This window comes from Loktanella sp. IMCC34160 (assembly GCF_004145845.1).
In the GTDB taxonomy this organism is placed as follows: domain Bacteria; phylum Pseudomonadota; class Alphaproteobacteria; order Rhodobacterales; family Rhodobacteraceae; genus SELP01.
This window is the reverse complement of the sequence record NZ_SELP01000005.1, coordinates 169,931-224,372: the sequence shown is the minus strand read 5'-3', so window position 1 is coordinate 224,372 and position 54,442 is coordinate 169,931. Positions and strand designations below refer to the sequence as shown.

62 protein-coding genes (2 of these 62 cut by a window edge) are annotated in these 54,442 nt (G+C 63.3%); 35 read left to right on the top strand and 27 right to left on the bottom strand.

What is annotated here, in order from left to right; all coding sequences use genetic code 11:
- Both EU803_RS14735 and uvrC read left to right on the top strand, forming a co-directional pair.
- Window positions 1-199: the 3' portion of an SDR family oxidoreductase gene (locus tag EU803_RS14735; RefSeq protein WP_129684180.1), read on the top strand. It extends 584 nt beyond the left edge of the window; 199 of the gene's 783 nt are visible here — the last part of the coding sequence; its start codon lies off the left edge, out of view; it ends in the stop codon at window positions 197-199.
- Between the two features lie 286 nt (window positions 200-485).
- Window positions 486-2,363, top strand: a complete 1,878-nt coding sequence (uvrC, locus tag EU803_RS14730; protein ID WP_129684178.1) for an excinuclease ABC subunit UvrC — start codon at window positions 486-488, stop codon at window positions 2,361-2,363.
- A gap of 5 nt (window positions 2,364-2,368) precedes the next feature.
- Here uvrC and EU803_RS14725 read toward each other — a convergent pair whose 3' ends face one another.
- Window positions 2,369-2,920 carry a DUF924 family protein gene (locus EU803_RS14725; RefSeq protein ID WP_129684176.1) on the bottom strand — a complete coding sequence of 184 codons (552 nt, stop codon included), beginning with the start codon at window positions 2,918-2,920 and terminating at the stop codon, window positions 2,369-2,371.
- 133 nt (window positions 2,921-3,053) lie between these two features.
- On the opposite strand from EU803_RS14725, the gene pgsA reads away from it, so the two are divergent.
- Genes pgsA through EU803_RS14710 form a run of 3 tightly spaced genes read left to right on the top strand, consistent with a single transcriptional unit; the run spans window position 3,054 to window position 4,403 of the window.
- A complete protein-coding gene (pgsA, locus tag EU803_RS14720; protein ID WP_129684174.1) occupies window positions 3,054-3,710 on the top strand; it encodes a CDP-diacylglycerol--glycerol-3-phosphate 3-phosphatidyltransferase in 657 nt (218 codons plus the stop codon).
- A 4-nt stretch (window positions 3,711-3,714) separates the two neighbouring features.
- Window positions 3,715-3,963 (top strand): molybdopterin converting factor subunit 1, encoded by a 249-nt coding sequence (gene moaD, locus EU803_RS14715; RefSeq protein ID WP_165352845.1) that lies wholly within the window; start codon window positions 3,715-3,717, stop codon window positions 3,961-3,963.
- Window positions 3,963-4,403 (top strand): molybdenum cofactor biosynthesis protein MoaE, encoded by a 441-nt coding sequence (locus tag EU803_RS14710; RefSeq protein WP_129684172.1) that lies wholly within the window; start codon window positions 3,963-3,965, stop codon window positions 4,401-4,403. Before moaD ends, EU803_RS14710 begins: the two co-directional genes overlap by 1 nt.
- A gap of 1 nt (window position 4,404) precedes the next feature.
- On the opposite strand, the gene EU803_RS14705 is transcribed toward EU803_RS14710, so the two are convergent.
- Window positions 4,405-4,968 (bottom strand): DNA-3-methyladenine glycosylase I, encoded by a 564-nt coding sequence (locus EU803_RS14705; protein WP_129684170.1) that lies wholly within the window; start codon window positions 4,966-4,968, stop codon window positions 4,405-4,407.
- Window positions 4,969-5,091: 123 nt separating this feature from the next.
- On the opposite strand from EU803_RS14705, the gene EU803_RS14700 reads away from it, so the two are divergent.
- From EU803_RS14700 to EU803_RS14680, 5 genes are all read left to right on the top strand, one after another.
- Window positions 5,092-5,877, top strand: a complete 786-nt coding sequence (locus EU803_RS14700) for an EAL domain-containing protein (RefSeq protein ID WP_129684168.1) — start codon at window positions 5,092-5,094, stop codon at window positions 5,875-5,877.
- Between the two features lie 178 nt (window positions 5,878-6,055).
- The gene (locus tag EU803_RS14695; RefSeq protein ID WP_129684166.1) at window positions 6,056-7,231 is read left to right on the top strand and encodes an acetyl-CoA C-acetyltransferase; all 1,176 of its coding nucleotides are present in this window, start codon (window positions 6,056-6,058) and stop codon (window positions 7,229-7,231) included.
- Window positions 7,232-7,351: 120 nt separating this feature from the next.
- Entirely contained in the window at window positions 7,352-8,074 is a 723-nt protein-coding gene (gene phbB, locus EU803_RS14690; RefSeq protein WP_129684164.1) for an acetoacetyl-CoA reductase, read from the top strand.
- A 92-nt stretch (window positions 8,075-8,166) separates the two neighbouring features.
- Window positions 8,167-9,300, top strand: coding sequence for a sugar-transfer associated ATP-grasp domain-containing protein (locus EU803_RS14685; protein WP_129684162.1), 1,134 nt, complete (start codon window positions 8,167-8,169; stop codon window positions 9,298-9,300).
- Window positions 9,297-10,433: a sugar-transfer associated ATP-grasp domain-containing protein gene (locus EU803_RS14680; RefSeq protein WP_129684160.1), complete on the top strand. Its 1,137-nt coding sequence runs from the start codon at window positions 9,297-9,299 to the stop codon at window positions 10,431-10,433. Before EU803_RS14685 ends, EU803_RS14680 begins: the two co-directional genes overlap by 4 nt.
- A 29-nt stretch (window positions 10,434-10,462) precedes the next feature.
- Here EU803_RS14680 and EU803_RS14675 read toward each other — a convergent pair whose 3' ends face one another.
- From EU803_RS14675 to EU803_RS14665, 3 genes are all read right to left on the bottom strand, one after another.
- Entirely contained in the window at window positions 10,463-10,627 is a 165-nt protein-coding gene (locus tag EU803_RS14675) for a YdcH family protein (protein WP_129684159.1), read from the bottom strand.
- Window positions 10,628-10,747: 120 nt separating this feature from the next.
- Entirely contained in the window at window positions 10,748-11,506 is a 759-nt protein-coding gene (locus EU803_RS14670; RefSeq protein WP_129684157.1) for a methyltransferase, read from the bottom strand.
- A complete protein-coding gene (locus EU803_RS14665) occupies window positions 11,503-11,718 on the bottom strand; it encodes a DUF2007 domain-containing protein (RefSeq protein WP_129684155.1) in 216 nt (71 codons plus the stop codon). The genes EU803_RS14670 and EU803_RS14665 overlap by 4 nt, the downstream gene beginning before the upstream one ends.
- Window positions 11,719-11,774: 56 nt before the next feature.
- Here EU803_RS14665 and EU803_RS14660 point away from each other — a divergent pair, with 56 nt between their 5' ends.
- Window positions 11,775-12,773 (top strand): polyprenyl synthetase family protein, encoded by a 999-nt coding sequence (locus EU803_RS14660; RefSeq protein WP_129684153.1) that lies wholly within the window; start codon window positions 11,775-11,777, stop codon window positions 12,771-12,773.
- On the opposite strand, the gene EU803_RS14655 is transcribed toward EU803_RS14660, so the two are convergent.
- From EU803_RS14655 to EU803_RS14645, 3 genes are all read right to left on the bottom strand, one after another.
- Entirely contained in the window at window positions 12,766-13,629 is an 864-nt protein-coding gene (locus EU803_RS14655; protein ID WP_129684151.1) for a 4-(cytidine 5'-diphospho)-2-C-methyl-D-erythritol kinase, read from the bottom strand. The two genes, EU803_RS14660 and EU803_RS14655, sit on opposite strands and share 8 nt — an antisense overlap.
- Window positions 13,616-15,322, bottom strand: a complete 1,707-nt coding sequence (locus tag EU803_RS14650) for a tetratricopeptide repeat protein (protein ID WP_129684149.1) — start codon at window positions 15,320-15,322, stop codon at window positions 13,616-13,618. Before EU803_RS14650 ends, EU803_RS14655 begins: the two co-directional genes overlap by 14 nt.
- A gap of 140 nt (window positions 15,323-15,462) precedes the next feature.
- Window positions 15,463-17,100 carry an electron transfer flavoprotein-ubiquinone oxidoreductase gene (locus EU803_RS14645; protein WP_129684147.1) on the bottom strand — a complete coding sequence of 546 codons (1,638 nt, stop codon included), beginning with the start codon at window positions 17,098-17,100 and terminating at the stop codon, window positions 15,463-15,465.
- 260 nt (window positions 17,101-17,360) lie between these two features.
- Between EU803_RS14645 and greA the strand changes: the two genes are divergently transcribed.
- Together greA and EU803_RS14635 are read left to right on the top strand one after the other, a co-directional pair.
- Window positions 17,361-17,831, top strand: a complete 471-nt coding sequence (gene greA / locus EU803_RS14640) for a transcription elongation factor GreA (protein WP_129684145.1) — start codon at window positions 17,361-17,363, stop codon at window positions 17,829-17,831.
- A 27-nt stretch (window positions 17,832-17,858) separates the two neighbouring features.
- Window positions 17,859-18,890 (top strand): hypothetical protein, encoded by a 1,032-nt coding sequence (locus tag EU803_RS14635; RefSeq protein WP_129684143.1) that lies wholly within the window; start codon window positions 17,859-17,861, stop codon window positions 18,888-18,890.
- Here EU803_RS14635 and EU803_RS14630 read toward each other — a convergent pair.
- Complete coding sequence (locus tag EU803_RS14630) at window positions 18,887-19,495, bottom strand: GNAT family N-acetyltransferase (protein WP_129684141.1); 609 nt, start codon at window positions 19,493-19,495, stop codon at window positions 18,887-18,889. The genes EU803_RS14635 and EU803_RS14630 overlap by 4 nt on opposite strands.
- A gap of 83 nt (window positions 19,496-19,578) precedes the next feature.
- On the opposite strand from EU803_RS14630, the gene EU803_RS14625 reads away from it, so the two are divergent.
- Entirely contained in the window at window positions 19,579-20,280 is a 702-nt protein-coding gene (locus EU803_RS14625) for an AzlC family ABC transporter permease (RefSeq protein WP_129684139.1), read from the top strand.
- Window positions 20,277-20,612 (top strand): AzlD domain-containing protein, encoded by a 336-nt coding sequence (locus EU803_RS14620; RefSeq protein WP_129684137.1) that lies wholly within the window; start codon window positions 20,277-20,279, stop codon window positions 20,610-20,612. Before EU803_RS14625 ends, EU803_RS14620 begins: the two co-directional genes overlap by 4 nt.
- Here EU803_RS14620 and EU803_RS14615 read toward each other — a convergent pair.
- From EU803_RS14615 to EU803_RS14595, 5 genes are all read right to left on the bottom strand, one after another.
- On the bottom strand, window positions 20,596-21,210 hold the full coding sequence (locus EU803_RS14615) for a hypothetical protein (RefSeq protein WP_129684135.1): 615 nt from the start codon (window positions 21,208-21,210) through the stop codon (window positions 20,596-20,598). The two genes, EU803_RS14620 and EU803_RS14615, sit on opposite strands and share 17 nt — an antisense overlap.
- Window positions 21,211-21,234: 24 nt before the next feature.
- Entirely contained in the window at window positions 21,235-21,369 is a 135-nt protein-coding gene (locus EU803_RS14610) for an aa3-type cytochrome c oxidase subunit IV (RefSeq protein WP_129684133.1), read from the bottom strand.
- A gap of 78 nt (window positions 21,370-21,447) precedes the next feature.
- Window positions 21,448-21,936: a DUF6173 family protein gene (locus tag EU803_RS14605; protein ID WP_129684131.1), complete on the bottom strand. Its 489-nt coding sequence runs from the start codon at window positions 21,934-21,936 to the stop codon at window positions 21,448-21,450.
- 79 nt (window positions 21,937-22,015) lie between these two features.
- Entirely contained in the window at window positions 22,016-23,053 is a 1,038-nt protein-coding gene (locus EU803_RS14600; protein ID WP_129684129.1) for an MBL fold metallo-hydrolase, read from the bottom strand.
- A complete protein-coding gene (locus EU803_RS14595; protein ID WP_129684127.1) occupies window positions 23,053-24,756 on the bottom strand; it encodes an acyl-CoA dehydrogenase in 1,704 nt (567 codons plus the stop codon). The genes EU803_RS14600 and EU803_RS14595 overlap by 1 nt, the downstream gene beginning before the upstream one ends.
- 95 nt (window positions 24,757-24,851) lie before the next feature.
- Between EU803_RS14595 and EU803_RS14590 the strand changes: the two genes are divergently transcribed.
- Complete coding sequence (locus EU803_RS14590) at window positions 24,852-25,811, top strand: L-threonylcarbamoyladenylate synthase (protein ID WP_129684125.1); 960 nt, start codon at window positions 24,852-24,854, stop codon at window positions 25,809-25,811.
- Here the strand turns inward: EU803_RS14590 and EU803_RS14585 are convergent.
- Genes EU803_RS14585 through ubiA form a run of 3 tightly spaced genes read right to left on the bottom strand, consistent with a single transcriptional unit; the run spans window position 25,808 to window position 29,082 of the window.
- Complete coding sequence (locus EU803_RS14585; protein ID WP_129684123.1) at window positions 25,808-26,134, bottom strand: hypothetical protein; 327 nt, start codon at window positions 26,132-26,134, stop codon at window positions 25,808-25,810. The genes EU803_RS14590 and EU803_RS14585 overlap by 4 nt on opposite strands.
- An 18-nt stretch (window positions 26,135-26,152) precedes the next feature.
- Window positions 26,153-28,063, bottom strand: a complete 1,911-nt coding sequence (locus EU803_RS14580) for an OmpA family protein (RefSeq protein WP_129684232.1) — start codon at window positions 28,061-28,063, stop codon at window positions 26,153-26,155.
- Between the two features lie 59 nt (window positions 28,064-28,122).
- The gene (gene ubiA / locus EU803_RS14575; RefSeq protein ID WP_129684121.1) at window positions 28,123-29,082 is read right to left on the bottom strand and encodes a 4-hydroxybenzoate octaprenyltransferase; all 960 of its coding nucleotides are present in this window, start codon (window positions 29,080-29,082) and stop codon (window positions 28,123-28,125) included.
- A 12-nt stretch (window positions 29,083-29,094) separates the two neighbouring features.
- On the opposite strand from ubiA, the gene EU803_RS14570 reads away from it, so the two are divergent.
- The 4 genes from EU803_RS14570 (at window position 29,095) to EU803_RS14555 (ending at window position 32,606) form a co-directional block, all read left to right on the top strand.
- On the top strand, window positions 29,095-29,814 hold the full coding sequence (locus EU803_RS14570; protein ID WP_129684119.1) for a 16S rRNA (uracil(1498)-N(3))-methyltransferase: 720 nt from the start codon (window positions 29,095-29,097) through the stop codon (window positions 29,812-29,814).
- The gene (locus EU803_RS14565) at window positions 29,814-30,653 is read left to right on the top strand and encodes a GNAT family N-acetyltransferase (RefSeq protein ID WP_129684117.1); all 840 of its coding nucleotides are present in this window, start codon (window positions 29,814-29,816) and stop codon (window positions 30,651-30,653) included. The genes EU803_RS14570 and EU803_RS14565 overlap by 1 nt, the downstream gene beginning before the upstream one ends.
- Window positions 30,646-31,161, top strand: a complete 516-nt coding sequence (locus EU803_RS14560) for a hypothetical protein (RefSeq protein WP_129684115.1) — start codon at window positions 30,646-30,648, stop codon at window positions 31,159-31,161. The genes EU803_RS14565 and EU803_RS14560 overlap by 8 nt, the downstream gene beginning before the upstream one ends.
- A gap of 74 nt (window positions 31,162-31,235) precedes the next feature.
- Window positions 31,236-32,606, top strand: a complete 1,371-nt coding sequence (locus EU803_RS14555) for a glutamate--cysteine ligase (protein WP_129684113.1) — start codon at window positions 31,236-31,238, stop codon at window positions 32,604-32,606.
- Here the strand turns inward: EU803_RS14555 and EU803_RS14550 are convergent.
- The 5 genes from EU803_RS14550 to EU803_RS14530 all read right to left on the bottom strand — a co-directional run bounded on the left by EU803_RS14550 (window position 32,600) and on the right by EU803_RS14530 (window position 36,973).
- Entirely contained in the window at window positions 32,600-33,478 is an 879-nt protein-coding gene (locus tag EU803_RS14550) for a DUF805 domain-containing protein (RefSeq protein ID WP_129684111.1), read from the bottom strand. The two genes, EU803_RS14555 and EU803_RS14550, sit on opposite strands and share 7 nt — an antisense overlap.
- Window positions 33,479-33,566: 88 nt before the next feature.
- Window positions 33,567-34,175, bottom strand: coding sequence for a glycerol-3-phosphate 1-O-acyltransferase PlsY (gene plsY / locus EU803_RS14545; protein ID WP_129684109.1), 609 nt, complete (start codon window positions 34,173-34,175; stop codon window positions 33,567-33,569).
- Between the two features lie 2 nt (window positions 34,176-34,177).
- Window positions 34,178-35,455, bottom strand: coding sequence for a dihydroorotase (gene pyrC, locus EU803_RS14540; RefSeq protein WP_129684107.1), 1,278 nt, complete (start codon window positions 35,453-35,455; stop codon window positions 34,178-34,180).
- 58 nt (window positions 35,456-35,513) lie between these two features.
- Window positions 35,514-36,017 carry a hypothetical protein gene (locus EU803_RS14535; RefSeq protein ID WP_129684105.1) on the bottom strand — a complete coding sequence of 168 codons (504 nt, stop codon included), beginning with the start codon at window positions 36,015-36,017 and terminating at the stop codon, window positions 35,514-35,516.
- On the bottom strand, window positions 36,014-36,973 hold the full coding sequence (locus EU803_RS14530; RefSeq protein WP_129684103.1) for an aspartate carbamoyltransferase catalytic subunit: 960 nt from the start codon (window positions 36,971-36,973) through the stop codon (window positions 36,014-36,016). The genes EU803_RS14535 and EU803_RS14530 overlap by 4 nt, the downstream gene beginning before the upstream one ends.
- Window positions 36,974-37,445: 472 nt before the next feature.
- On the opposite strand from EU803_RS14530, the gene EU803_RS14525 reads away from it, so the two are divergent.
- The 5 genes from EU803_RS14525 (at window position 37,446) to moaB (ending at window position 41,609) form a co-directional block, all read left to right on the top strand.
- On the top strand, window positions 37,446-38,630 hold the full coding sequence (locus tag EU803_RS14525) for an HNH endonuclease signature motif containing protein (protein WP_129684101.1): 1,185 nt from the start codon (window positions 37,446-37,448) through the stop codon (window positions 38,628-38,630).
- A 372-nt stretch (window positions 38,631-39,002) separates the two neighbouring features.
- Window positions 39,003-39,815 carry a uracil-DNA glycosylase gene (locus tag EU803_RS14520; protein WP_129684099.1) on the top strand — a complete coding sequence of 271 codons (813 nt, stop codon included), beginning with the start codon at window positions 39,003-39,005 and terminating at the stop codon, window positions 39,813-39,815.
- Window positions 39,767-40,432, top strand: coding sequence for a metallophosphoesterase (locus tag EU803_RS14515; protein WP_347400086.1), 666 nt, complete (start codon window positions 39,767-39,769; stop codon window positions 40,430-40,432). The genes EU803_RS14520 and EU803_RS14515 overlap by 49 nt, the downstream gene beginning before the upstream one ends.
- Entirely contained in the window at window positions 40,429-41,064 is a 636-nt protein-coding gene (locus EU803_RS14510; RefSeq protein WP_129684095.1) for a LysE family translocator, read from the top strand. Before EU803_RS14515 ends, EU803_RS14510 begins: the two co-directional genes overlap by 4 nt.
- Window positions 41,061-41,609, top strand: coding sequence for a molybdenum cofactor biosynthesis protein B (moaB, locus tag EU803_RS14505; protein WP_129684093.1), 549 nt, complete (start codon window positions 41,061-41,063; stop codon window positions 41,607-41,609). Before EU803_RS14510 ends, moaB begins: the two co-directional genes overlap by 4 nt.
- Here moaB and EU803_RS14500 read toward each other — a convergent pair.
- Window positions 41,606-42,412 (bottom strand): protein-disulfide reductase DsbD domain-containing protein, encoded by an 807-nt coding sequence (locus EU803_RS14500; protein ID WP_242494382.1) that lies wholly within the window; start codon window positions 42,410-42,412, stop codon window positions 41,606-41,608. The genes moaB and EU803_RS14500 overlap by 4 nt on opposite strands.
- Before the next feature lie 104 nt (window positions 42,413-42,516).
- Between EU803_RS14500 and EU803_RS14495 the strand changes: the two genes are divergently transcribed.
- Entirely contained in the window at window positions 42,517-43,086 is a 570-nt protein-coding gene (locus EU803_RS14495) for a YqgE/AlgH family protein (protein WP_129684089.1), read from the top strand.
- 4 nt (window positions 43,087-43,090) lie between these two features.
- Here EU803_RS14495 and EU803_RS14490 read toward each other — a convergent pair whose 3' ends face one another.
- Window positions 43,091-43,513: a hypothetical protein gene (locus EU803_RS14490; protein WP_207209209.1), complete on the bottom strand. Its 423-nt coding sequence runs from the start codon at window positions 43,511-43,513 to the stop codon at window positions 43,091-43,093.
- 121 nt (window positions 43,514-43,634) lie between these two features.
- Between EU803_RS14490 and EU803_RS14485 the strand changes: the two genes are divergently transcribed.
- The gene (locus EU803_RS14485) at window positions 43,635-44,282 is read left to right on the top strand and encodes a carbonic anhydrase (RefSeq protein WP_129684085.1); all 648 of its coding nucleotides are present in this window, start codon (window positions 43,635-43,637) and stop codon (window positions 44,280-44,282) included.
- Window positions 44,283-44,284: 2 nt separating this feature from the next.
- On the opposite strand, the gene EU803_RS14480 is transcribed toward EU803_RS14485, so the two are convergent.
- Complete coding sequence (locus EU803_RS14480; protein ID WP_129684083.1) at window positions 44,285-45,052, bottom strand: aldolase/citrate lyase family protein; 768 nt, start codon at window positions 45,050-45,052, stop codon at window positions 44,285-44,287.
- Between the two features lie 308 nt (window positions 45,053-45,360).
- On the opposite strand from EU803_RS14480, the gene EU803_RS14475 reads away from it, so the two are divergent.
- The 6 genes from EU803_RS14475 to phoB all read left to right on the top strand — a co-directional run bounded on the left by EU803_RS14475 (window position 45,361) and on the right by phoB (window position 51,215).
- Complete coding sequence (locus EU803_RS14475; RefSeq protein ID WP_129684081.1) at window positions 45,361-46,395, top strand: substrate-binding domain-containing protein; 1,035 nt, start codon at window positions 45,361-45,363, stop codon at window positions 46,393-46,395.
- A 64-nt stretch (window positions 46,396-46,459) separates the two neighbouring features.
- A complete protein-coding gene (gene pstC / locus EU803_RS14470) occupies window positions 46,460-47,665 on the top strand; it encodes a phosphate ABC transporter permease subunit PstC (protein ID WP_129684079.1) in 1,206 nt (401 codons plus the stop codon).
- Window positions 47,662-48,987 (top strand): phosphate ABC transporter permease PstA, encoded by a 1,326-nt coding sequence (gene pstA / locus EU803_RS14465; protein ID WP_129684077.1) that lies wholly within the window; start codon window positions 47,662-47,664, stop codon window positions 48,985-48,987. Before pstC ends, pstA begins: the two co-directional genes overlap by 4 nt.
- A gap of 20 nt (window positions 48,988-49,007) precedes the next feature.
- On the top strand, window positions 49,008-49,805 hold the full coding sequence (gene pstB, locus EU803_RS14460) for a phosphate ABC transporter ATP-binding protein PstB (RefSeq protein ID WP_129684075.1): 798 nt from the start codon (window positions 49,008-49,010) through the stop codon (window positions 49,803-49,805).
- 11 nt (window positions 49,806-49,816) lie between these two features.
- Window positions 49,817-50,527: a phosphate signaling complex protein PhoU gene (gene phoU / locus EU803_RS14455; protein WP_129684073.1), complete on the top strand. Its 711-nt coding sequence runs from the start codon at window positions 49,817-49,819 to the stop codon at window positions 50,525-50,527.
- Between the two features lies 1 nt (window position 50,528).
- The gene (gene phoB / locus EU803_RS14450) at window positions 50,529-51,215 is read left to right on the top strand and encodes a phosphate regulon transcriptional regulator PhoB (RefSeq protein ID WP_129684071.1); all 687 of its coding nucleotides are present in this window, start codon (window positions 50,529-50,531) and stop codon (window positions 51,213-51,215) included.
- Between the two features lie 3 nt (window positions 51,216-51,218).
- Here phoB and EU803_RS14445 read toward each other — a convergent pair whose 3' ends face one another.
- Both EU803_RS14445 and eutB read right to left on the bottom strand, forming a co-directional pair.
- Window positions 51,219-52,205 carry a cyclodeaminase gene (locus tag EU803_RS14445; RefSeq protein WP_129684069.1) on the bottom strand — a complete coding sequence of 329 codons (987 nt, stop codon included), beginning with the start codon at window positions 52,203-52,205 and terminating at the stop codon, window positions 51,219-51,221.
- On the bottom strand, window positions 52,195-53,199 hold the full coding sequence (gene eutB, locus EU803_RS14440; RefSeq protein ID WP_129684067.1) for a hydroxyectoine utilization dehydratase EutB: 1,005 nt from the start codon (window positions 53,197-53,199) through the stop codon (window positions 52,195-52,197). Before eutB ends, EU803_RS14445 begins: the two co-directional genes overlap by 11 nt.
- 178 nt (window positions 53,200-53,377) lie before the next feature.
- On the opposite strand from eutB, the gene EU803_RS14435 reads away from it, so the two are divergent.
- Window positions 53,378-53,839: a (2Fe-2S)-binding protein gene (locus EU803_RS14435; protein ID WP_129684065.1), complete on the top strand. Its 462-nt coding sequence runs from the start codon at window positions 53,378-53,380 to the stop codon at window positions 53,837-53,839.
- A gap of 1 nt (window position 53,840) precedes the next feature.
- Window positions 53,841-54,442, top strand: the beginning of a protein-coding gene (locus EU803_RS14430; RefSeq protein WP_129684063.1) for a molybdopterin cofactor-binding domain-containing protein. Its footprint extends 1,642 nt past the window's final position; 602 of the gene's 2,244 nt are visible here — the first part of the coding sequence; it begins with the start codon at window positions 53,841-53,843; its stop codon lies off the right edge, out of view.

Below are 54,442 nucleotides of genomic sequence, written 5' to 3'. Positions count from 1 at the left end.
TCAGGGTCATCGCCAGTCCGAAAGTCATTTCGACCGCCAGCGCAAGGGCACCATTCTGCACCGCGGATCGAACCCCGAAGACATCGTGACAGCGCTTACATTTCTGGTGGAATCCCCGGCGGTTACAGGGCAGTTGATCTGCGTTGACGGCGGGCAGCACCTTGGCTGGCAAACCCCGGATATCCTTGGGGTAGAGTGACGCTGCGACAAGTTGTGCACCTTCCCAAGGCCCGGTAACAGAAATGTAATAAAAGCCCAAAGTTTTCAGTGGGTTGTGGAAATGCCCGTTTTTAAACAAGCAAATTCAACACCTTAAGAATTCGCCTAAAAATTAGGCAACCCGAGGAACCGCGCGAGAAACAAGGGAAAATCCGGCTGAACCTGAATTTGCCCACGAAGTTATCCACAGAAACTGTGTATGCCTTTGCTCTTGTCCCGGCCTTGCTATCATGGCAGCCCGACCCGAGAATCACGGACCTGCAAGAATGACCGAAACGGAAACGGACGAAGACGGGACAGAGCTGCGCGGATACGCCCGTATTCAGTCCTATCTGAAGACGCTCGACAGCTCGCCGGGGGTCTACCGGATGCTCGATAGCGAAAGCCGGGTTCTTTATGTCGGCAAGGCCCGGAACCTGAAGGCTCGGGTGTCGAATTATTCCCGGCCCGGCCCGCATTCGCCCCGGATCGCGCGGATGATTTCCGAAACCGCGTCGATGATGTTCCTGACCACGCGGACCGAGACCGAGGCGCTGCTGCTTGAACAGAACCTGATCAAGCAGCTCAAGCCGCGCTACAACGTGCTGCTGCGCGACGACAAGTCATTTCCCAACATCCTGATCAGCCGGGAACATGATTTTCCGCAGATCAAGAAACACCGGGGTGCGAAAAAGGAAAAGGGTGACTATTACGGTCCTTTCGCCAGCGCGGGCGCGGTGAACCGGACCTTGAACCAACTGCAGAAGGTCTTTCTTCTGCGCAACTGTTCTGACAGCCAGTTCGATACCCGCTCACGCCCCTGCCTGCTGTTCCAGATCAAGCGGTGTTCGGCGCCGTGTGTCGGCTATATCAGCGCAGCGGACTACGCCCAGTCGGTCAGCGATGCCGCGCAATTCCTGTCCGGCCGCACCACCAAGATCCAGGAAACACTCGCCTCCCAGATGGCCGAGGCGTCAGAGGCAATGGAGTTCGAACGCGCCGCCGCGCTGCGCGACCGGATCCGCGCCCTGACACAGGTGCAATCGTCGCAAGGCATCAACCCCCGCTCGACGGCAGAGGCGGACGTGATCGCGCTGCATGTCGAAAACGGGCAGGCCTGTGTGCAGGTCTTTTTCATCCGGGCGAACCAGAACTGGGGTAACCACGATTTCTATCCCCGCATCAGCGGAGATGAGGATATGGCCGAGGTCATGGAGGCCTTTGTCGGCCAGTTCTACCAGACCCGCGAACCGCCGCGCATGTTGCTTTTGTCTCACGGGCTGGACAACGAAGACCTGATGGCCGACGCGCTGGCCGAAAAGGCGGGCCGCAAGGTGGAAATTCTGGTGCCGCAGCGGAGCGAAAAGGCCGAGCTTGTCTCGGGTGCGCAGCGTAATGCCCGCGAAAGCCTTGGCCGCCGCATGGCCGAAGGGGCGGCACAGTCGAAACTCCTGCGTGGGTTGGCCGAGGCATTCGATCTGGACGGCCCGCCCCGCCGGATCGAGGTCTACGACAACTCGCACATTCAGGGCACCAATGCCGTTGGCGCGATGATCGTCGCAGGCCCGGACGGGTTTGAAAAAGGCCAGTATCGCAAATTCAACATCAAGGGCGACAGCATCACCCCCGGCGATGATTTCGGGATGATGAAAGAGGTGCTGACCCGCCGGTTTCAACGCCTGTTGAAGGAAGATCCGGATCGGACGGGCGGCACATGGCCCGACCTTCTGCTGATCGACGGAGGCGCGGGGCAGGTCAGTGCCGTTCAGGAAATCATGGACGAACTAGGGGTCGAGGATGTGCCCATGATCGGCGTCGCCAAAGGCGTGGACCGCGACCACGGCAAGGAAGAATTCCACCGCCCCGGCGAACGTCCCTTTGCGCTGCAACGCAATGACCCGGTTCTCTATTTCGTGCAGCGGATGCGAGACGAGGCGCACCGCTTTGCCATCGGCACCCATCGCGCCAAACGGGCCAAGGCAGTGGGCGCGACCCCGCTTGACGATGTGCCGGGCGTGGGGGCCACCCGCAAACGCGCGTTGCTTCAGCATTTTGGCAGCGCCAAGGCGGTCAGCCGGGCCAACCTGTCCGACCTGAAAGCGGTCGACGGGATTTCCGACAGCATGGCCGAAACCATCTACAACTACTTCCACGAGGCCGGTTAGGAAGTTCAGAACCCGCCGTGTTCGCGGAAATGCGCCTCTTCCTCGGGGGTGCTTTCGCGGCCCAGCACGGCGTTGCGGTGCGGGTATCTGCCAAAGCGCGCGATGATGTCGCGATGCGCGACGGCGTATTTGTAGCTTTCCGCATTTCCAAGCGCGTCAAAGACCTTCAGCGAAAGGTCGTGGTCGGCCAGATCCTCGGAATGCATGAGCGGCATGTAGATAAAGACGCGCCGGTCATCGGGAACCTTCATGTCGATCCCGTTTTCGATGGCATACTTGGTCAGCGCCCGGGCCTGCGAGTCTTCCGCAAAGGCGCGGGGATCATCGCGGAACATGTTGCGCGAAAACTGGTCCAGAACGAGGATCGCGGCCAGAATCCCATCGGCCGAGCCGCGGAACCTGTCAGTGCCGTTTGCGGCAAGATCCTCGTAGAGCGTCAGGAACCTGTCACGGATCGCCGCATCGAAGACCGGGTCTTTCGTGAAATGTTGTTGCGGCGTGCTTTCCTCGAACCAAAATCGAAGAACCTCGGCAGTCTGAGTGGCGGTATCGGTCATGTCGTCCCCCTTTTCTGTCGCACCATGGTCTGCGCCCTGTCGCCCCGGGTCAATCTGCGGGTTTGCGCCCCTTGATGTGCGTCAGGCAACCTAGGCTGTGGAACAGGTCTCAAATACCGGATATGCAACAGGCATGATGTGGACGATCCCCAATATTCTGACGCTTCTGCGTCTGCTGGCCGCGCCCGGTGTCGCGATCATGTTCCTGTATTTCGCCCGGCCCTGGGCGGATTGGTTTGCGCTGGTCCTGTTCGTCGTGGCCGCCGTGACCGATTTTGTCGACGGCTATATTGCCCGCGCCTGGAAACAGGAAAGCAAGGTCGGCGCCATGCTGGACCCGATCGCTGACAAGGCGATGGTGGTAATTGCCCTTCTGGTCATTACCGGGTTTTCGGGGATGAATCCTTGGATCCTGCTGCCCGCGACGTTGATCATGTTCCGCGAGGTCTTTGTGTCGGGCCTGCGGGAATACCTTGGCGATACGGCAGGGCTTCTGAAGGTGACGAAGCTGGCAAAGTGGAAAACCACCGCCCAGATGGTCGCTATTGCCGTCCTTTTTTCGACCGGCGCGTTCGAGACCTATTTCGCCATGGAAACCGAAGGGATGGACAACACGACCATCAACGCCATTCTTCTGGGCGAACTGCCGGACGAGTTGGGCCTTCTTTGGAAATATCAGGGCGCGTTCTTTTCGTGGTGGATCGGGGTCGGCCTGTTGTGGGTCGCCGGACTTCTGACCGTCGTCACCGGGTTTGACTACCTGCGCAAGGCGATGCCCTACCTGAGGTGATCCGATGATCGACGTTCTTTATTTCGCATGGGTCCGGGAACGGATCGGGGTGCCACGGGAACAGGTGGACACCACCGCCGCGACCGTGGCCGATCTGGTGGAAGAGTTGAAGGCCCGCGAACCCCGCTACGAGGCGGCCTTTGCCGACTTGCGGGCGCTGCGCGTGGCGCTTGATCAGGAACTGTCGGATTTCGATGCCAGCCTGGCCGGCGTGCGCGAGGTCGCGTTCTTTCCGCCGATGACGGGGGGCTGATGGAAATCCGGGTTCAGGAAGACCGGTTTGATCCGGGGGCGGAACTGAACGCCTTTTCCGCGACTGTGTCCGGGGCCGGAGCCGTTGTCAGCTTTACCGGCGTCGTGCGCGACGTGGACGGCGGGTTGGTCGCGATGGAGATCGAACACTACCCCGGTATGACCACCAAGGCGATTGCCGGGATCGCGGACGAGGCGGCTCGTCGCTGGTCTCTGGCCGACGTGCTGGTGATCCACCGCTACAGCCGTCTGGCGCCCGGTGAGAACATCATGATGGTCGCCACCGCATCGCGTCACCGGGCCGATGCCTTTGCCGCGGCGGAATACCTGATGGACTACCTGAAATCCCGCGCGCCCTTCTGGAAGAAGGAAGTGACCCGCGATGGCGCAGGCTGGGTCGCCGCGCGGGATGAAGACGAAGACGCGCTGACCCGCTGGTAAGTTAGCGGGCCATTTCGCGGCATGGGGCATGCCTGTGGCACCCGGTCAGGTGATCGTTCACCAGCCCGCAGGCCTGCATCCACGCATAAACGATCGTCGGGCCACAAAACCGGAACCCGGCCTTCTTAAGATCCTTCGACATCTTTTCAGACAGTGGCGTGAATGCGGGAACCTCGGACAGGCTGGCCCAGCGGTTCTGGATTGGTGCGCCTTCGACATAGCGCCAGCAAAATTCGGAAAAATCCGGAATCTCCAGATAGGCCCGCGCGTTGGTGATCGTCGCTTCTATTTTGCCCCGGTGCCGGATGATGCCCGGATCCTGCACCAGCCGGGCCACCTCTGGCTCGCCCCACCTGGCGATAACCTCCGGCTTGAACCAGTCAAAAGCCGCGCGGAAATTATCGCGCTTTTTCAGGATCGTGATCCAGCTCAGGCCCGCCTGAAACCCGTCCAGGATCAGTTTTTCCCACAGGGCGCGGGCATCGTATTCCGGCACACCCCATTCTGTGTCGTGGTAGTCGACATAGATCTCGTCCGGCCCGGCCCAGCCGCATCTGTCACTCATTCCCTGTCCTCCTTGGGCACCTTTGGAATCTGTATCCAATTCTACGAAAAACGGGAACCTTTACCCGGCTTTAGGCTTAGTGGCGCGAATGTGTCCGCGAAACGCATTTGCAAGGACACCACCATGCCCGTTCAGCCGATAGAGGCCCCCCGGGATCCGCTGGAATTCGCGGTTGCCGCCCGCGATGGCGATGTCATGTCCATGGTTCGCCGGGCGCTTGATACCCACAACGCCCAATTGGCATTTCAACCGGTCGTGGCGGCGCAGGACACGACCCAGATTGCCTTTTACGAAGGGCTAATCCGGCTGAAGGACGAACGGGGCCGGGTCATCCCGGCCTATCAGTTCATGGGCGACATCGAAGAAACCGAACTGGGCCGCGAAATTGACTGCGCCTCGCTGATGCTCGGGCTGGAGATGCTGCGGGTGAACCCGGCGCTGCGGCTGTCGATCAACATGTCCGCTCGCTCCATGGCGGATGGCAAATGGCGCCGGATTCTTGACCGGGGTTTGCAGAAGAACCCGGCAATCGCCGGGCGGCTGATCCTCGAAATCTCGGAAGAATCGGCCATGCTTCTGCACGAGGTTCTGGTGCGGTTCATGGCCGAGATGCAGCCCCTTGGGGTGGCCTTTGCACTGGATGATTTCGGCGCCGGGCTGATTTCTTTCCGTCATCTGAAGGATTTTTTCTTTGATCTGGTGAAGATCGACCGATGCTTTATCCGCGACATCCACAAGTCCCCTGACTGTCAGGTCATGGCAGAGGCGCTGATCTCGGTCGCCCAGCAGTTCGAAATGTTCGTTGTGGCCGAAGGGGTTGAAAGCACAGAGGAAGTCGCGCTGCTTCAATCGCTCGGGATCGACTGTATGCAGGGATATTTCTTCGGCGTTCCGAAGTTCACGCTTTAGCGACCGGCCTGATCGCAGGCTGCGCCATTCCGTCGCCGCAGGGCGGATATGCACGAAAACATTGCCGCAGTGCGGCATTTCCCCCTATAAGTGCGACAAACGCGGGTTGGAGCCCGCTCTTTTCGTGTAGGGCTCTGTCTCGTTGATCGGTTGCACCGGATTAGGAGAGGAGTCCTTCATGACCAACGTCGTTATCGCATCTGCCGCACGAACTGCCGTGGGCAGCTTTGGCGGATCTTTCGCCAACACCCCGGCCCACGATCTGGGCGCCGCCGTTCTTGAGGCGGTCGTCGAGCGCGCCGGGATCGACAAATCCGAGGTGAGCGAAACGATCCTTGGTCAGGTCTTGACCGCCGCGCAGGGGCAGAACCCGGCCCGTCAGGCCCACGTGAACGCCGGGCTGCCCATCGAGTCCGCCGCCTGGTCGATCAACCAGGTTTGCGGGTCCGGCCTTCGCGCTGTCGCGCTGGGCGCGCAGCACATCATGCTGGGCGATGCCAGCATCGTCGCCGCCGGTGGCCAGGAAAACATGACCCTGTCGCCCCATGCTGCGCATCTGCGCGCCGGGCACAAAATGGGCGACATGAAATACATCGACACGATGATCAAGGATGGTCTGTGGGACGCCTTTAACGGCTATCACATGGGCCAGACCGCCGAAAACGTCGCCGAACGCTGGCAGATTTCGCGCGATATGCAGGATGAATTCGCCGTCGCCTCGCAGAACAAGGCCGAGGCCGCCCAGAAAGCCGGCAAATTCGCCGACGAGATCGCCGCCTTCACGGTCAAGACCCGCAAGGGCGACATCGTGGTGGATCAGGACGAGTACATCCGTCACGGCGCCACCATTGACGCCATGCAGAAACTGCGCCCTGCCTTCGCCAAGGACGGCTCGGTGACCGCCGCCAATGCCTCTGGCCTGAACGACGGCGCCGCCGCGACCCTGCTGATGACCGCCGACGAGGCCGAAAAGCGCGGGATCGAGCCGCTGGCCCGCATCGCCAGCTACGCCACCGCGGGCCTTGACCCGGCGATCATGGGCGTCGGCCCGGTCAACGCCTCGCGCAAGGCGCTGGAAAAGGCCGGTTGGTCCGTGGACGACCTTGATCTTGTCGAAGCCAACGAGGCTTTCGCCGCGCAGGCCTGCGCCGTGAACAAGGAAATGGGCTGGGATCCGGCCATCGTGAACGTGAACGGCGGCGCAATCGCCATCGGCCACCCCATCGGGGCCTCGGGCTGCCGGGTGCTGAACACGCTTCTGTTCGAAATGAAACGCCGTGACGCCAAGAAAGGGATCGCAACCCTTTGCATCGGCGGCGGCATGGGTGTGGCGCTCTGCGTCGAACGTCCCTGACCTTGATCGGGCGGGGCCACGGCCCCGCCCGCCTTGCGGCAATGCAGCGCAATAATGTTGCGCTTGCGAAAAAATCCCCGTAACAACATTACCGACAGAAATTCTATCAGGAGTATTCCCATGTCCCGCGTTGCGCTTGTCACCGGTGGTTCCCGCGGTATCGGTGCCGCCATTTCCAAGGCCCTGAAGGCCGAAGGCTACAACGTCGCCGCCACCTATGCCGGCAATGACGAGGCCGCTGCCCAGTTCACTGCCGAAACCGGCATCAAGACCTACAAGTGGAACGTGGCGGACTATGATGACTCCAAGGCCGGCATCGCCCAGGTCGAGGCCGATCTGGGCCCGATCGACGTTGTCGTCGCCAACGCGGGCATTACCCGCGATGCGCCGTTTCACAAGATGACCCCGGAACAGTGGCATCAGGTGATCGACACCAACCTGACCGGCGTCTTCAACACCGTCCACCCTGTCTGGCCGGGCATGCGCGAGCGCAAGTTTGGCCGTGTCATCGTGATCTCGTCGATCAACGGCCAGAAAGGTCAGTTCGCACAGGTGAACTATGCCGCGACCAAGGCGGGCGATCTGGGAATCGTGAAATCGCTGGCCCAAGAAGGCGCGCGCGCAGGTATCACCGCCAACGCCATCTGCCCCGGCTACATCGCGACCGAAATGGTCATGGCCGTGCCGGAGAAGGTGCGGGAATCGATCATCGGCCAGATCCCTGCCGGGCGTCTGGGCGAGCCCGAGGAAATCGCGCGCTGCGTGGTCTTCCTTGCCTCCGACGATGCCGGGTTCATCAACGGTTCCACCATCTCGGCCAACGGCGCGCAGTTCTTCGTCTAAGGCGATACTCGTCCGCAGTTGCAAATTACGGAACGCCACCTCAGGGTGGCGTTTCATGTTTCAGGCCCGTGCAAAGACAGGATGGCGCGCTGATGGCAGTTCTGAAGTCCACAGATCAGGCGGATAGGATCGACCTTGCCGCACAGATGCAGCGGGTCCGCAACGCGGGTGGTCCTGGCCCCTGGCGGCAATTGCTTCAGATCCTGCGGGCGCGGATCGGGATCCGTGGGTTCAACCTTGTCGATTATTACATCAACGATTTCTGGGCCCACGGCCGCGACCGCAGCTTTCGGCGGGAATATCTGTCGAACGGGTTCAAGACCCGCTACAACCACGCCCTGATCGAGCCGAAAACCGGCGATCAGACGGCCCTGATCGAAGACAAGCTGGCGACCGAGGCCCTGTTCCGGCAAAACGGGCTGCCCGTGGTGGAAACCCGCGCCGTGATCGGCCCGGTTCCGGATGGGATGGAGCTGCGCGCGCTTGCCAGTGTCGAGGAGGTCGCCGACTTCCTGCTCGACCCCCGAAACCTGCCCCTTTTCGCCAAGCCGCGCACCGACAGTTTTGCGCGCGGCGCGGCCTCTATCCTGTCCGCAGACCCGGAAACGGGGGAATTGACGCTGGGTGACGGGACGACCTGCCAGGCCGCGGCGCTGGCGGGGGAAATGCATCAGACAGCCGGCGGCTACCTTCTGCAGACCCTCTATCGCTGCGAGGCGGGAATGCAGAAACACGCGGGCATCGCCACCCCTGCGCCACGCATCTGCACGATCCGCACCAGCGCGGGCGTCCGCCCCTTCTATGCGGTCCTGCGCTTGCCTGCGGCGACGGCGATGCATGACGGCGGGTCAAAGGATGAACGGGCCTGGGCCAGGATCGACGTCGACACCGGAGAGGTGGGCCATCTTTACAAGCTGCTTGACCCGGTTGCGCCGACACGGACCCACTGGTGTGACCCCGACAGAGCCTTGACTGGGACCTGTCTGCCCCATTGGTCCGAGGCGGTGGCCGCCTGCGTCGCCGGGCACGACCTGTTTCCCGCGCATGGTATCCTGGGTTGGGATGTCTTCCTGACCGAAACCGGGGCAGTCCTGAACGAGGTGAATGCAAATCCGGCCCCGATCTACCAACTGGCCGCCCGCCGGGGCCTGCGAAACCCCGAGATGGAAGCAACCTATCAAGATGCCCTGACACTCGCACGAGGGCGGGCAAGAGGCACGGCATGACCTATCTTACGGCGGCTGAAACGGCCGGGAAGTTCGATGCATTGAAAGAGGTGCAACTGGTGATCGCCAACGGCGGTCCATCCGTTTGGGGTCAATTCCGGCAATTGCTGCGCATGGCTTTGTCCCCCAAGAAATTCGAAGCACGGGACTACTATAAATACGCACTGTATCGTCACGCCGGAAATGCGCAGGCCCTTGGGGAATATCTATCCAGTCCGCGCACGCTCGCCTTCAACACCGGCCTGCATCGCGACCCTGACGAGACTGCCCGGAAACTGGTGAATGACAAGCTGGCGACCGAGCTTTTCCTGAGGGAGAAGGGGATACCCACGACGCGAACTCTGGCCCTGTTTTCATTGACGAACTGCCCTGATGGGGTTCTGCACCTCGGTGATCGCCAAGCCTTGCACAGCTACCTGTCGGACCCCGCAAACTACCCCCTGTTCTGCAAACCGCGCGAATCCTCGCATTCGATCGGGGCGGCGCGGCTGGACGGGATCGAGCCCGCGACCGGCAAGGTGACATTCGGCACAGGCGTGGTCGGAGAACTTGACGCCTTGGTCGACGAGATCGTCGGTACTTGGGGCGCGGGATATCTGTTCCAAGAGGTCGCCCGGAACCATCCGGTGATCCAGCGGGTGGTGGGCAACCCTACCGCAACCTTCCGCGTGGTGACCGTTCAGTCCGAAGACGGCCCCCGTCATTTCTATTCCGCGCATAAACTTCCGTCGCCGACGGCGATGTTCGATGCAATTTCGAAAAACAAGCGAGCCATCGGCTCCCTCGACCCCGCGACTGGCCGCTTCGCGGTTGTCCGACACCTGCCCGCCAAGGGAGGCGCCCCGCTGACCCACTGGCGGGACATCCCGGAACCCCTGTCCGAAATTACATTCCCCTTTGTGCAGGAGGGAATCGACCTTGCCATTCGGGCGCATGCCCTGCTGCCACGGCTTGGGATCATCGGTGCCGACGTCTACCTGACCGAGGATGGGCCAATCCTGAACGAACTGAATGGGAACCCGGATCACATCGTCTACCAGACCGTAAACGATCGTGGCATCCTGAACCCGGATATGACCCCCCTCATAGAAGAAACGCGCCGCTATATGCAGGCGCGTTTCGGGAATTCATAGAACCGGGCAGCGCCCGTTTCGGCTGTGATTCAGGAACTCAGCCGTGCGATCTCTTCCTTGAGGTGCAGCTTTTCCTTCTTCATCTTCGCGACTTCGAGGTCGTCGATGCCGGGGCTGCGCTGGGCGGCCTCCACCGCGTCCGACAGGGATTGGTGCTTCTTCTTCAGTTCCTCGATATGCGAGCTTACGGTCATGGCATTCCTCCTGTCTTGCGTTGCGATAAGTTCAGTCGATCACAGTTCCAGCCAACTGTCACGCTGCAAGGCAGCAACAATCTGGCACGCAAGGGTTGCCGGCCATTCCTTGCCAAGCCGTTAATCCCGGATCGGCAATTGACCGGCATTGCGCAGGATGTCTTGCACAGCGGCGCTGTAGTCCTCGCCATCCTTCCTGTGTTCGGGGCCTTCATGCAGGATCAGGGGCGCCGACAGGTGAAAGGCAGCCCGCCCACCCTGACGCGCCTGAAGCAGGAACAGGCCTGGCGCCCGCCCGCTCCGCGCGGCAATCGGGCGCACCACCACCGACCCAAGCCGTGCGGTGACGGCGGTCAGAACCTCGGGGAGGCGTTCGATTCGCTGGATCACAGAAAGATGTCCCCGGGGGGCCAGCCGGCGCGCCCCAACCTCGATCCAATCCGAGAGCGGGGTATCACCGCCAAGCGCGACGTCCCGTCCATCATCATCCGCCCGCGTGCTGGCCTGCCTGTCGAAATATGGGGGGTTCATCATCACGTGATCGAACCGCTGCTGGCGCAGGTCCGGGGGCAGGGCGCGCAGGTCCGCCTCGACCACGGTCAGGCTTGCGCCATTCTCGGCCCCGTTGCGTCGGGCAAGATCGGCATAGAAAGGCTGCACCTCGACCCCGGTCAGGGTCAGCCCCGACACCCGCGCCGACAGGCACAGGCTTGCCGCCCCTGCGCCGCATCCCAGTTCCAGAACCGACTGACCGGGGTGTGCGGGGATACTTGCGGCCAGAAGGACCGGATCAACGCCCGCGCGATACCCTTTGCGGGGTTGCCACAGCCGGACCTTTCCCCCAAGGAAATCATCCTGCGTCAACGCGGGGTCGGTCATAGCCCAAGGTCGATTTGATTGTCCGTCATCACCGCCCGCGCCATGAACAGATCCGCATCGCGAACCATGATCCGGCGCGGCAATATGCCAAGGCTTCCATCAAGGACGCTCATGTTTACGTCGAATTCGAAGCAGTCTATACCCTCTCCGTCCAGAAGAGCCTTGGCGAAGGCGATGACCGTCGGGTCCGTTGTGCGCAGAAGTTCCTTCATGGACAAAGACCTAAGGCGCACCCCCGCCTTTGTCCATCCAGATGACGGAGCCGTGCATGAGCCTTGATGTTGCCGCCACCAAGCCCCACGAGAGGCTTGCAGCCGCCCTTTCGGCGGAAATGGATGCGGTCAATGTCATGATCCGCGAGCGGATGGCATCCGAACACGCCCCGCGCATCCCCGAGGTGACCGCCCATCTGGTCGAGGCCGGGGGGAAGCGTCTGCGGCCCATGCTGACCCTCGCCGCCGCCAAGATGTGCGGCTATGACGGACCGTTCCACATTCATCTGGCCGCCACGGTCGAGTTCATCCACACCGCCACGCTGCTGCATGACGATGTGGTGGATGAAAGCGCCCAGCGGCGCGGCCGGCCAACGGCGAACCTACTGTGGGACAACACCTCTTCGGTTCTGGTGGGGGACTACCTGTTCGCCCGGTCGTTCCTCCTGATGGTCGAAACCGGGTCGATGCGGGTTCTGGAAATCCTTGCCGGGGCCTCTGCCACGATTGCCGAGGGCGAGGTGCTGCAGCTGACCGCCGCCCGTGATCTGCGCACGACCGAGGAAACCTATCTCAAGGTGGTGCGGGGCAAGACCGCGGCGCTGTTTTCCGCCGCGACCGAGGTGGGCGGTGTCATCGCGGGTGCGCCCGAGACCCATGTGCGCGCGCTTTATGACTATGGCGATGCGCTGGGCGTCGCGTTCCAGATGGTCGACGACCTGTTGGACTACGGCGGGACAAGTGCCACCGGCAAGAACATCGGCGACGACTTCCGCGAACGGAAACTGACCCTGCCGGTGATCAAGGCCGTGGCCAAGGCCGACGCCGAGGAACGGGCCTTCTGGCAGCGCACGATCGAGAAGGGCAAACAGGAAGAGGGCGATCTTGAAACCGCCCTGTCACTTCTGGCCCGTCACAACGCGCTGGATGACGTGCGGGACGAGGCCCTGCGCTGGATCGCCCACGCCAAGGCACAGTTGCAGCTTCTGCCGGAACACGACATCCGCGACATGCTGTCGGACCTTGCAGATTACGTCGTGGCGCGGATCAGCTAAGCACCGGGGCGGGCACCACCCACCAGCTCATTTCCTGAACCTGGATCGCGCGGGCCACCTGGCGGGCCGCGCCCATATCCTTGACCAGCGCAACGCAGGTCGCGCCAGACCCGCTCATCCCTGCCCATTTCACGGCAGACATCCGGCGCAGCTTGGCCAGGGCGGTTTCAACCTCGGGCGCGATCTTGATCGCGGGGGGCTGCAGGTCGTTGCGTTGCCGGGACAACCACGCGCAGAAGGTTTCGAAATCCGCGCCCTCGGGCATCGGTTCCATCGGGGCGTTCTGCTTGTTCGGCAGGGCGGCAAAGACCTGTCCGGTGGGCACTTCGACACGGGGGTTGACCAGAACCATGGCGCAGCGCGGCAGGCGCGGGGCCGGGCGCACGACCTCTCCAATCCCCTGCATGATGGCGGGGGCCGGGGCATGGGTGCAAACCGGCACATCAGCGCCAAGGGTCAGAACCTCGGGCGCGTCAGGCGGAAAGGGGGGGACGTTCCAGACCTCGGGCAGCATCCGCAAAACAGCCGCCGCATCGGCCGACGCGCTGCCCAGACCTGCGGCATGCGGCAGATGCTTGTCCAGCGTGATCTGCGCCCCAAGGGTCACGCCCCGGACAAAGCCCAAAAGCGCGGCGGCCTGAAGGGCAAGGTTTTTTTCGTTCGTCGGAACGCCCGGCGCAAAGGGACCACCCACCGACAGCGACAGACCTTCGGGCGCGACATTGACGGAAATGACGTCGGCCAATTCGGTGAACACCACAAGGCTGTCCAACAGGTGATAGCCATCGGCCCGCTGCCCGGTGACATGCAGGGTCAGGTTGACCTTCGCATATGCGGGGCCCTTAACGGTCGTCACGGGAAACTGACAGGGGCGCGGCCCCTTCTTCCTCCAACACGACGTCCAGCCCAACCTCCAGCTTGCGACGGATACGTTCCGCCTCTGCCTCATCGGGGTCGAACGACAGGGCGCGGCGCCATTGGAACCGGGCTTCGATCTCGCGCCCGACGGCCCAAAGGACATCGCCCAGATGGTCGTTGATCACCGGGTCCAGCGGCTCCAGCGCGGCGGCCTGTTCCATGTGGACGATGGAATCGTCGTATCGGCCCAGCCGGTAGAGAACCCAGCCAAGGCTGTCCACGATGGCGCCGTTGTCGGGCTGTGCTTCGACGGCCTGTTCGATCATCGACAGGGCCTCGTCCAGCTTGATGTGCTTCTCGACCAGCGAATAGCCAAGGTAGTTCAGGACCGACGGATGGCCGGGGTTCAGCGCCAGCGCCGCGCGGAAATCGGCCTCGGCCTCGTCCCAGCGGTCCATGCGTTCAAAGGTGATCGCGCGGGTATAAAGGACGAACCAACGGGCCGGGTCGGTGTCGGCCTGAAGGTCGAGGGCCCGGGTATAGGCATCGTTCGCGGCGGCATAGTCCAGTGTCTGGCGCAGGAAGTCGCCCAGGGTCGCATGGACAAGGGCGACCTCGCCGTGACTGCGGGTGAGGGCCTGAAGGACCTCAATCGCGGCATCCACCTTGCCGGCACTGCGCAGCGCATCGGCGCGCCCCATCTCGGCCGCGAAAAACGCCGGATCCTGCGGGCTGACCCGGGAAAACGCCTCGTTGGCCAGTTCGTGCCGGCCCAGCCGGTCCAGCAGCCTGCCGGTCAGGATCAGCGCCTCTGCATGATCCGGGCGCAGCAATTCGGCCGCCCGGGTGTAAAGCAGCAGAAAGCTTTCGTCGGCTTCTTCGACAAAGGCACTGGCTACGGTAAAGAACACCTCGGCCACGCCGTCCTGCGGGGTCCGGACGAACCCGTAGGGAACAGGTTCGCCAGCCGCCAGACGGGCCCGCAGGGCGGACACTGTCGGTTCCGGATCACGGCCAAAGGTCGCGTCCAGCATGGCCACGGCATCGGGGTTGCGGCCCAGCTGGCTCAACACCTCGGCATGGGCCAGCGCAGACCGTTTGGTGCGCTGCATCCCTTCGGTCGGCGGCATCGAAAATATCGCGTCAGCCCCTTCGAAATCCCCAACCGAGGCCAGCGCAAGCGCCTTGTGGTAAAGACCGAAGGCGATCAGGCCCTGCGTATCCGCCACCTCGTCGAAACTGTCAAAGGCGCGGCTGACCTTGCCTTCTCCAAGGAAGGCCCAGCCCTGAATCAGCCCATCGACCAGCGGCCCGATGGATTGCCCGGCTTCAAGCTGGCCGAACACGCCTTCCCAATCTTCGTCCCGGACAAGCGCGGTCATCACCGCGACGCGGGCATAGGCGCTTTCGTATCCAAGTTCATTCATCCGCCGCGCGGCGGGCAGGGCGCCGTCCAGATCGCCAAGGGCCATCCGTGCGTTGACCAGACTGTCCAGCAGGCCGGGGTTGTCCGGGTCTCCGCGAAGGCTCTGTTCGAAATAACGGGCGGCGGCGGCGAAATCGCGGTCCATCCCGGCCTGCCGCGCCGCAAGGTAGGATCCCGCGTCCGCTTCGGCCTGAAGGGCAAGCGGCGAAACGACGGCGGCGAGGGAGGCAGCGAGGAGAAGCGTCCGGGCGGTCTTGAGGGGCAAGGGGAGGTCCTTCGGAGGGGGCGGGGCACTGTTCCCCCAATACCTAGTCCGCCCGCCGGGGCGCTGCAATCGCAGGTGGCCGAAAAGGGCGGTTTCCCGCACATGAAACGGGGCCCCGCAGGGCCCCGATCCGGTCTGGTCTACATGTTGGGGTAATTCGGCCCGTCGCCACCCTGCGGAACCGTCCAGGTGATGTTCTGGCTGGGGTCCTTGATATCGCAGGTCTTGCAGTGAACGCAGTTCTGGAAGTTGATGACAAACTTGTCATCCACAACTTCGTAGACCCCGGCAGGGCAGTAGCGCTGCGCCGGTTCCGCGAATTTCGGCATGTTGACCGACATCGGGATGCTGTCATCGGCCAGACGCAGGTGGGCGGGCTGGCTTTCCTCGTGGTTGGTCATCGAGAAGCTGACGTTGGTCAGACGGTCGAAGGACAGCGTGCCGTCGGGCTTGGGATAGTCGATCGGCTTGTGCTTGCTGGCTTCTTCGGTCGCGGCAGCGTCCGATTTGCCATGCTTCAGCGTGCCCAGCAGCGACAGGCCGAACAGGTTGTTCGTCCACATGTCGAACCCACCGATCCCCAGCGACGCAACCAGCCCGTATTTGGACCACAGCGGTTTGACGTTGCGCACCTTCTTGAGGTCCTTGCCGACGGGGCCGGACTTCAGCGCGGTATCGTATTCGGTCAGCGTATCGCTGGCGCGGCCCGCCTTGATCGCGGCATGGGCGGCCTCTGCGGCGTGGATGCCCGAAAACATGGCGTTGTGGTTGCCCTTGATCCGCGGCACGTTCACCAGCCCAGCGGAGCAGCCCAGAAGACAGCCGCCGGGGAAGGCGGTCTGCGGGATCGACTGGAACCCGCCTTCGGAAATCGCGCGGGCGCCATAGGCGACGCGCTTGCCGCCTTTCAGCAGCTCGGCGACCATCGGGTGATGCTTGAACCGCTGGAATTCCATGTAGGGGAACAGGTACGGGTTCTTGTAGTTCAGGTGAACCACGAAGCCGACGTAAACCTGGTTGTTGTCGAGGTGGTAGATGAACGACCCGCCCCCGGCATTGCTGCCAAGCGGCCAGCCCATGGTGTGGGTCACGGTGCCTTCGCGGTGCTTGGCGGGGTCGATTTCCCAGATTTCCTTCATCCCGACGCCGAATTTCTGCACGTCCGAATTCTTGGCCAGATCGTATTTCGCGATCACTTCCTTGGACAACGACCCGCGCACGCCCTCCGACAGGAACACATATTTGCCGTGCAGTTCCATGCCCGGTTCATAGTGCGGGCCGGGGGTGCCATCGGCGTTCTTGCCAAACTCGCCCGCGACAACGCCCTTCACCTCGCCATTGTCGCCGAAAACCAGTTCGGAACAGGACATGCCGGGGAAAATCTCGACACCCATTTCCTCGGCCTGTTCGGCCATCCAGCGGCAGACATTGCCCATCGACACGATGTAGTTGCCGTGGTTGTTCATCAGGGGCGGCATCGCAAAGTTGGGCAGACGCATCTGGCCTGCTTCGCCGAGGACGTAGAAGTTGTCTTCTTTCACCGGAACGGTGATCGGCGCACCCTTTTCCTTCCAATCGGGGATCAGCGCATTCAGGCCCGACGGGTCCAGAACGGCACCCGACAGGATGTGCGCGCCAACTTCAGAGCCCTTCTCAAGAACCACGACATTCAGGTCCGCGTCCAACTGCTTGAGCCGGATTGCCGCGCTCAGACCCGCCGGGCCTGCGCCGACGATGACGACGTCGTATTCCATTGCTTCGCGTTCGATCTCGGCCATGGCCTTTCCCTTTGTTGATGGTCTGGGGCGGTCCCCCGAAACTTTCTTTCGTGACGGGTTACAGCACCTGTATTTCAAGGGCAATCACGACACGACGTTAAATGTCTCTGCCGCGACCTTGTGACTGGCTTGCACGGGTCACCGGGTTTTTCCGGGTCGGTGGGGGCAAAGGCCGCCCATCACCCTTGACTTTGATCCCGCCCGGCGGGTTATGAACGCCAGATTGCATCACAACGGTTCATTCGAAACGGGAAGGCGACATGGAAAAGATTCCGCTGACGCGCGCAGGCTACGACAAGCTCGACGCAGAGCTGAAGCAGCTCAAGTCGGTCGAACGGCCGGCGATCATCAAGGCTATCGCCGAAGCCCGCGAACATGGCGACCTGTCCGAGAATGCCGAATACCATTCCGCCAAGGAAAAGCAGTCGTTCATCGAAGGCCGTATCAAGGAACTCGAAGGCGTCATTTCGCTGGCGGATGTGATCGACCCGACCAAACTGTCGGGCACGGTGAAATTCGGGGCCACCGTGCAGCTGGTCGACGAAGACACCGACGAGGAACGCACCTTCCAGATCGTTGGCGAATACGAGGCCGATATCGAGGCGGGCAAGCTGAACATCAAATCGCCTTTGGCCCGCGCGCTGATCGGCAAGGATGTCGGCGACAGCGTCGAAGTGCGGACCCCCGGCGGCGAGAAGAGTTACGAAATCCTTCAGATTTCCTATAACTAGTTTGAATGACCCGGCCCGAGGGGACCCATGGCAGCGCGCGATGACAAGGCTGAAAGCGATCTGACCGCCGCAACCCGGCCCGAAGAACCGCGCTTTACCGGCACCGAGGTGATCGCCTTGGTGCTGAGCCTTGGCTGGCTTGCCGCGGCCGGGGCGTTCTTCATGTTCGTGCCATCGGAGCCGGTCGAAGGGGGCAGCGCCGGCTTTGACAGCCTGCGCTTTGTCATGACCCTTATGGCGGTCTTTCTACCCGTCGCAATGATCTGGGTTGCGGCGGCCGCAGCCCGGTCCGCCCGGATCGTGCGCGAGGAATCGCGCCGCCTTCAGGTTGCCATCGACGCGATGCGCAAAACCTATGTGGCCGACCGACAGGCGCGCGGCAGCGCGGTTCCTTCACAAAGCTCGGTCGAGCGGAAACTGAACGAAATTGCCCGCTCTGCCCAAAAGACGGAATCGGCGCTGGCCACATTTGCCACCAGCCGCACCGCCGTGGCGCGGCCCCCGGCAAACCCGCCCAGCCCGCCGACCGCTGCGGCCGACGACCAGCCGACCCTTGCGCTGGGCACCCCGGTCGAGGATTCGATCCCGCCCATCGACCGGTCGGTCCTGATCCGGGCGTTGAATTTCCCCGACACAGACAAGGACGAAGAAGGCTTTGCCGCGCTGCGCCGTGCCCTGCGCGACCGCAAGGCCAAGCTTCTGATTCAGGCGGCTCAGGACATCCTGACCCTGCTGAGCCATGATGGCATCTACATGGACGACATGCGCCCCGACCGCGCCCGGCCCGAGGTCTGGCGTCGCTTTGCCAAGGGCGAGCGGGGCCGGTCCGTCGCCGCGATGGGCGGCATCCGCGACCGGTCGTCGCTTGCGCTGACCGCCGGGCGGATGCGTGAAGACACGATCTTTCGGGATGCTGCACACCATTTCCTGCGCAAGTTCGACCAGATGCTGGTGGAATTCGAAACCGATGCCACGGACGAGGAAATCGACGATCTGGCAAAGACCCGGACTGCCCGGGCCTTCATGCTGCTGGGCCGTGTGACAGGCGCCTTCGACTAGGGCCCCGAGACGGGCCAGACCATCGTCGTGGCCCCGCGAAATCCGAACACATGGCGCAGCGCCCCGGTTCCGGTCCAGCCGATGTCACGGAACCCCAGACGATCATACAGCGCCCGCGCCCCGTCGTTCCCGTCCGCGACTTCAAGGCGCAGTTCATGGTATCCGCGACGGCCCGCCTCTTGCCGCATGGCGCGCAAAAGCGCGGTGCCCACGCCGCGCCCCCGCATATGTGGCGCGACGATCAGCCCGTCGATCAGAAAGCGTTCGTTTTCGATGTCGGATTGAAGCCGCCAGATCAGCGCCACGCGCAGCGCCGCCCCGGCCATCCCATAGACCGCAACAAAATCCCGGAATGACCCGCCGACAAAGGCACCTTTGGGCGATTTGAACCCGATCACGCCCAGAAGATCCCCGTCAGGGCCAATGGCGCACAGGGCATGATCCGGGTCCAACACCCGCGAGATAAACCCGGTTGCCCGCTGATCAGGGCCCATGACCCGCCCCAGCTTGTCCCGGAAGGCGGCCCAGTACAGCGCCGCAGCCTGAGCGCGAAACTCGTCCGGCAGCCCGTGCCGGATTGCAAAGGAAAAGGGGCCGTCTGTCATGCTCGTAGTTTGCCGCCTCTTGCCCGGATTGCCAATGCCAGCGGACGCGGATACGGGTTGGCCGAGGCATGTTTGGGGGGCGAATGACTACGCGCAAGGCATTCTGGCAAGGTGTTGGCCGATCCCTGCCATTTCTTCTGGTCGTCGCGCCGTTCTCGACCCTGTTCGGGGTGGTCGCCACGGATGCGGGGCTGTCACTGGCGCAAGCGATGGGCTTTTCTGTCCTTGTGATCGCGGGGGCGTCGCAATTCGCCGCCCTGCAAATGATGGTCGACAATGCGCCGGTGGCGATGGTTCTTCTCGCCTCGCTTGCCGTAAACCTGCGGATGGCAATGTATTCGGCCTCGCTTGCCCCTTACCTGGGCAAGGCGCCGCTGTGGCAACGGGCTTTGGTCGCCTACCTCAATTTCGACCAAAGCTATGCGGTGGGGGTAGCGCGATACGAAGACGATCCCGATATGCCCGTTCCCGCGCGGGTGGCGTTTTTCGTCGGCATTGCCCTGCCCATTGCGACCCTTTGGTGCATCATGTCTTTGGCGGGCATCCTACTGGGCGCAGCGATCCCCGCGTCCTTCGGGCTGGATTTCGCGCTGCCGATCGCCTTTCTGGCCCTGATCGCGCCGATGCTGCGGACGGTGGCGCATCTTGTGGCTGCGTTGGTGTCGATCGTGGCGGCGCTGCTCCTGGCCGGGTTGCCATCGGGCGTGGGGCTGTTGATCGCGGCCGGGCTGGCCATGTGCGCCGGGGCTGGTTTTGAAACATGGATGGAAAGGCGGGCCGCATGACCTATTCCGACGCGTCCGTCTGGGGGATCATCGCAGCGCTGGCGCTGGGGACCTACCTGATCCGGTTTTCCTTCCTCGGATTGATCGGTGACCGGCCGCTGCCGCCGGTTGTCCTGCGCATGTTGCGCTATACGCCCGTGGCTGTGTTGCCGGGAATGGTCGCACCCCTGGTGCTGTGGCCCGCGGCGACCGATGGACAGACCGACCCGGTGCGCCTGATGGCGGCACTGGTGACATTCGGGGTCGGGTATTGGCGCAAGAACGTGCTGCTGGCGATGCTTGCCGGCGCGCTTGTCCTGTCCGTGGGGTTGTCGCTTACTGCGCCCCGGTAAGGGCCGCGTTGATGGCCTGCGCGGCTTCGGTCCGGTCGTCGCTGTCGGTTTCGCGGTATTCGCGGGTACGGACGCCAGGATATTGGCCGAACTGGTCGGCCAGATTGTTCGGGAATAGGGTCACGCGGATGTCCGAAAACCCCGGCAGCCCCTTCATGATCTGGCTGGTGGCGCGGGTGCAGTTGGCCTTTGGCACCGCACCATAGGTCAGAACCGCCCGCAGCGCGGCCTCTGCCACCTCGGGGGTGACGTCCAGTTCCTGAATGACGGTGTAGTAGGTCACGCGGGAATGGTAGGAGATGTAGAACCGCTCCACCATGGGTGTGATCCCGAACAGCACGTCGTTTCGTTCAGGAATGGAATCGCTTTTGAAGGTGCCGGCGGGATCCCAAAGAACCCGCTGGCTTGCGTTGATCATCAGGGCGGTATGGGCGCCGTTATCCGATCCGGTGTTCTTCATCGTGATCAGCGTCAGGCGCGGCGGCCCGTCATGGCGATAGGCCTTGGCCGATACGATTTCGTCCGGGGCCCAGACCTTCTCGGCACCGCAGGCGGCAAGGAACAGGGGCAAACCTGCGATGAATGCGCGTCGTTTCATGGCAGCCCCCTTTTCCCGATCCTATCAGGCGTTGATCAGCGCCAGAAGAACCACAGCCACAAGGATCACGATGACCGTGCGAACGGTGAACGTGATGAAGCCGTTAAAGGTCTTTTCCTGAACGGTGATGTCCATGCTGCCGTGCTTGTGTTCGGCCATTTCTTTAATCCTTCGCAAGACGAGTTGTTTTGGGGTGAATAGACGATTCAGACGAGCCTGTCACGCCCGGCTGACGGGTCAGCCTGTCGCATCCGGCCCGTCTTCCAGATCACGCGCAAGGCGGAACCCGATCCGGTTGGGTTCCTGCTGCTCCTCCTCCGCCGGAAGCGCCATCAACATGACGTTGAGCTGAGACACATGCTGCACAAGCTGGGTTTTCATCCCGTCGTCGGTGCTGCCGTAGAAGGTCAGGATATCCGGGTCGAAATAGCCCATCCCTTCGATCCGGATAACCCCGGCCTCGCCCCCGGTGAACCCCATCGCCACCTCCTGATCCGCGTCCAGCTGCTTCTCGAAGTTCTGGATATAGAGGATCAGCCGTTCATAGGCCCATTGGGCCGGGCTTTTCGCCTCGACCGGGGCCTGCATGGTGTTGGGCAGATCATCGGTGCAGGCGGGTTTCTTGTCGGGATCGGTATGCACCTCGTGAACCCGTGGCAGGATGGCGTTCTCGACCGCCTCGGCCGAGGTTTCGATGGACAGGGTTGTTCGTTTCGGATCGGTCATCATCGCTCCCTGGCGGTTTGGGGCATCCAATACCCTATGATCTGTCCTGTCCAGTCAGGGGGCACCGCTCACCGGAATGTCAGTCGGACGCCGCCTGCCAAAGATAGGCCCCGTCGTCCGACAGCCACCGGCGCGCGCGTCCGGTCTGGTGCAGGTGGTTCAGGTGGGCCACGGATTCGACAAGGGCCAGACCGTATTCGCCGCCGCCGATTTCGCGCTTGAACAGGGGCAGGAAACAGTCGCCGCCCCGGCGGGGTTCGGCAAGGTGCCGTTCCAGCCGGTCAAGCGCCCCGTGATGGTTGTCGATCAACTGGCGCATCCGTGTCGGCAGGCCGGTAAAGGGCAATTTGTGCCCACCCATGACCAACTGTCGTTCAGTCGCAAAGGCGGACAGCCGTTCGCAGGCTTCCAGCCATTCGGCGACAGGGTCGGCCTCGGGTTCGGTGGGATAGACGCCAAGGTTGGGGCTGATCGACGGCAGGATCTGGTCGCCCCCGATGACAAGATCGCCCTCGGCGCTCCAGAATGTTGCATGCTCCGGCGCGTGGCCGTTCCCCATGCGGATCACCCAGTCGCGGCCGCCCATTCGGATCGTTCCACCCTCTTGCAGGCGGGTGTAGCCCAAGGGCAGCGGATGCACGCAGTCGGCAAAGTTGAAGGGACGTTCGGACTGCCGCTTTTCCAGAACCTCGGCGGCCATGCCCGACCGGCGATAGAAGTCGACCGTTTCCGGCGGGTAGGCGGGTTGTTCGTCCAGCGTCAGCATCCGTGCCATCAGCCAGCCGGTGCGCGGCATGACCAGTTCCGCGCCCCGCGCCACGAACCAACCGGCAAGTCCGACATGATCGGGGTGGTGATGGGTGACAACGACACGGGCCACGGGCTTTCCCGATAGGGGGCCGGACAGGGCCGCGTCCCAGATCGCGCGGCTCTTGCGGCTGTCAAACCCAGTGTCGATCACGGCCCAGCTGTCGCCATCGTCCAGCGCATAGACATTCACATGGTCCAGCACCATCGGCAGCGGAAGGCGCAGCCACAGGACGCCTTCGGCCACTTCAACCACCGTTCCATGGTCCGGCGGTGTGTCGAAGGGATAGCGGATGCCCGCGCCCGACATCAGGCCGACAGGTCGTCGGGGGTGATTGCCATGAGGTCCGCCGCACCTTCGCGCACATGCGCCAGAAGCCCCGCATGTTCTGGCAGCAACCGGCGAATGTAGAAGGTGGCAAGCCGGTCCCGCGCCCCGCCCGGTTCGGCCATGGCAGCGGTCAGGTGGTAGTGTCCGCCCAGAACCCGCGCGAAGGCACGAAGGTAGGGCACCGACCCGGCCAGCCGGTCCCCCATATCCTGTTCCACCAGCCATTCGGTCGTTTCACGCAGGGATTCGGTGGACTGCCAGACCGCTTCGGCGAGGGCGCCGTGGGTGGTGCGGGCGGCTTCCGCTCCGGCCTCGATCTCGTCCAGAAGGCGGCTTGCGGCCTCGCCTCCATCCATCATCTTGCGACCCACAAGGTCGATCGACTGGATGCCGTTCGTGCCTTCGTAAATCGCGGTCACGCGCGCGTCGCGCAGGTATTGGGCGGCGCCGGTCTCCTCGATGAAGCCCATGCCACCATGAACCTGAATACCCATACTGGCGACCTCGCAGCCGATATCGGTGCCGAAGGCCTTGGAAATCGGGGTCAGCAGGGCGGCGCGGGCGGTCCAGCTTGGGTCGCCCGTGGCATGGGCCATGTCGATCGCAACCGCATTGGCCAGCGCGATAGAGCGGGCAGTGAAGATCTCGGCCTTCATGGTGGCCAGCATCCGACGCACGTCGGGGTGTTCGATAATGGCGCCGGTGCCGCCGACGCGGCCCTGCTTGCGGTCCAGCGCATAGGCCAGCGCATGCTGATAGGCACCTTCGGCCGCCCCGATCCCCTGGGTGCCGACGCCCAGCCGTGCGTTGTTCATCATGGTGAACATCGCGGCCATGCCCGCATGGGGTTCGCCCACCAGCCAGCCGGTCGCGCCGGAATATTCCATCACCGCGGTCGGCGACCCGTGCAGGCCCATCTTGTGTTCAAGGCTGACCACGCGCAGGGAGTTGCGCTCGCCCGGGTTGCCCTCTGCATCGGGGATCAGTTTTGGCACCATGAACAGGCTGATCCCCTTGGTGCCGGGTACCCCGTCGGGCAGGCGGGCGAGGACAAGGTGGCAGACGTTTTCCGAAAAATCGTTGTCCGCCCAGCTGATGAAAATCTTCTGACCGGAGATGGCATAGGTGCCGTCGCCGTTCGGCTCTGCCTTGGTGCGCAGCGCGCCCACGTCCGACCCGGCTTGCGGCTCGGTCAGGTTCATCGTGCCGCACCACTCGCCCGAAATCATCTTCGGCAGATATAGCGCCTTGATCTCGTCACTGGCGTGGTTTTCCAGCGCTTCGATCTGCCCCTGGCTCATCAACGGGTTCAGTTGCAGGGCAAGGCAGGCGCCCGACATCATGTCGTTGACCGCCGTGGTCAGGGCCATGGGCAGGCCCATGCCGCCGTGATCCGGGCTGGCGGCCATGCCGATCCAGCCGCCTTCGGCGATGGCGCGATAGCCTTCCGCAAAACCGGGCGAGGTGCGCACAACCCCGTTTTCCAGAACCGCGCCCTGCTGGTCCCCATTGCGTTGCAGCGGGGCCAGAACCTCGTCGCACATGCGGCCTGCCTCGGTCAGAATCGCATCGGCCATGTCTTCCCCGGCCTCGGCAAACCGGTCGGTCGCGGTGACCTGCCCGTATCCGGCAACATGGTTCAGGATAAAGCGAAAGTCGTCGATCGGTGAACGGAACGGCATGGCGGTAATGTCCTGCGAATGGTTGCAAGTCTCTGGTGTGGAAACGGCTTTGAAGGTAACAACCCGGCCTGAGCCCGCAACAGGAACGCCACGTCATGACTTTGAAAGCAACCGAACATCTTGCCGCGGACGCGGCCGGGTTGGCGCGGGCGGCGGCGCTGCTTGGGGCGGGTGGGCTTGTCTCCTTTCCGACCGAAACAGTCTACGGGCTGGGGGCGGATGCGCGGGATGATCGCGCGGTCGCCGGGATCTACGCCGCCAAGGGGCGGCCCAGTTTCAACCCGCTGATCGTGCATGTGCCGGATCTCGACGCCGCCGAACGCTTTGTCATTTTCAACCGCGAGGCGCGGATGCTGGCGCAGGCCTTCTGGCCGGGCGCCCTGACCATCGTTCTGCCGGTGTGGGACAGTGCGGGCATCTCGAAACTGGTGACGGCGGGCCTTGATACCCTTGCGATCCGGGTGCCGGATCATCCGGTGGCTCAGGGGGTGCTGCGGGCCTTTGGCGGGCCGGTCGCGGCCCCCTCTGCCAACCCCTCGGGCCGGGTCAGCCCGACCACGGCGGCCCATGTCCTGTCCGGCCTGTCCGGGCGGATCGACGCGGTGGTCGATGGCGGGGCCTGCGCCGTTGGGGTCGAAAGCACCATCGTCGATTGCACTGGGTCGCCGCGCCTGTTGCGGGCGGGCGGTTTGCCGTCCGAGGCGATTGAGGCCTGCCTTGGCAAACCGCTGGAGGCCGGGCCGATCAGTGAGGATCTCGCGCCCAAGGCGCCGGGAATGCTCACCTCGCATTATGCCCCGCAGGGCGCTGTCCGACTGAACGCGACGGTGGCGGAGCAGGGCGAGGTCATGCTGGGTTTCGGACCCGTCGCCGGCGACCTGAGCCTGTCCGAAAGCGGCGATCTGACCGAAGCCGCCGCGCGGCTGTTCGAGTGCCTGCATCGGCTGGATGAAATGGGGGCAGAACGGATTGCCGTCGCGCCGATCCCGGACCACGGGCTGGGACGGGCGATCAACGACCGGCTGAAACGGGCGGCGGCGCCGCGCCCGGCCTAACCCATATTGTTGCGCTCGATATATGTGCGCAATTCCTCGGCCTCGTGCCGCGCGTCCCGCAGACCATCCATAGCCGCACGCAATTCAGCCTCGGTCTGGGTCAGTTGGTTGGTGATCTCCGCCTCGCGTTGTTGCAGGTAGATGATCGCCTGATCGCGGGTTTCCTCGGCCTCGTGCAGGGACTGGGCCATCCGGTCCAGCTCGCCGATCTCGGCCTTTGTGACGCGGGTAAACCGGTTCACCAGCCAGCTGGCAAACCAACCAAGGCAGAAGGCCACGAATAGGATGATGGCCATCGCAAAGATCGTTTCGGCTCTGTTCACGTCCCGTCGTCCCTTGTGTTATTCCGCCGTGCTTTCCGCATCTTGCGGGGCGTCTTCGCTGGTTTCCTCGGCTGGCGCGTCTTCCGCCGCTTCCAGCGCGGTCTGTACTTCCGGGGTCGGCTCTGGCTGAAGCAGGCGGAATTCGATCCGCCGGTTCGCCTCGCGGCCCTCTTCGGTTTCATTATCCGCAATCGGGTCCGCTTCGCCATAGCCATTGGCCACAAAGCCGCCCGTCGGCACGCGGCGCGCGCGCAGGGCGGACAGGACCGCCTCGGCCCGGTTCTTGGACAGGGCAAGGTTCATTTCCTCGCGGCCCTGGCTGTCGGTATAGCCTGCGATCTCCATCGGGATGTCCAGACAGGCGCGCAGCACCTCTGCAATATCGTCGATAACCGGCTGGGTATCGGCGGTCAGCGAATCCGATCCCGGATCAAACAGGATCTTCCGTTCCGCCGTCACGATGCCGATCTGGGCGATACATTCTTCCGGGGTTGGCAAGGCGGCAATGGGGTCCAGCGCCTCGACATAGGTGACATCGACACTGAATTGCGCGGCTTCGCCCAGTTTCTCGATCAGCAGGCGGGACACTTCGGCGCTTGCATCCGGGTCGCCGGTATTGCCCCGCAGGGTCAGGTTGTCTTGGGACACCACGACCGATCCATTCGACAGGTAAGATAGCCCTTCGATGCCGGCCAGCACCCGAAGGGCCCAACCACGCGGCAGCCCATCGGTGACAAGCGTTCCCATGCGCACCGCGTTCCGGCCAAACCGGGCCTGGGCATAGTTTTCGACGGTCTGGTTCATCAGGTCGTCGGAAATCTTGCCCCGCAGCTGCACAAGGCCCTCGGGGCTAAGCGTCGCGACGAATTCTGTCGGTCCCTGCTCGCTTGCCTCGGGGGCGACGGGAAGGGTCGCATCAAGCGCGAAAAGATCGGGCAGATTGTTGTCGAGCGCACCAACCACGCTGTCGAACAGGGATTGCTCTGTGCCTTCCAGCGCCACCAGCGCAATATCCGCGTCCGAAATTGTCACTGTGCCGCCACCCAATTCTGCAACCGCGGCGATGGACAGGGACACCGCGTCGGACCATGTGGCCGACGGCACCCCAAGCGCCAGCGTGCAGTTGACGCGCCCCTCAAGCCCAGCGGCGGTTGCGGCTGCGATGATCTTGTCGCGGGCCTCTTCGGTGTCGGCGGTGCAACTGGCAAAGCGGGCACCGTTCGGGTCAAGGGTAAAGCGGGTGATATAGGGGGAAATCACCGGGCGCGGCGCAGTGATCTGCAGGGCAAGCCGGACGCCTTCGGGCCGTTCGCGGCTTAGACGGGCCTCCAGCAGACGCTTCTGATCGGCGCTGTCGGAAATCGCGGTAATCTCGACCCGGCCCGCCGCAACAGAGATCTTCGACCGCGGAAGCTGCGCCAATGCGTCGACCGCATAGTTCAGCGCCGGCCGCCAGTTTTCCGGCATCGGATAATCGGCGCTTTCCAGAAGATCGGTGACAGGCTGGCCATCGGCGATCCGGGTGATCCGGGCTGACAGGGCGGCGCGGTCCGTCGCGGCGGGGATCAGGCCGATCAGCGAAACGCCACTGTCATTACGCAGGATTTCGATCGCGAAGGAAGGCGGCGCCAGCCCTTCGGGATCGGTCACATGCATATTGTCGATAACGCGGCTGGCATCGACGATCCGGCCGGAAATGGTCATGGCGCGGAACCGGGCGGCCTCGCTCGGGGCCTCGCCCTCAAGGATGATCTGCAACCCGTCGGCAATGACCGTGGGCCATTCCTGCCCCTCGTCCAGAAGCGCCTCTTGCACGGCAACCGTCGATCGCTGTTCCAGAACCGTCACCGAAACACGTGCAGCGCCCCAGGTAATGAGGGCAGCCGCGACAAAGACGGCGATACGAAGGAACAGGGCGGACAGGCGCATACGGACCAGCTTCTTGTTGGAACCAGCCATTCCTTAGGCCCTGCGGCCCCGGTGTGCAATCAAAGGAACCAGGCGGCGGCGAAAAACAGCACAGGGATCAATCCGGCGTTCCTGTTCGACCGAAACAGGCGCAACAATCCGGCTCCATCTTCCGGATTGAAACGGGCCAATTGGGCCATCAGGTGCCAGCCCATCGCCCATATTCCGCAGACCGCCACAACCAGCGACAGCACCGACCGGTCGATCGTCGCGGTCAGGGTCGCGGCGCCCAGCATGACAACGGTTGCAATCAGGAACCGGCGCAGCCAGCGGGGGCTGTTGTCGCCGAACAGGCGGGCGGTGGATTTCACCCCGATCAGGGCATCATCCTCGGCGTCCTGATGGGCATAGATCGTGTCATAGAACAGCGTCCAGAAGATGCCGCCGAGGTATAGCCCCACCGCTGGCCAGCCCAGGCTGTTGGTATGCGCGGCCCATGCCAGCAAGGCCCCCCAATTGAAGGCCAGCCCCAGAAAGATCTGCGGCCACCATGTGAACCGCTTGGCAAAGGGGTAGATCGCGACCGGAAGAAGGGCGGCGACGCCTAGCCAGATGGCTGTCGGATAGAAGGTCAGCAGGATGACAAAGGCAATCAGCGCCTGAACCACCATCCAGACCAGCGCCCCCCAGACCGTGACCTGACCGGATGGGATGGGCCGTGACCGTGTCCGCGCGACGGACCCGTCGATATTCCTGTCGGTGATGTCATTCCAGGTGCAGCCGGCCCCGCGCATGAGAAGCGCACCCAGCCCGCACCCGGCCACCGTCCAAAGGTCATGGGTTCCGAACCGGCCCGTCGACAGGCTGGCCAGACCCAACCCCCAGAGGCAGGGAATTAACAGCAGCCAGGTCCCGATGGGCCGGTCAACCCGGCTCAGTCGCAGAAAGGGTCGGGCGGCCACGGGGGCCTTGGTATCCACCCAGTTTCCGGCGACTGCATCGGCAACTTGTCCCTCTGGCGTCGGCTTGGCTTCGGTCATATGGTCCGCCTCATGGCATCGAAGGTTCGACTGTATGTAGATCAGCCCTTGGGCAAAGGGCAAACCGTTCTGTTGGAACGGGATCAGGCGCATTACCTGTTCGGGGTGATGCGGCTGTCCATGGGGACGGTTCTGTCACTGTTCAACGGGCGCGACGGGGAATGGGATGCCGAGGTGGCCGAGGCGGGCAAACGGGGCGGCGCGCTGACCTGTCTTGACCAGACCCGGCCCCTGCAAATGCCCCCGGACCTGTGGCTGTGTTTTGCCCCGATCAAGAAAGCACGGACCGATTTCATCGTTGAAAAGGCCGCCGAGATGGGCGCGGCCCGCATCCTGCCGGTGCTGACCGATTTCACCAATTCGGAACGGGTCCGGGTGGACCGACTTCAGGCCCACGCGGTCGAGGCGGCGGAACAATGCGGCGGCACCTATGTGCCAGAAGTGGCCGAGCCGGTGAAGCTGGACCGCCTGCTGGCCGACTGGCCCGCGGGGCGGCAATTGATGTTCTGCGACGAGGCGCTGGTTGGCGCCGGGCAGGTGCTGCGCGATGCCGGGCCCGGCCCCTGGGCGATCCTGATCGGTCCTGAAGGCGGGTTTTCGGACACAGAGCGCAAGCGGATGCACGCGCTGCCCTTCGCCCATCCGGTCAGCCTTGGACCCCGCATCCTGCGGGCCGACACGGCGGCGGTCGCGGCGCTGACCCTCTGGCAGCAGGCTTTGGGGGATTGGTGATGCAGCGGGCGACGCCGGCGGATTTGCCCGCGATCCGGTCCTTTCTTGAACGGCGGATCACCCAGACGATGTTTCACCTGTCGAACCTTGACCGGTTCGGGCTGGATGGCGACCACCCCTATGCCCCTTCGATGTGGTTCGCGACCAAAGGGGATGATGTCACCGGCGTTCTCACCATCGGCAAAGGCGGGATGGTGATGCCGGCCCTGCCGGGGATGGAGTTCGAAGATGCGGCCCATATCCTGCGCGGTCGCGACATAACCGGCGTCATCGGCCCCAAGGACCAGTCGCGCGCCCTGCTGCGGCAGTTGGGCCTTGACGGGGTGCTGATGACCCTGAACCGGGACGAGCCGCATTTTGACCTGGACCTGTCCAGACTGACCGTGCCGGACGGACCCGGACTGCTTCACCCGCTTGAGGATGCAGACCGGGACGAAATGATCGGCTGGCGCGCGGCCTATGGCGAGGAGGCGCTGGGCATGGCGCCCGAGGCTGCACGGGCCGATGGCGAAAGGGCGGTGGACCAATATATCGAACACGGATCGCACCGGGTATTGATGCACGACCACCGTGCCTTGGCCACCACCGGGTTCAATGCTTGGCAACCCACCGCCGTGCAGATCGGCGGCGTCTATACCCCGCCCGATCTGCGGGGGCGTGGCCACGCCCGCCGCGCGCTTGCGCTGCATCTGGCCGAGGCACGCGATCGCGGCGTCCAGCTTGCCACGCTCTTTGCCGCCTCAGACAGCGCCGCGCGGGCCTATGTCGCGATTGGTTTCGAGCGGATTGGGGACTGGACGCTCGCCTTGTTTTCCAAACCGGAGAGATATGATGGCTGAGTTCCTCCGCCCCGAAGCCCGTGCGGCCCTTTGGCGCTGGCGCGAGCTGTTGACCGCTTTGGCGGTGCTGGCACTTGGGCTTTGGTGGGGCCTGACCAGTTTCGGCGTGCTGCAATGGATTGGCTGGGCACTGACCCTTGCGGCGGTCCTGCTGGCAATTGCGGGGCTGCAAAAGGGCCGGTTCCGGCGCGGCGGCGGCGGGGCCGGGATCGTCACAATCGACGAACGTCGGCTTGTCTATTATGGCCCCCTGTCTGGCGGGGTGATGGAAATGGGTGATCTGACCAGCCTTGAATACGACCCCACCGGCGCGCCGCCGCACTGGGTCTTGCGCGCGGCGGGGCAGGAACCGCTGTTCGTTCCTATCAACGCCGAAGGGGCCGATGATCTGTTCGACCTGTTTTCGGCCCTTCCAGGAATGCGGACGCAGGACATGCTGGATGTGCTTTCCCGCACAGGCCCTGCGCGTGTCGTCATATGGCGCCGAACCGCCGCCCTGCTGCATTGACTTCCCCGCCGAACAGCGACACGACTTGCCCCCCGAAACAGCGCCTTTTCCCTAGCCTTTCACGGAGAACCCAGATGTCCATTCCCCAGTCCGGCGGCGGCCCGATCGAACGGCGCGAACAACTGGCCGAATACCTTGAGCAGGGCTGTAAGCCCAAGGAAGACTGGCGCATCGGGACCGAGCACGAGAAATTCGGCTATTGCAAGGACACCCTGCGCCCGCTGCCCTATGACGGGGAACGGTCGGTCAAGGCGGTGCTGGAAGGCCTGCGGTTCCGCTATGGCTGGGAACCGATTTTCGAAGGTGACCACATCATCGGGCTGAAAAAGGACGGCGCGAATGTCTCGCTCGAGCCGGGTGGGCAGTTGGAACTGTCCGGCGCGCCGCTTGAGACCATCCACCAGACCTGCGACGAGGTGAACACCCACCTGCGCGAGGTGAAGGACATCGCCGACGAAATCGGCGTTGGTTTCATCGGTCTTGGCGCGGCCCCGATCTGGAGCCACGAAGATATGCCGATGATGCCCAAGGGGCGCTACCGGCTGATGACCGACTACATGGACCGGGTCGGCACCCACGGCAAACAGATGATGTACCGGACCTGCACGGTTCAGGTGAACCTCGATTTCGGGTCCGAGGCGGACATGGTGCAGAAACTGCGGGTCGCGCTGGCGCTTCAGCCCGTGGCCACCGCGCTGTTCGCCAACTCGCCCTTCTTCGATGGCAAGGTGAACGGGCACAAGAGCTGGCGGTCGCGGATCTGGCGCGATCTGGACGCCGACCGGACCGGGATGCTGCCCTGGGTGTTCGAAGACGGCATGGGCTTTGAACGCTGGGTCGACTGGGTTCTCGATGTGCCGATGTATTTCGTCTATCGCGACGGGAAATACATAAACGCGCTGGGACAGTCGTTCCGCGATTTTCTTGACGGCAAACTTCCCGCGTTGCCCGGCGAAACGCCGACCCTGTCGGATTGGGCGGACCATCTGACGACGGTCTTCCCCGAGGCGCGGATCAAGCAATTCATCGAAATGCGCGGCGCCGATGGCGGCCCCTGGCGGCGGCTGTGCGCCCTGCCTGCGCTTTGGGTCGGGCTGATGTATGACCAGTCGTCGCTGGATGCGGCCTGGGATCTGGCCAAGGGCTGGGATGCGGAAACGCGCGAGGCATGGCGGGTCGCGGCCTCGGTCGACGGGCTTCAGGCCACGGTGGGCGGGCGCAAGATGCAGGACCTTGCGACCAAAGTGCTGGACATCGCCCGCGCCGGTCTGAAGGCACGGGCGCGCCCCGGGCTTGGCGGGATGGTGCAGGACGAACGGCACTTCCTGCACGCGCTGGAAGACAGTGTCGAGACGGGCAAGACCCCGGCCGACGAACTGCTTGATGCCTACAACGGCGACTGGAACGGCGACCTGACCCGGATCTACGGCGACTTCAGCTACTGATCGGTCTGCGGCCGGCGCAACACTCGGCTTTGGTACAGGCTTTGCACCTCGGCCTTGCGGGCAACGGCGGCCTCGGCGCTGGGCTGATTGTGGACCTTGTCCAGAATGGCATAGGCGGCATAGGCGGATGACTTTTCTGGCCGGGCCTTGCGGGGCTGCTGGTCAAGAAATGCCGCCTGCCCACGGGTATAGTCCGACGCGTTCAGCTTGGACGGGGCCACCATGAACAGCACGAAGATCATCATCATGATCGGCGGGCCAAAGATCAGGCCGCCGATGATCAGCATTCCGGCGGTGGCCATCGTTGGATCCGCCGCCATCGTGCCAGAGATATTCCCGGCAATCGCCGCCGGGCTGGGCCAGTCAACGCCCCGCAGGATGTCCAGAACGGTCGACCCGTCCACGGATTGCGCAAGGGCGAACATCGCGGGCCAGAAGCTATCGCCGTCGGTCAGGGACATGATGCCAAGGGCAAAGGCAAGGCCGTCCATCTCGGACATGCTGCCAATCCCGGCGGTCAGGGCCGCCGACAGGATCCCCAGCACCGCCCAGATCGCAACGATCGTCGCCTTGAGCGGCAAAAGCGCCCATTTCGGGGACCGCCCGGCATCGTTCAACCGGCGAACCGTCAGCGCATAGCGCGGGATCAGTGTGACGAAGAACAACAGCCCCGACCCATAGTGAAGCGGGTTCAGCGACGGCTTTTCATAGTTTTGCAGCTTCTCCCAGATGTCGCCGAGATCCAGATAGAGCATCGCAAATATGCCGATCCAAAGAAGCGGCAAGATCCACCAATACTCAGACCGCTTGGCGCGATCCCAGAAATTGAAGCCACGGAAAAGGAAATTCTCAAATGCAGTCGGGAAACCCATTGCTCGATACCCGGATTATTGTGCGCGTTCCGGGAAGGATCGCCTGCAACTTTGGCGGGAATAGGGCGCGGCTGGGGAAAGTCGGGTTCTAGCCCTTCTGTCCGATCCGGCTTTCGGTTCCGTCCCGCAGCCGCCGGATGTTGCCCCAGTGCCGGATATAGATCAGCACCGCCAGCGCGACCCCGAGGATCAGGACCGATCCGCCATCCAGAACGATCGACCAGATCGGAGACAGCCCTGCGGCGGTGAGTGCGGCAAGCGACGAGTAGCGAAACAGCGCCGCGATGAACAGCCATGTGGCGCAGGCGGCCAGCCCGACAGGCCAGGACACGGCCAGCATGGTGCCGATAAAGGTTGCCACCCCCTTGCCGCCCCGAAACCCCAGCCAGACGGGAAAGCAATGGCCAAGGAAGGCGGCAAAGCCCGCCAGTTGCGCCGCGTCCTCGGCCGCGAAGGCACGGGCCAGAAGAACCGCCACGGCCCCCTTGCCCCCGTCCAGAAGCAGGGTCAGTGCCGCCGCTTTCTTGTTCCCGGTGCGCAGCACATTGGTGGCCCCGATATTGCCGGACCCGATCTTGCGCAGATCACCAAGGTTCATGACCTTCGACAGAACCATGCCAAACGGGATGGATCCCAGCCCATAGCCGATCACGGCCCAAAGGATCAGGATACTGGCGCTGCTGGTCAGGTCGGGCATAGCTATTCTCCGTGGACCCGGACCCCATTGACCCAGGTTCCCACCACCTTGCCCTGCATCCGCGCGCCGTCAAAGGGGGTATTCTTGGACCGGGACAAAAGCGTGCTGCGATCCAGAAGGAAAGGCGCGTCGGGATCGAACAGCACCAGATCGGCAGGCGCACCCACTTGCAACCGTCCGCAGTCCAGTTCCAACCGGCGGGCCGGGTTCAGCGACAAGGCGCGGAACAGTTCCGGCAGTGTCAGGTGATCCCCGTGCACCAGCCGCAACCCGGCAGGCAGAAGGGTTTCAAGCCCCACCGCGCCGCTGGCGGCCTCTTCAAACGGCAGCCGCTTGGATTCCTCGTCCTGCGGCGTGTGCATGGAACAGATGATGTCGATCAGCCCGCTTTTCACCGCCTCGATCACGGCGATCCGGTCATCTTCGGACCGCAGCGGTGGGGTGAATTTGAAGAAGGTCCGGTAATCGGCCACGTCGAATTCATTCAGGGTCAGATGGTGAATGCTGACCCCCGCCGTGATGTCCAGCCCGTTGCGTTTTGCGCGTTCAAGGGCGGGCAGGGCGCGGGCGGTGGTGATCTGGTCGGCGTGATACTTCGCACCGGTCATTTCCAGCATGGAGATATCCCGGTCCAGCCCCATGCGTTCCGCCATCGGCGACACGTCCGGCAACCCGCGAAGCGAGGCGAACTTGCCCTTGGTCGCGACCGCCCCCTTGGACAGGCCCGGTTCCTGCACATGGCCGATGACCAGCGCGCCAAGGCTGCGGGCATAGGACAGGGCGCGGCCATAGACCTTGGTGTTCTCGATCACCTGCATCCCGTCGGTAAAGGCGACCGCGCCCGCATCCATCAGGAACCCGATCTCGGACATCTCGCGCCCGTCGCGGCCCTTGGTCAGGGCGGCCATCGGGAGCACATGGACCGGGGTTTCCGACTGGGCCCGGCGGGCGACGAATTCCAGCGTTTCAGGCGTGTCGATCGGGGTGGCGGTGTCGGGCCGGGTCACCATTGTGGTCACGCCCCCCGCCGCCGCCGCGCGCCCGGCGGAACGGAAGCTTTCCTTGTGCCGTTCCCCCGGTTCGCCGATCTGGACACCGATATCGACGATGCCCGGCGCAAGGCAGGCCCCGGCGCAGTCCACCGTTTCGCCCTTAGTCGTGGGCGCAGCCCCGGTGCCACTATCGGCGATCCGGCCATCCCGCACCAAAAGCCAGCCGACACTGTCGGTCAGGGCCACCGGGTCGATCAGCCGGGCATTGGTGAAAAGCGTTTCGGTCATTGTCCGTCGTCCTTCCTGGTCCCTTGGTCGGGCCGTATCGTCTTTGGCAGCCGCCGCATCATGCAATCCAGATCATCACGACAACAAGCAGCGCAAGCAGCACCAGAACCGCCGTGGCCACCATGCCGCCGATCCGGGCATCGGACATCGGACGGGGAGTAGGTTCAGGGGCCAGTATCCCCTCGGCTGTGCCTTCCGGCAGGGGATGAAAGGTCACCGGCGGGCGGTTTTCGTGGAATTGCCCGATGAAACGCAGAGAGGGGGCCGGGCGCAGTGTGCCTGTGCCTTCGGGTAGGGCGGTGGCGGACAGGATCAACACCTCCGCCGCGTCAACGTCCAATGCCGCCAGCGCGTCCTGCCCGATGCCATATCCGTCGCGCAAATACCCGGCGAGGCCAAGCTCTCCAAGATCGGCAAGCGTGACGATCTCTGTCCGGATCTCGTCAAGCTCCTCTACCCCAAGCGCCACGGCCACAGGCCCGAGGTCATCCGCCGGGCCGGTCAGGGCAAAGACCCAGATCGCGCCGGGTTTGCCGGGGGTGACGGGGATGGGCTGCGTCACACCATGACCTTCCGGTTCTCGGCCTTGGCCGCGCGCAGGTTGCGGGCCAGAAGATCCATCGCGGCCATGCGCACGGCCACGCCCATTTCCACCTGTTCCTGAATGACAGAGCGGTTGATGTCGTCTGCGATGGTCCCGTCGATCTCGACCCCTCGGTTCATCGGGCCGGGGTGCATGACAATGGCATCGTCCTTGGCATGGGACAGTTTCGCCGCATCCAGACCATAGCGGTGGAAATATTCGCGCTCGGACGGGACGAACCCGCCATCCATCCGCTCTTTCTGAAGGCGCAGCATCATCACCACGTCCACATCTTTCAGGCCCTCTTCCATATCGTCGAAGACCTCGACCCCAAGGTCGGCAACCCCGGCGGGCATCAGCGTCGGCGGGGCGACCAGCCGGACCCGGTTCTCCATCTTGCCCAGAAGCATGATGTTGGACCGCGCGACGCGGCTGTGCAGGATATCGCCACAAATCGCGACAGACAGGCGGTGCAACCGGCCTTTGGCCCTGCGGATGGTCAAAGCGTCCAACAGCGCCTGCGTCGGATGTTCGTGCCGCCCGTCGCCCGCGTTCAGCACCGCGCAGTTCACCTTTTGCGCCAACAGGTCCACGGCGCCGGAATTGGGGTGACGCACCACCAGTAGGTCGGGGTGCATGGCGTTCAGGGTCAGCGCCGTATCGATCAGGGTTTCGCCCTTCTTCACGCTGGACGTGCCCATCGACATGTTCATCACATCCGCGCCAAGCCGTTTGCCCGCCAGTTCGAAACTGGCCTGCGTCCGGGTCGAGTTTTCGAAGAACATGTTGATCTGGGTCAGCCCCGCCAGCACGTCCTTGTGCGACACCCGATCGCGGTTTTCATTGGCGTATCTGTCGGCCAGATCAAGCAGCGTGGTAATCTCATCTGGGGCGAGGTGTTCGATCCCCAGAAGATGCTGGGCGCGGAATGCCATGTGGGTCTCCTGCGGCGGTTTCGGGGGTTATAGGCGCAGCCAGCCCCGCCCGGCAAGGGAGGGTGGGTCAAGACCCACCTTACAATTGCGCGATCCTGCGCGGCAGGTCGTCGGGGCACCCGAAAACGGCGGGCAACCCAATGTGCAATACCTGACAATGGATACTCACTTTCCCTCTGGTGCCGCCTTGGTGATTATTAGGGTCCGAGGGGCAGCTTTGCGGACCTTCCGGCCATTCGCTGCACCTGCTCGCTCGATGCTGCTCACGCGAGAACATTGAAAGGAAGTGGCCGCACGCTGCCCCAGCCAGTAAGCCATGAGCAAATGTGGATTGCACTCGCCGCCCAATCCGAAACCGTCGCGACATTTGACCTCGACGTGGCCAAGCGGTCATGTCTCCATAGCTGCCAAATTGATTTCCAGTTGATATGCTACGCAGTTCAAGTCCACACTGCCTGAACAATTTGAGAATGTGGACAGAACCGCCGTGCATCAAACCGAAAAGGCCCTCATCGCAAGAGGGGTTGACTCCGCGACCGCCCAAAAACTCAGAGTAGATGGCTGGACAATTTCGAAACTCAAGACCTCGTCAAAAGACGAATTGAAAGCTGCCGGACTGAGCGATGTATTTATCACGAAGCTTTACCAAGAGCAGCGCCCACCTATCCCTGACAATACTCTTTCAAAGCTGCTTTTCGACAATCGATTTCAATGCTGTATCTGTCGCGATCCTGAGCTACCAATCATCGTTCACCACATAGATGAATGGGCCAGAAGCCGCTCCCATGCGCCGGATAACCTCGCCGTTCTATGCTTGAAGCACCACAGTGACGCACACTCAAAGAAAGATTTGGCTCAGAACCTCGACCCCAAGACCCTCACCGAATTTAATGTAAGGTGGGAAAGAGAGGTGAAATTGTTCGATTCCGAATCCATACTCCAAGCCATGAGGCTAGAGTACTCAAACTGGAATTATGTCAACGAGCTTAGGGTATTTGAAATCGCCTTATCTCAAGGCATCAAGACAACAGAAGTGAAACACTTCCGCCAACTTGTTGCAATGGGAGTGGCGCAGAAAAATGGGCTGCCAACCCCGATCAAAAATGATGGCCTATTCTACATGTACCAAGGCGAACTTGGGATGCAGCGCTATTTCTTTGTAACGCAGGTCCTCCATGAAGTTATCAAAATTATTCCAATTATCAATATTTCGGACTATTTGGACAAAGGAACTCTGGGTCCCGGACTAGCGCCCGGAGATTTCATTTTCGTTCAAGGAAAACAAATTTTTTCGCCACTGACCGAAAAGAAGAACGGCACTGGTCGCGGACAAATATGTCTCGGATCGCGGTCTGTTAATGGTGTAACTATTGAATTTGTTTTTGATCGCTGGGAAGCCACTTCAAGCTCATCGAAAGCAATATGGCTTACCGGAACTCAGAACCAAGGCAGCCTCATACACGTCAAGAGTTTGACGCGCGAAAAGGGTCATTTTGTCATTAGCGGAACAGTCTTGGGAATTTGCTCAAATAATGGCGACCTCAAGAAACGAGATTATGCACATACCCTTTTTAAAAGCGGCCACTTCCGCAATCCGTACGCACACTACGAAGAAGACGACGTTGAAAACTGGGGCGACGAGACTGATCTAGTCTAGCGTCCAGTCCGCATTCGGGGCGTAGCCCAAGTAGTGGGCGATGATCCGTTGAACCTCGAAGAACAGCCTGCGGGCTTTCGCGATCATTGGAGCCCTGCCACGACTCGCACGGCGGTCCGCTCGTCTGGCTGGCTGCGGACTCATGCCGCAAGATCCATGACTGCCGACTTGGGCCGATTGCGGACATCCTTGCGGCATGCAGCATCAGGCCGAATGGGCTAAAAGCCACCTTCTGACCGTTTCGCTCAAACCTCTGTTTGTGTAGAAGACACCCTGCCATCGTCGGGCAAGGTGTGTTCGGCGGCGTTCACTGTGTCCACGTGTCCGGGATTGCCTCTCCCCCTTGGGGGAGCTTGGCGCTAGGGTGCGGGCATGGAATCGGCGGTGGAATATTGGACGGCGCGGGCCTGGCTGGAATGGCAGGTCGAACTTGGCGCGGACGAGGCGATGCTGGACGCGCCGCTGGACCGCTATGCGCTGGATCCGGAACCCGCCCGCCCCGCGCCTGGGCCCCGGGCCGATGCCGTTGCACAACCACGCAAAGCTCCGCCGCCCCCGCCCGAGCCGGCCCCCGCCATCGACGCGCCCACCGAGGCAGCCCGGCTGGCCGCCCCGGCGAAAACGGTTGATGATCTGGCCGAGGCTCTGGCCGCCTTTGACTTGTGCGAATTGAAGAAAGGCGCGCGCAATTTCGTCTTCGCCGACGGCAATCCCGCAGCCCGCGTGATGATCATCGGCGAAGCGCCTGGACGTGACGAGGACCTTGAAGGGCGGCCCTTTGTGGGCCGGGCGGGCCAGCTTCTGGACCGTATGTTCGCCGCCATCGACATGGCCCGCGACCACCCGTCAAGCCAGCAGGGGCTGTATATCACCAACGTCATGCCGTGGCGGCCGCCGTCGAACAGGACACCGGACGCGGCCGAGATCGCGATGATGCTGCCGTTTCTGACGCGGCACGTGGAAATTGTTGCGCCCGACGTGATCGTGCTGATGGGAAACACCCCCTGTCAGGCGCTTCTGGGGCGGACCGGGATCACCCGGATGCGCGGCACCTGGGCCGAGGCCTTTGGTAAACCCGTCCTGCCGATGTTTCACCCGGCCTATCTCTTGCGGACACCCGCCGCCAAACGCGAGGCATGGGCCGACCTTCTGGCGCTTCAGGCGCGGTTGCGGGAAATGTCATGAGGATATTGGCGGTATCAGATCTGCATCTGGATGCGCAGCACCGGCAGACGCTTTTGAACCATGCACGCGAAGCTGACCTTGTCATTGTCGCGGGCGATCTGGGTCAGCGGCGACAAGGTTTGGCCGAGTATCTTGGACCGATGGAGGGCATCGCCGCAAAGACGATCGTGGTTCCGGGGAACAATGAAACAGAAGCGGAATTGCGCGCGGCAATCCCCGCCACGGTTCTGCACGGTCAAACGACCGTTTCAAATGGTATGTGCGTTGCCGGGCTCGGTGGGGCCGTCCCGCCATTGCCGCCGCTCCCATGGGGATCGTTCGACCTGACCGAGGACGAGGCGGCGGAGCAGCTACGCCGTGCCGGACCAGCCGACATTCTTGTGTCGCACTCGCCCCCGAAAGGGTGCGGAGATTGGCATAGCAGACGCGGCAATATCGGGTCGGAGGCAATTCTGGACTATGCTAGGCGGGTCCAGCCAAAGCTCATTTTGTGCGGACATGTGCACGACAGCTGGGGTTGGCGCGGAACCATCGGAACAACCCGGGTTGCAAATCTTGGGCCGGTGCCGGTCTGGTTCGATACCGATGACTGGGAAAAGGGGAGCTGCCCCGCATGATCGTCGACCCGCTGGTCCTTGCCGCCTTTGTCCCCGCCGCGCTGGCCCTGAATGTGACGCCGGGCGCGGATATGATGTTCTGTCTTGCACAGGGCATTCGGGGCGGGCCGCGTGTGGCGATTGCTGCATCGGCCGGGATAAGCACGGGGTCGATGGTGAATGTGCTGCTGGCGGGCATCGGGCTGGGCGCGCTTGTGGCCGCGCATCCGAACCTGTTCGAAGTGATCCGCTGGGCCGGGGTCGCCTATCTTCTGGTGCTGGGATGGCGGGCGCTGCGCACCCCGCTGGGCCAAACGGATGCGCCGGTGCTGCGGCAGGTCACAGCCCGCCGTGCCTTTCGCGAGGCGGTGGTTGTCAATATCACCAACCCCAAGGTGATCCTGTTCATCCTTGCCTTCCTGCCGCAATTCGTGGACCCGGCCCGTGGATCGGTCCTGCTGCAATTCCTGATCCTTGGCGGGGTCTTCGGGATCACCGGGTTCTGCGTCAACGCGGCTGTCGGCATCTTCGCGGGCGGCATCGGGCGTGCCCTGACTGGATCACCCCGGGTCGAACGGGCGGTGCGTGCGCTGTCGGCCACGGTCTTCGGGCTTCTGGCCCTCAAACTCGCGCTGGAGGCGCGCCCCACATGAGCCGTATCGACGAAAGCCGCGAATTCATCCCGGTGCGGATTGCGGTCCTGACGGTCAGCGATACGCGGACGCTGGCCGAGGACCGGTCCGGCGACACGCTGGTCGGTCGGATCGACGCGGCGGGGCACACCCTTGCCGACCGGCGCATCCTGCCGGACGAGCGGGACCAGATCGCGGCGCAACTGCGGGCATGGTGCGCCGATCCGTCGGTGGATGTGATCATCTCGACCGGGGGCACCGGCCTGACCGGGCGCGACGTGAGTGTCGAGGCGCATCGGGACGTCTACGAAAAAGAGATCGACGCCTTCGGCACGGTCTTCACAATGGTGTCGATGCAGAAGATCGGCACCTCGGCGATCCAAAGCAGGGCAACGGCGGGGGTCGCACAGGGCACCTATCTGTTTGCCCTTCCCGGCAGCCCGGGGGCCTGCAAGGACGCCTGGGACGATATCCTTGTGAAGCAGCTGGATTACCGGCATATGCCCTGCAATTTCGTGGAAATCTTCCCGCGTCTGGAAGAACATAAACAGCGGACCAAGGGCTAGCCCGCCGCGCAGCCCCGCAGGTCCACGGCCGTGCCATCCGACAGGATGGTAAAGCGCAGGCCGGACCGGTCGATCGACATCGGCGCACCCGCAAGATGGACAAGATCGGCCGAGGCAGTCAGGCGGTTGCCCTCGCGCGATGTTGCTGTGCCCGACACCCAGATCTCGGGATCGGTGGTTTCCATCACCACGATCTCTTCACCGCGCCCGGCGGGGATCTGGACCGATGCCGTCAGGCGTAGCCCGTCGTCGGTTGGCGCGATCTGGCAGGTGACCGGCCCCGCCCCGGCCTCGGCCCCGGTCAGGGGACGGTCGATCAGGGCGGCGGCAATCTCGGGCGACCGGCGGCGCGCGTCACCGGGCAGAACCAGATCGAACGGGACCGAGACGGGGACGCAGATGTCGTCGCAGACCCCGATTTCCAGTGTGCCGCGCAGAGTCGCGTCGGCCCCGGCATCGGGGGTGTGCAGTTCCATCGGAATCACGACCGACCCGTGATAGCCGATGGTCTGCATTCCGGCCGACATGAACACCTCTGGCACCGGCCAATGCAGGGCCGCGCCATCGACGTTTTCGGACCCTGCCCAAACGATGCGTGGCGGAATGCCCGCATCACCCGGCGCGCGCCAATAGGTTTTCCACCCCTCGCCCATGTCGATGCGGATCGCGGACATATGGGTGCCGTCGGCGGTGCGCCAGCCCGGCAAAACCTCAACCGAAACGGGCACCTCGATCCCCTGCGCCTGTGCAGCGGGAGACAATAGGGCACAAAGGCCAAGGGCAATGGCGCGGATCGGTGTCATCGGCGCCAACATAAGCATCCCCGCAGCAAGCGGAAGTCACGATCCGGCGAGGCCGGCGCGAGCGCCCCCTTGAACGTGGCGGCCCGGCATCACATGATTAAGGAATGAAACCGTTTTCCTCTGACCTGACCGGCAAACTTCTGATCGCCATGCCCGGCATGGGCGATCCGCGGTTTGAACACAGCGTCGTCTACATGTGCGCCCATTCCGACGATGGGGCGATGGGGCTGATCGTGAACAAACCCGCGCCCGAAATCCGGTTTTCCGACCTTCTGGACCAATTGGGGATCAGCCGGGGCGACGGGGCCCGCGACATCCGGGTGCATTTCGGCGGGCCGGTGGAACATGGGCGGGGATTCGTGCTGCACAGTTCGGAATACCGGTCTGACGTCGGAACGCTCGAAGTGGACGAAGAGACTTCGATGTCGGCGACGATGGACGTTCTTGAGGATATGGCGAACGGCAAGGGGCCGAACGCGTCGATGCTGGCGCTGGGCTATTCCGGCTGGGGGCCGGGCCAGCTTGAGGGCGAAATCGCCGACAACGGCTGGCTCACCTGCGATCCGCGTCCGGACATCCTGTTTGGCCGCGCTGACGAACACAAATGGTCGGCCGCCTTTAAGATCCTTGGGATCGATCCCCTGCTCTTGTCCGCGCAATCCGGCCGGGCCTGAACCGTCAGGGCGCGGCATCCCGGCCCGCCCAGATTTCCGTCATCGCGCGATCGTTCAGACGCCGCAGCCGGGCCAGGGTCGCCACGGTCGCGATCGTCTGCCCCGCTTGCGCGCAATGCCGCACGGCAGAGGCCGCATTGGCGATTTCGGTCAGGCCGATCTGCTGGGCCACGGCCATGATCCGGCGCGCCTCTTTCTGGACAAGGTCAAAGGCGCAGGCGCGGTGTTCCGCTTCGATCCGGTTCATCCGGTTGGCGAGGTCCTCCAGCGCGCGGCAGACCACAAGGTCGGCCGCTTCCCTGCCAAGATCGGCATACAGTCCTTCGACCAGGTCATTGTCGATCCGCAAGGACTCTACCGGCGACAGGCGTGTCACCGGCGGCGGCGGCATGGCGGGGTCGTGATATCTGCGTCTGTCTCTTTGCATGGGACCATCTAGTACCGGTTTGGTTCCCAATCGGTTTATCGCAGGTGCAGAAATCTCTCGAAATTCCGGAAAATGCGCCATAATGAGGCTGCACAGACGACACCTCGGATTGAAGGGCGCCATGAAACACGCAAAACCGCTGCCGGAATACCTTGCCAAACGCTACCACGGCTGGAAGGCGACCTCTTTCGCGGAGAACCGTGGCTGGTATCGGCACCTTGCGGAAATGGGCCAGCACCCGCGCGCGATGGTGATCTCCTGCTGTGACAGCCGGGTGCATGTAACCTCGATCTTTGGGGCGGATCAGGGCGAATTCTTCATTCACCGCAATGTCGCCAACCTTGTCCCCGGCTATGACCCCGATGGCGAACCGCATGGCACCTCTGCCGCCGTGGAATACGCCGTGACCGCGCTGAAGGTCGCGCATCTGATCGTGCTGGGCCATTCCGGCTGCGGCGGGGTGAAAGGCTGCTATGACATGTGCAGCGGCCATGCTCCCGAGCTTGAGGAAGCCTCGAGCTTTGTAGGGCGGTGGATGGACATCCTGCGGCCCGGCTATGACAGGCTTGCGCCCGGTGACGATGCGGCGCGCACCCGTGCGCTTGAAAAAGAGGCGGTTCTCGTCTCGCTGGAAAACCTGATGACCTTCCCCTTCATCAAACAGGCGGTCGATGACGGTTATCTGACGCTCCACGGATTGTGGAACGACATCGGCGAGGGCGGGTTGGAAGCCTACGAGCCGGACAAAGGCACGTTTGTCGCGGTCTGACGCTAGGCTTTGAAGTCGGCGGCAAGGGCATCCGCCGCGCTGACCAGCAGGCCGATATCCGTGCCGACAGCGGTGAAGGTCGTGCCCAGTTCGATGCAACGGCGGGCAAAGGCCCGGTCCAGCGTCAGAATCCCTGCCGGAACGCCCAGTGCGGCCAGAACCGTGATCGCCGCCTCGATCGTCTTGCGCACATCCGGATGGTTCGGGTCGCCCGGAAAGCCCATAGAGGTGGCAAGGTCGGCGGGGCCGATGAACACCCCGTCCACGCCCGGCGTGGTGGCGATCTCTTCGATCCGGCTCAGCGCCTCGACAGTTTCGACCTGAACCAGAAGGCAAATCTGTTCGTTTGCCTTGGCGTGATAGCCCTTGATCCGGCTATAGCCGCTGGCCCGCGTGCCGCCCGCAACGCCGCGCATCCCTTCCGGCGGATACCGGGTTGCCGCGACCGCGGCCTCGGCCTCCTCCCGGGTCTGGACATAGGGGACGAGGATGGTCTGCGCCCCGAAATCCAGAATACGCTTGATCGTCACCGGATCGTTCCACGCGGGGCGGACGACAGGGCTGGTTTCCGGGTGATTGCCCATCGCCTGAAGGGCGGTCAACACGTCAGGCACATCGGTGGGCGAATGTTCGGTGTCGATCACCACCCAATCGAATCCGGCTCCGGCCAAGGCCTCGGGCGCCATCGACCCGCCAATGATGTTCCAAAGGCCGATCTGTTGCTTGCGCGCCTTCAGGGCGGCTTTGAAACGGTTCTGGGGCAGGTCCATCTTTGGCTCCGATCAGGTCTGGCGTTGGGGTGACTTTGGGCGGTCTGCGGGACAAGCGCAACACCCTCTGACCCGCCGCCGGGAATCGCCGAGGGCCGAATATGACGAAAATCCTGTCACATTCGGTGTTCCGTGACGCCATCCTGTATTCGGAAAACAGTTATCACATTGATAAATAATGGAATTGGCGGAACGTCAGGTTTCATCAAACTGTTACATTCGTTTTACATAAGCATCACAGACCGGGGCTAGACCGGCGCCAAGGTCGCAACGACGCGACCGGCCACCGAAACCAGGAGCCACCTGTGATGAAACGCACCACCCTTTCCGTATCGGTCCTTGCCCTTGCCGCGATGACCGCCACCGCCGCCGCTGCCCGTGACAACGTGCAGGTTGCCGGGTCGTCCACCGTTCTTCCCTATGCGTCGATCGTTGCCGAACTGTTTGGCGAAAACACCGACCTGCCGACCCCGGTTGTCGAATCCGGCGGTTCCTCGGCCGGTCTGGCCCGCTTCTGCGAAGGCGTCGGGGAAAACACCATTGACATCGCCAATGCCTCCCGCGCGATCCGCCAGAAGGAAATCGACGCCTGTGCCGAAAACGGCGTGACCGACATCATCGAAGTGCGCATCGGCTATGATGGGATCGTCTTTGCCAGCCAGAAGAACGGACCGGCCTACGATGCCTTCCAGCCTGCCGACTGGTATCTTGCCCTTGCCGCCGAACTGCCCGCTGACGGCGCCATGGTGTCCAACCCGAACACCACCTGGGCCGAGGTGAACGGTGACCTGCCGGCCGAAGAAATCCTGGCCTTCATTCCGGGGACCAAGCACGGCACCCGCGAAGTGTTCGAAGAAAAGGTCCTGCTTCAGGGCTGCGAAGACACCGGCGCGCTGGCCGCGATGGAAGCCATGGGCATGGATGAAGATGCCGCCGAAGCCGCCTGCATGGCCGTCCGCGCCGATGGTCGTTCGATTGATATCGACGGCGATTACACCGAAACCCTTGCCCGCGTTGACGCCAACGCCAACGCGCTGGGTGTGTTCGGCCTGGCCTTCTATGAAAACAACACCGACAGCCTGAAGGTTGCCACCATGGGCGGCGTCGCGCCGTCGACCGAAACCATCGCTTCGGGCGACTACCCGGTGTCGCGCCCGCTGTTCTTCTACATCAAGGCCGCCCACCTTGGCGTGATCCCCGGCCTGAAGGAATACGCACAGTTCTTCATGGCTGACGAAATCGCAGGTCCCGATGGCCCGCTGGCCGCCTATGGCCTCGTGTCCGATCCGGAACTGGCCGCGACTCAGGCGATGATCGAAGCCGAACAGACCATGGGCAACTAAGCCCACACCGGGGCGGCGGCATGTGTCGCCGCCCCGACCCACGACCAACCGGACCGGAGCAACCATGCCCGCACAATGGACCCTGATTGCCGTGCTCGCCATCGCCGTGGCGGGCTATTTTCTTGGACGGTCCCGCGCGCTGGGCCGCGCCGGGGGCGACATAAGGCAACTGCATTCTCTGCCCGGTTACTATGGCTACAACGTTGCGCTGACGGGGCTTGTCCCCGCACTTCTGGTGCTTGGAGTCTGGTCATTCCTGCGGATGCGCGGGGTCACGGCCGGGGGCACCTTTGTGCCGACGCTGCTGATCCTTGCGGTTTCCCTCGGCCTGACCTTCCTTGCCCTGTCACGGACCGGCCCGGCCTTCCGCGCCCGAAACGCGGTTGAACGCGGCATCCTGTGGCTGCTGATCGGCGCGGCCTCTATCGCGATTCTGACCACGCTGGGGATCGTCCTGTCGCTGATCTTCAACACGGTCGAGTTCTTCCGGCTTTATCCGGCGGCGGATTTCTTCTTCGGGACTGTCTGGCAACCTTCCTTTGGGGGCGGTTCCAGCCTTGGGATCCTGCCGCTGCTTTGGGGGACGCTCTATATTTCTGCCATCGCGCTGGCGGTTGCGGTGCCGATCGGCCTGTTCGCCGCCTTCTACCTGTCCGAATACGCGGGGCCAAAGTTCCGGGCCATTGCCAAGCCGCTTCTGGAAGTGCTCGCCGGTATCCCCACCATCGTCTATGGCCTTTTCGCGCTTCTGACGGTTGGTCCGCTGCTGCTGACTGTCTTTGGGCCGGAGGGCGCGAGTTGGATGCAGGGCGGGACGGCGGTGATGACCGCCGGGCTGGTCATGGGGATCATGCTGATCCCCTTTGTGTCCTCGCTGTCCGATGACATCATCAACGCGGTGCCGCAGGCGATGCGCGACGGGTCGCTGGGCCTTGGCGCCACCAAATCGGAAACCGTGCGGCATGTGGTTCTGCCCGCCGCCCTGCCAGGGATCGTCGGGGCCATTCTTCTGGCCGCCTCGCGCGCCATCGGCGAAACCATGATCGTCGTGCTGGGGGCAGGGGCCGCAGCACGCCTGTCGCTGAACCCCTTTGATGCCATGACCACCGTGACCGCCAAGATCGTCAGCCAACTGACCGGCGACAGCGACTTTTCCTCGCCCGAGGCGCTCGTGGCCTTCTCGCTTGGGATGACCCTGTTCGTCATCACGCTGGGGCTGAACGTCCTCGCCCTCTACATCGTGCGCAAATACCGGGAGCAGTACGAATGACCGACACCGACGCAAATACACCGCGCCGCAAGTCGTCGCTGCTGGAGCTTGACGCCCGCACCCGCAAACGCAATGCGGCCGAGACCCGGTTCAAGGTCTATGGGCTGATCGCCGTCGGCATCGGACTGGCCTTCCTGCTGGCGCTGATGGTGGCGATCATTTCGAACGGCACCCGTGCCTTCACCCAGACCTTCATCACCGTCGAAATGACCCTGACCGCCGAGGAGATCGAAGCGGCAGAGGCATCGGTTCTTAAGACCGGCAAATACAAAGAGATGGTCGGCACCGCGATCGAAACCGCGCTTGGCCGCGCCGGGATTGACACGGACATGGATCAGAAGACCCTGCTTTTGATGCTGTCGTCGTCTGCCGGGGCGGACCTGCGAGACTACGTGCTGGCCAATCCCGAGATGCTGGACCAGCCGCTCACCTTTGACTTCCTCGCCTCCAGTCGGGTCGATGGCTACCTCAAGGGGCGCGTCACGCGCGAGTCGCTGTCCGAGGACAAGAACCTTGACGCCGCGCATCTGGACCTTGTGGACCAGATGCGGGACGCAGGCATCGTGGAGCGGCGGTTCAATTGGCGGTTCATCACCGGGGCCGACGCGTCCGAAAGCCGGCCCGAGGCGGCGGGGATGGGCTTGTCGATGATCGGCTCGCTGTTCATGATGTTGGTGGTTCTGGCCTGCGCCCTGCCCATCGGGGTGGCCGCGTCGATCTATCTGGAAGAATTCGCGCCAAAGAACCGGTTCACCGACCTGATCGAGGTGAACATCTCGAACCTCGCCGCTGTGCCGTCCATCGTGTTCGGTATCCTTGGTCTGGCTGTGTTCATTCAGGTCGCGCATCTGCCGCAATCGGCGCCGCTGGTGGGCGGGTTGACCCTGACGCTGATGACCCTGCCGACAATTGTGATTTCGACCCGCGCCAGCCTGAAGGCCGTGCCGCCGTCGATCCGCGATGCGGCGCTGGGCGTGGGCGCGTCGAAGATGCAGGCGACGTTCCACCACGTCCTGCCGCTGGCGATGCCGGGCATCCTTACTGGGACGATCATCGGGCTGGCACAGGCACTGGGCGAAACTGCCCCGCTGCTTCTGATCGGGATGGTTGGCTTTATCGCCACCAACGCACCGGAAACACTGGCCGACGGGTTTCTTGCGCCGAATTCGGCCATGCCCGCGCAAATCTACGAATGGGCCAAGCGGGCCGACCCTGCCTATTACGAACGGGCTTGGGGCGGGATCATCATCCTGCTGGTCTTCCTGCTGGCCATGAACTTTGTCGCCATCCTTCTGCGGCGCCGGTTTGAACGGCGTTGGTAGGATTGGCAGGGACCGATACGATGAAAGACACGACAGTGACGGAAAGGGCAGTCCAGATGGACGATATCAAGATCTCGGCCCGCGGGGTGCAGGTCTATTACGGCGACAACCACGCCATCAAAGATGTGAACGTGGACATCGCCGACAAGACCGTGACCGCCTTCATCGGCCCGTCCGGCTGTGGCAAGTCCACCTTCCTGCGCTGCCTGAACCGGATGAACGACACGATTGACGTCTGCCGGGTCGAAGGCGACATCCTGCTGGACGGCGAAGACATCTATGACCGCCGCGTGGACCCGGTGCAGCTGCGCGCCAAGGTCGGCATGGTGTTCCAGAAACCGAACCCCTTTCCAAAGTCCATCTATGACAACGTGGCCTATGGTCCGCGCATTCACGGGCTGGCCCGCAACAAGGCGGATCTGGACGAGATCGTAGAAAAGGCTCTGCGCCGCGGCGCCATCTGGGACGAGGTGAAGGACCGGCTGCACGCGCCGGGCACCGGCCTGTCCGGTGGCCAGCAGCAACGCCTGTGCATCGCCCGCGCCGTCGCCACCGAACCCGAGGTTCTTTTGATGGATGAACCCTGTTCGGCGCTTGACCCCATCGCCACCGCACAGGTCGAGGAACTGATCGACGAACTGCGCACCCGTTATTCCGTGGTGATCGTGACCCATTCGATGCAGCAGGCCGCGCGTGTCAGCCAGCGCACCGCCTTCTTCCACCTCGGCAATCTTGTCGAATACGGCGATACCGACCAGATTTTCACCAACCCCGAAGACAGCCGGACCGAAGCCTATATTTCCGGCCGGATCGGGTAGGAGTTCAGGACATGAACGACAGACATATTTCTTCCGCCTACGACCGCGATCTTGAGGCCATCCAGGCGCTTGCCATGAAAATGGGCGGGCTGGTCGAGGCGGCGATCCTTGATGGGGCCCAATCGCTGGAAACCCGCGATGTGGAACTGGCCGACAAGGTCCGCAAGGGTGACAAGGCCGTTGACGCGCTGGAACAGCAGATCAACGACGAAGTGGCCCGCACCATCGCCCTTCGGGCGCCCGTGTCCAAGGACCTGCGCGTGTTGCTGACCGTGCTGCGGCTGGCGGCCAGCCTTGAACGGGTCGGCGACTATGCCAAGAACATCGCCAAACGCACCAGCGTGCTTGTCGATATGCGCCCCATCGCCGGGTCCGACGCCGCCATCCGCCGCATGGCCCGCGAAGTGCAGGGAATGCTGCATGACACGCTGGATGCCTATCTGCGCGGGGACGAGGTTCTGGCCGAAAGCGTCCGCCAGCGGGATCTGGACGTGGACCAGATGTATAACGCGCTGTTCCGTGAATTCCTGACCTTCATGCTGGAAGACGCGCGCAACATCACCCCCTGCATGCACCTGCACTTCATCGCCAAGAACGTGGAACGGATGGGTGATCTGGTGACCAATATGGCTGAACAGGTGATCTATCTGGTTACCGGCGAAATGCCCGAGGAAACCCGGCCCAAGGGCGACAACACGGCCTACGCCACCGGGGCCGAATAACATGGCCGCCCTCGCACCCCATATCCTTGTGGTCGAGGACGAACCGGCCCAGCGGGAAATGCTGATCTACAACCTCGAAGCCGAAGGGTTCCGCGTGTCGCAGGCCCCGAACGGGGAAGAGGCCAAGCTGCTGGTGGCCGAGGATGCGCCGGACCTGATCGTTCTGGACTGGATGATGCCGAACCTCTCGGGGATCGAGCTTTGCCGCCAGCTTAAGACCCGGTCAGAAACGCGGGCCATTCCGATCATCATGCTCTCTGCCCGCTCGGAAGAGGTGGACAGGGTGCGCGGGCTGGACACGGGGGCGGATGATTACGTCGTCAAACCCTATTCCGTCACCGAACTGATGGCCCGGATCAAAAGCCAGCTGCGCCGGTCCCGCCCCGCCACCGTGGGCGAGGTGCTGACCTATGAAGACATCACGCTCGACGCCGAAAGCCACCGGGTGACCCGTGCGGGCAGCCCGGTAAAACTTGGCCCGACAGAGTTTCGCCTGCTGGCCACATTCATGGAAAAGCCGGGCCGGGTCTGGTCGCGCGAACAGCTTCTGGACCGGGTCTGGGGGCAGGACATTTACGTCGATACCCGGACGGTCGACGTGCACGTCGGGCGGCTGCGCAAGGCGCTGGGCAAGGACGCGGGCGACCCGATCCGCACGGTGCGTGGCGCGGGCTACGCGCTGGGCTGATCGTCAGGCGCTGATCCGCGTGCCCGCATCGGGCAGCATGGCGCGGACATGGCTGGCAATCGCCGTGTCCTGCGCCCCGGTGCCGGTCAGGTCGCAGATCGTGATATCGTCTTCGGATTGGCGGCCGGCCTTGGCGCCGGTAACCACCTCGCCCAATTCCGGCGGCGTCACCCCTGCCAGCAGCCCTGCGGCGCGGGCCGCTTCCAATTCGCCCGACACCTCGCACTGGCTGACCCGGTCGCAGACATACAGATCGGCGGCCGCAATGGCGGCCGGGTCGATCTCGTTCTTGCCTTCCTGATCGGACCCCATGGCGGTGATGTGCAGCCCCGGATGCAGCCACTCGGCCCGCAGCACGGGGGTTCGGGCGGGCGTGGTTGTCACCACCAGCTGGCTTTGTGCGACTAGGTCTGCCGGATCGGCCATCGCCACGGCCTCTATTCCCAGCGCGTTGGACAGATCGGCGGCACAGGCGCGGGCCTTGTCGATGTCGCGGCCGTGCACCAACACACGGTCAAACGGGCGGACCAGATGGGCGGCTTGCAGTTGCAGCCGGGCCTGAACCCCGGTGCCGATCACCCCGGCGGTCTGTACCTCCTTCGGGGCAAGATGCCGCGCGGCGACCGCCCCAGCCGCGGCGGTGCGGATGTCGGTCAGGTATCCGTTGTCCAGATAGACCGCCTCGACTAACCCGGTTTTGGCCGAAAACAGGATCATCAGCCCGTTCAGGCTGGGCAGGCCGATCTTCGGGTTGTCGAAGAACCCGGGGCTGACCTTGATCGCAAAGCCATCGAAGCCGGGGATATAGGCGGTCTTCACGTCCACCTCTCCGTTTGCTTGCGGCAGGTCCATCGACAGGATCGGCGGCATGACCACCTCGCCGGAGGCCAGCGCGGCAAAGGCCCGTTCGATCACGTCGACCGTGGTCAGGTTAAGCGATACAGCCGCGCGCAATTGCGCCTCGGTCACGATCTGGATGTCATGCGCCATAGGTCCGTCCTTTCACCGTCACATCCCCCAGAACCACATCGGCCCCGCCGACGATCTGGTGGAACCGCTGCATATCAAGATTTCGGCCGGTGATGATGGTTCCGACCGGCCCCACGGGCTTGACCTTACCCGACAGGATCGCCGCCAGCCCGACAACCGACGCGCCCTCTGCCACCAACCTGTCCTCGAAGAACAGCACCTGCATCGCGTCTCGGATTTCTTCTTCAGTGACCAGAACCGTGGCATCCAGCAGGTCGCGGCAGACAGGAAAGCTCAGGCGATTGTCCAACCCGATCCCGCCGCCAAGGCTGTCGGCAAGGCTGGGCACCTCCGCCACCTCCACCGGATGACCCGCAAGAAGGGACGCGTGCATCGCCGCGCCCCGGTCCATGGTCACGCCGATCACCCTCACATCCGGGTTCGCGGCCTTGGCCGCCACGGCAACCCCAGCCGCCAACCCGCCCCCCGACAGCGGCACAAGGATCGTGTGCAGGTCCGGGCGGGCCTCCATCATCTCGGCCCCGATGGTGCCTTGCCCCGCGATGACGAATGGATCGTCAAAGGGTGAGATTTCGACCAGCCCCTCTGCCGCGACCAACCGCTGGCTTTCCGCCATCGCCTCGTCCTGGCTCCGGCCGATGATGCAAACCTCGGCCCCGAGGGCGCGGATTCCATCCACCTTGGCCTGCGGCACCAGTTCCGACATGCAGATCACCGCCCGCATCCCGCGTAGGGCGGCAGCATAGGCCACACCCCGCCCGTGATTGCCGGTGGAACAGCAGGTCACCCCCCGGGTCGCCTCTGGCAGGGCCAGAACCGCATTCATCGCCCCGCGCAGTTTGAAGGCGCCGATGGGCTGGGCGATTTCCAGCTTCATCATGAAATCATGCCCGGTCGCGCGGGTCATGAAGGGGGAGGGAATGAACGGCGTTGCATCCGCGCGTCCACGCAGCCGGGCGCGCGCATCTTCGATCATGGCAAGTAGGTCTGTCATGCCCGCACCATGCCGGGTTTGGCAGCCGGGCGAAAGGCACCGGGACGCCGTTTCGGGGGTGGTTTTCGACGCGATCGTGTCTTTGTTGACGCTAGGTGAAGGGCTCGCCTCGGACCAGAGGGGTCGCAATTATTTCCAGATCCCCTAGATTCCAAACAACCAACGGACAGAGGTACGCATGAAACTGATCGTCGATGGAATTGAACGTGAAGTGGATGTCGAACCCGGCATGCCCCTGTTGTGGGTGCTGCGGGACGAGTTGGGCATCACCGGCGTGAAATATGGCTGCGGCGTTGCCCAATGCGGGGCCTGCACCGTGCATCTGAACGGCGAGGCCGTGCGATCCTGCCAGACCCCCGCCGCCGATGCCGAAGGGGCCGAGGTGTTAACGATCAACGGCCTTGGCACGCCGGATGCGCTGCACGCGGTGCAAGAGGCGTGGATAGACCATCAGGTCGCGCAATGTGGCTATTGCCAGTCCGGTCAGATCATGCAGGCTGCCGCCCTTTTGGCGGAAAACCCGGACCCGACGGATGCCGATATCGACGATGCCATGTGGGGGAACCTGTGCCGATGCGGCACCTACCCCCGCATCCGGGCCGCGATCCACACCGCCGCCGCCAAGTTGAAGGAGGCCTGAGATGAGCCGTTTGCGCACCATCACCCGGCGTGGGTTCCTGATCGGCTCTGCCGCCATCGCGGGCGGGGTCGCCTTTGGCGTCTACTCGGCCCGGACACCCCATCCCAACCCGCTTTTGGAGGGGCTGGCCGAGGGCGAGGCATCCTTCAACCCTTGGGTTCTTGTCCGCGCGGACGGGATCACCCTGATCACGCCTCATGCGGATAAGGGGCAGGGGGTCACCTCGGCGCAGGCGGTCCTGATCGCCGAGGAAATGGACCTTGAGATGGGCCAGTTTGAGGTCAGTTTTGGCGCCCCCGATCCGGCCTATTACAATACCGCGCTGACGTCCGAGGCCGTCCCATTCATGCCGACAAACGAAAGCTGGGGCGCGGAAACGGTGCGCGATGCGCTGGGCGGCGTGGCCAAGCTTTTGGGGATGCAAGGGACCGGCGGGTCGTCCGCCATGCCCGACAGTTTCGACAAGCTGCGGCGGGCCGGGGCGATTGCGCGGGAAACGCTGAAACTGGCCGCCGCGCGGGAAACCGGCGTCGCGGTCGAAGATCTGCGGACCGAAAGCGGCGCGGTGGTCCTGCCAGACGGGACGCGGCTTGACTATACCGC

Coding starts and splice junctions, on each gene's coding strand:
- EU803_RS14630 (WP_129684141.1), bottom strand. CDS start 19,495: ATGACAGACGGCCCCTTTTCCTTTGCAATCCGGCACGGGCTGCCGGAC.
- phoU (WP_129684073.1), top strand. CDS start 49,817: ATGAACGACAGACATATTTCTTCCGCCTACGACCGCGATCTTGAGGCC.
- EU803_RS14695 (WP_129684166.1), top strand. CDS start 6,056: ATGACCAACGTCGTTATCGCATCTGCCGCACGAACTGCCGTGGGCAGC.
- EU803_RS14595 (WP_129684127.1), bottom strand. CDS start 24,756: ATGCCGTTCCGTTCACCGATCGACGACTTTCGCTTTATCCTGAACCAT.
- phbB (WP_129684164.1), top strand. CDS start 7,352: ATGTCCCGCGTTGCGCTTGTCACCGGTGGTTCCCGCGGTATCGGTGCC.
- EU803_RS14615 (WP_129684135.1), bottom strand. CDS start 21,210: ATGAAACGACGCGCATTCATCGCAGGTTTGCCCCTGTTCCTTGCCGCC.
- ubiA (WP_129684121.1), bottom strand. CDS start 29,082: ATGACCGAAGCCAAGCCGACGCCAGAGGGACAAGTTGCCGATGCAGTC.
- EU803_RS14590 (WP_129684125.1), top strand. CDS start 24,852: ATGACTTTGAAAGCAACCGAACATCTTGCCGCGGACGCGGCCGGGTTG.
- moaD (WP_165352845.1), top strand. CDS start 3,715: ATGATCGACGTTCTTTATTTCGCATGGGTCCGGGAACGGATCGGGGTG.
- EU803_RS14500 (WP_242494382.1), bottom strand. CDS start 42,412: ATGACACCGATCCGCGCCATTGCCCTTGGCCTTTGTGCCCTATTGTCT.
- EU803_RS14515 (WP_347400086.1), top strand. CDS start 39,767: ATGGGCCGACCTTCTGGCGCTTCAGGCGCGGTTGCGGGAAATGTCATG.
- pstB (WP_129684075.1), top strand. CDS start 49,008: ATGAAAGACACGACAGTGACGGAAAGGGCAGTCCAGATGGACGATATC.
- plsY (WP_129684109.1), bottom strand. CDS start 34,175: ATGCCCGACCTGACCAGCAGCGCCAGTATCCTGATCCTTTGGGCCGTG.
- phoB (WP_129684071.1), top strand. CDS start 50,529: ATGGCCGCCCTCGCACCCCATATCCTTGTGGTCGAGGACGAACCGGCC.
- EU803_RS14555 (WP_129684113.1), top strand. CDS start 31,236: ATGTCCATTCCCCAGTCCGGCGGCGGCCCGATCGAACGGCGCGAACAA.
- eutB (WP_129684067.1), bottom strand. CDS start 53,199: ATGACAGACCTACTTGCCATGATCGAAGATGCGCGCGCCCGGCTGCGT.
- EU803_RS14560 (WP_129684115.1), top strand. CDS start 30,646: ATGGCTGAGTTCCTCCGCCCCGAAGCCCGTGCGGCCCTTTGGCGCTGG.
- EU803_RS14445 (WP_129684069.1), bottom strand. CDS start 52,205: ATGGCGCATGACATCCAGATCGTGACCGAGGCGCAATTGCGCGCGGCT.
- pstA (WP_129684077.1), top strand. CDS start 47,662: ATGACCGACACCGACGCAAATACACCGCGCCGCAAGTCGTCGCTGCTG.
- EU803_RS14510 (WP_129684095.1), top strand. CDS start 40,429: ATGATCGTCGACCCGCTGGTCCTTGCCGCCTTTGTCCCCGCCGCGCTG.
- EU803_RS14700 (WP_129684168.1), top strand. CDS start 5,092: ATGCCCGTTCAGCCGATAGAGGCCCCCCGGGATCCGCTGGAATTCGCG.
- EU803_RS14645 (WP_129684147.1), bottom strand. CDS start 17,100: ATGGCCGAGATCGAACGCGAAGCAATGGAATACGACGTCGTCATCGTC.
- EU803_RS14705 (WP_129684170.1), bottom strand. CDS start 4,968: ATGAGTGACAGATGCGGCTGGGCCGGGCCGGACGAGATCTATGTCGAC.
- EU803_RS14665 (WP_129684155.1), bottom strand. CDS start 11,718: ATGAAGGAACTTCTGCGCACAACGGACCCGACGGTCATCGCCTTCGCC.
- EU803_RS14480 (WP_129684083.1), bottom strand. CDS start 45,052: ATGGACCTGCCCCAGAACCGTTTCAAAGCCGCCCTGAAGGCGCGCAAG.
- EU803_RS14635 (WP_129684143.1), top strand. CDS start 17,859: ATGGCAGCGCGCGATGACAAGGCTGAAAGCGATCTGACCGCCGCAACC.
- EU803_RS14725 (WP_129684176.1), bottom strand. CDS start 2,920: ATGACCGATACCGCCACTCAGACTGCCGAGGTTCTTCGATTTTGGTTC.
- EU803_RS14530 (WP_129684103.1), bottom strand. CDS start 36,973: ATGGCATTCCGCGCCCAGCATCTTCTGGGGATCGAACACCTCGCCCCA.
- EU803_RS14565 (WP_129684117.1), top strand. CDS start 29,814: ATGCAGCGGGCGACGCCGGCGGATTTGCCCGCGATCCGGTCCTTTCTT.
- EU803_RS14660 (WP_129684153.1), top strand. CDS start 11,775: ATGAGCCTTGATGTTGCCGCCACCAAGCCCCACGAGAGGCTTGCAGCC.
- EU803_RS14625 (WP_129684139.1), top strand. CDS start 19,579: ATGACTACGCGCAAGGCATTCTGGCAAGGTGTTGGCCGATCCCTGCCA.
- EU803_RS14570 (WP_129684119.1), top strand. CDS start 29,095: ATGGCATCGAAGGTTCGACTGTATGTAGATCAGCCCTTGGGCAAAGGG.
- EU803_RS14675 (WP_129684159.1), bottom strand. CDS start 10,627: ATGACCGTAAGCTCGCATATCGAGGAACTGAAGAAGAAGCACCAATCC.
- EU803_RS14680 (WP_129684160.1), top strand. CDS start 9,297: ATGACCTATCTTACGGCGGCTGAAACGGCCGGGAAGTTCGATGCATTG.
- EU803_RS14610 (WP_129684133.1), bottom strand. CDS start 21,369: ATGGCCGAACACAAGCACGGCAGCATGGACATCACCGTTCAGGAAAAG.
- EU803_RS14490 (WP_207209209.1), bottom strand. CDS start 43,513: ATGCAAAGAGACAGACGCAGATATCACGACCCCGCCATGCCGCCGCCG.
- EU803_RS14600 (WP_129684129.1), bottom strand. CDS start 23,053: ATGTCGGGCGCGGGCATCCGCTATCCCTTCGACACACCGCCGGACCAT.
- pstC (WP_129684079.1), top strand. CDS start 46,460: ATGCCCGCACAATGGACCCTGATTGCCGTGCTCGCCATCGCCGTGGCG.
- pyrC (WP_129684107.1), bottom strand. CDS start 35,455: ATGACCGAAACGCTTTTCACCAATGCCCGGCTGATCGACCCGGTGGCC.
- EU803_RS14485 (WP_129684085.1), top strand. CDS start 43,635: ATGAAACACGCAAAACCGCTGCCGGAATACCTTGCCAAACGCTACCAC.
- EU803_RS14605 (WP_129684131.1), bottom strand. CDS start 21,936: ATGACCGATCCGAAACGAACAACCCTGTCCATCGAAACCTCGGCCGAG.
- EU803_RS14620 (WP_129684137.1), top strand. CDS start 20,277: ATGACCTATTCCGACGCGTCCGTCTGGGGGATCATCGCAGCGCTGGCG.
- EU803_RS14435 (WP_129684065.1), top strand. CDS start 53,378: ATGAAACTGATCGTCGATGGAATTGAACGTGAAGTGGATGTCGAACCC.
- EU803_RS14670 (WP_129684157.1), bottom strand. CDS start 11,506: ATGACCGACCCCGCGTTGACGCAGGATGATTTCCTTGGGGGAAAGGTC.
- EU803_RS14495 (WP_129684089.1), top strand. CDS start 42,517: ATGAAACCGTTTTCCTCTGACCTGACCGGCAAACTTCTGATCGCCATG.
- pgsA (WP_129684174.1), top strand. CDS start 3,054: ATGATGTGGACGATCCCCAATATTCTGACGCTTCTGCGTCTGCTGGCC.
- EU803_RS14685 (WP_129684162.1), top strand. CDS start 8,167: ATGGCAGTTCTGAAGTCCACAGATCAGGCGGATAGGATCGACCTTGCC.
- EU803_RS14475 (WP_129684081.1), top strand. CDS start 45,361: ATGAAACGCACCACCCTTTCCGTATCGGTCCTTGCCCTTGCCGCGATG.
- EU803_RS14710 (WP_129684172.1), top strand. CDS start 3,963: ATGGAAATCCGGGTTCAGGAAGACCGGTTTGATCCGGGGGCGGAACTG.
- EU803_RS14520 (WP_129684099.1), top strand. CDS start 39,003: ATGGAATCGGCGGTGGAATATTGGACGGCGCGGGCCTGGCTGGAATGG.
- uvrC (WP_129684178.1), top strand. CDS start 486: ATGACCGAAACGGAAACGGACGAAGACGGGACAGAGCTGCGCGGATAC.
- EU803_RS14580 (WP_129684232.1), bottom strand. CDS start 28,063: ATGCGCCTGTCCGCCCTGTTCCTTCGTATCGCCGTCTTTGTCGCGGCT.
- greA (WP_129684145.1), top strand. CDS start 17,361: ATGGAAAAGATTCCGCTGACGCGCGCAGGCTACGACAAGCTCGACGCA.
- moaB (WP_129684093.1), top strand. CDS start 41,061: ATGAGCCGTATCGACGAAAGCCGCGAATTCATCCCGGTGCGGATTGCG.
- EU803_RS14550 (WP_129684111.1), bottom strand. CDS start 33,478: ATGGGTTTCCCGACTGCATTTGAGAATTTCCTTTTCCGTGGCTTCAAT.